Origin of the sequence: Trichococcus sp. ES5 (assembly GCF_900067165.1) — a bacterium.
GTDB lineage: Bacteria > Bacillota > Bacilli > Lactobacillales > Aerococcaceae > Trichococcus > Trichococcus flocculiformis.
Map to the genome: position 1 here is coordinate 178,370 of NZ_FJND01000001.1, position 57,671 is coordinate 236,040.

Here is a 57,671-nt window from a genome sequence, read left to right on the forward strand (position 1 = left end):
ACTGTAGCGATAGAAACTTTTGCTTTTTCTGCAACATCTAGTATTGTACTCACAAAGCATCCCCTATTTCGTAAACGTTTACGTGGAATAATATATCATGTGTTATTTATTTTGTAAACGTATTTTATTAGTATATTATATGCTTTAAATTAGTCATCAGTCGATTGTTTCAACTTAGTCCCTTGGTCAACCAATTAATTCCTTTACTCTATGTGCTCAGTATCGGCTAAATGAGATATATTTATACACCAAATAGAATTACTAATGAGTTTAATTTGATAGTCCAAAATAATACTCTTCTAAAAGCAGTTTCCAAAAAATGATTTCCAGACGTATACATAAACTACCTCAGTTGGTCCCACAAAAGAGGCATCTTTTATACCTTAATTTATTAAATTTTCATCTTGGAACGTTTATTTTATTTTACGTGAATGTTTCCAAACTATGCTTAATGATTCCACCACTTACGAATTAGCCTTGCAAAATAAGGTATTTCTGATAACAGAAGCTTAAATTTTTACCCTATTTTCTTTTATTACACACAAAAATATATCCCTATGAAGTACCTCCTGTTTGGAGATTTTCACAGGAATACAATTCACATCAACACATACTTTCTTTGGCGGCCTTATTAGCAAACAGCTATAAATAATACCTATTCTTAAAATCATTTTTTAATATAAGAGTATCTTTAGTTTCTTATGCATCAGTATATTCTTTGGTTTCATTTGCTCGCTCTATCATAAAGCCATTTCGTATATTTTTCTGCTGATGTCCAGTGTCTGATCAGCGCGTTCTGAAAGGCGGTCCCGCTTGTGGACTTCCAGTTGTTCAACCATATAGTCGATATCAGTCTCTTCGATGCCGATTTCACTGAATCGGATCGGCATTTCCAACGAACGGAAGAATTCCTCTGTTTTGTGGATGCCAAAATCAATCCGCGCCTCATCGTCACCTTCCGTCGCACCCCATACGCGCTCTGCATACTGGAGCAGCTTATCCCATTTTTCCTTTTTGCGTACCTTCATGGTGGCAGGCAGGATGACCGAAAGCGTACGGGCATGGTCGGTCCCGTTCAAAGCCGTGATTTCGTAGCCAAGTGCATGGCTGGACCAATCGCCAGGCACCCCGGAAGCTGTGAATCCGTTGAAGCCGTTCGTGACAGTCCACATGAAATTCGCCCGCGTGTTGTAATCTATTTCTTCATCCGCCAAGACTTCCTGCCCGATTTCGATGAAAGTATGCAGAATGCCTTCAGACCAGCGATCCTGCAGCTTTGCACCGATCGGATAGGTCAAGTAATTCTCCATGACATGGACAAAGGAATCCGAGAGGCCGTTCGCCAATTGCCTTTTCGGCAACGTGTACGTCAATTCGGGTTCCAGAATCGAAAATTCCGGAAAGAGGTTCTCGTTTTTGATGCTCACCTTCGCCTGCAATTCCTCAAAGCTGACTACAGTGATCGGGTTCATTTCCGAGGAAGTTGCCGGAATCGTCAAAACGGTACCGAAAGGCATGGCCTTTTCAACCGGCAAGCCTTTGCCGACACCGCTTGCGAAGATATCGATCGGATCGCCTTCGAACAGGCTGGCTGCGGCGATGAATTTCGTGCCGTCGATGACCGATCCGCCGCCCACCGCAATCAGGAAGGTGTAGGCTTCCGTTTTGATCTTCTCGACAGCATCCATCAGATATTCAAAGACCGGGTTCGCCGGAATGCCGCCGAACTCGCCCCATTCTCTGTCGGCCAGAGCCTCCACTACGCGGTCGAAGGTGCCTGAGCGTTTGGCGCTGCCGCCTCCGTAGGTGATCAATACTTTTGCATCTTTAGGAACAAATTTGTCGATTTTTTTGACCTGATCCCGACCGAACGCGATCCGGACAGGATTATAAAATTCAAAATCCATGATTTCAGTTGACGGTACCATAGTATTCCCCCATTGGTTTCAGATAGTTATGCTAACTTGGTGCACAAGGCATCGATCGCATTTTCAAAGATGGCAAGGCCGGCTTCCAACTGTTTATCCGTCATGACCAACGGAGCCAGGAAACGGACCACATTCCCGTAGGTGCCTGCATTTTCGATGATCAGACCGTTCTGTACACAATGCTGGATCAGTGCGTTCACCAATTCCGGAGCAGGTTCCTTCGTCAGTTGATCTTTGATGAATTCGACCCCGATCATGCCGCCTAAACCGCGCACATCGCCGATTTCTTTGTATTGCTGTTGCCACTCCTCAACGCGGGCAGTGTAAGCTGCACCCAGTTCCAATGAACGTTCGCAGAGATTTTCGTCCTCGATGACTTGAATCGTCGCAAGTGCCGCAGCACAGGATACCGAGTTGCCTCCGAAGGTGCCTCCGATCAATCCGCCGCCGATGCCTTTGACGATTTCGTCACGGGCAACGATGGCGCTGAGCGGGAAACCGCCTGCGATTGATTTTGCCGTACACAAAATATCCGGTGCACAGCCGGCTTCTTCGTAATAGGAAGAGGCGAAAAGTTTGCCAGTGCGCCCAAATCCGGTCTGCACTTCATCGGTCATCATCATGATGCCATTTTCATCACAGATTTGGCGAACAGCTTTGACCCACTCGATTGGAGCCGGGATGAAGCCGCCCTCGCCCTGCACCGGTTCGAACACGATGGCAGCAACTTGGCTGGCCGGCGTCAACTCGTCAAAGGCGCGTTTGATGCGTTCGATGTAATAAGCGACTGCCTCTTCATCCGTGTAATAGGCCGGTTTGCGGTAAAGGTTCGGATAATCAACTCGGAATATGCCATCCGGGAATGGCCCTAAGCCGATCGAGTTGGCTTTTTTCGCAGTCATATGCGTCGTCAAAAGCGTACGCCCGTGGAATGCACCGGAGAACACGATGACATTCGGACGTTTCGTGTAGGCTCTCGCCACCTTAACGCCATTCTCGATCGCTTCCGCACCGCTGTTCGCAAAGAACGTCCGCTTCTTGAAGCCCTTCACCGGAACGATCTCGTTCATTTTTTCAGCCAATGCGATATACTTTTCGCTCGTAAGGATATTGATCATCGCATGAAAATAATCATTTTCCTGCTGTTTGACCGCTTCCACGACTTTCGGGTGGCGGTGGCCGATATTCAGAACGCCTACGCCTCCGACCCAATCCAAAAAGTGGTTGCCGTCAACGTCCTCGATGATGGCGCCCTCTGCTTTCGCGATTGCAACCGGGTAGATGCATGTCAAAGAAGGAGGGATTGCTTCAGATCTCCGTGCCAGTATGGCTACTGCCTTTTCCCCCGGCAATGCCGCAGTGATGATTTCCGGCAATTGATATCTCAATTCTGTTTCTGTAAGTGATGTTGTTCCTGTCATAACGCTCGCTCCCCTTTTCATGCATATTTGTCATATCTTTTGTAACTTCGATGGTTTGATTATATAGATTTATCAAGCAAACAAAAAACATTTCTTGACACTGGATAGGACATTTTCTGTTATGCGATGTCAGCTTCGTTCACATTGATTTGGGAACAAGGTTGCAATAACAGCCAATATCTTTGATACGTAAAGCATTCCAAGCAAAAAAACCTCCCGTTATATTTACGGAAGGTTTCCTGACATGGGACTCTATTTATTTTTCGTTTTCATTTTTATTGAGGGATATTGCCCAGCAAACGGGTGCGGAAATGTAAGGATTTCCGTCCCAAAAAGGACTCATGAATTTGCATCCTTCTCCACAAAATGTCCGAAACTGAAACGGACAGCATTTTTTTGGTCGCCGAATTGGATGCCTTCCTTCACTACCACTTTTTCCTCCAACAATTCCTGAAGCAATTCATCCATCTCAGCATCGGTTTTATTGGCGAAGCGACAATAAAGATGGTAGCCGCCTTTTACCGGCTCAAAACTTATTTCTGGCCCATATTTGGTTCTTAGCCACGTCTGCAATTTGTCGGCGCGCTCTTTCAAAGCCGTAACGATGATCGGAAGATGTTCAGTGATCTCGCTCGCCAAATAATGTTCGGCCAACAGCTGCGGCAAGAAACTCAATCCGGAGTCGATCTGATCGCGGATGTCGCCCAATTCCCGGACAATGGCGGCTGGTCCAACCATCCAACCGATCCGGATGTGCTGGCCGGCAAATTTGGACAAGGAACCCAGATACAGCACTTGTTGCCTTTTATCCAAGCTTTTCAACGGACGGTTATCGACGGATTCATCAAAAACAAAGCTTCCGTATGCATCATCCTCCACGATCGGGATGCGCTTCAGCAAACAATAATCAAGGATGGCCTGTTTCCGCTCAGGACTCATGACCGTTCCTGTCGGATTCTGGAAAATCGGATTCAGAAAAATCATCTTGAGAGGATACTGCAAAGAAGCTTCTTGGAGACCCTTAACGGTCATTCCCTCGTCGTCCATCGGAATCGGAATGATCCGCAGACCGGCAGCCTGGAATAATCGCAAAGAATAAAAATAGGAAGGCGCTTCGATACCGATCGCATCGCCCGGTTTCAGAAGCCCTTGCGTAATCAAAAATAAGGATTGCTGGGTTCCCGAAGTGATGAAGATTTCCTCCAGCGGGACAGTCATCCCGTACGCGGTCTGCAGGTGTTTTTGGACGCTTTCCCTTGTTGCTTTGATCCCGCGATTCTCCTTGATGAAGGTGGCTTCTCCGTGCAACATTTCCCCAAGCGAAATATCCGGAATCTTCAGTTCCGGCAAGAGGTCCTTCGGCAAATCCCCGTTCCCCAAGTCCAGGATTTCGCGCGATCGGTGCTGCGCCAATAGCTGCTTGACGTTCCTTTGATAAGGGGTGTCCAGCGAAAGATTATCCGGTGTCAAGGAAGTCCGCCAATTGATGGTTGGCCTTGTCTGCATCCCCCATTTATTCGGATTCACGAACGTCCCGCTGCCTCTTTTGCGGATAAGGATCCCTTGCGTCGTCAGCTCTTCCAGTGCCCGGATGACGGTAGACCGGTTGACCTGCAGTTCCTCCGCCAGCTTGCGTTCCGCCGGCAAGGCTCGGCCGGGGACCAAATCGCCGGCTTTTATCTTCTCTTCGATCAGCTGCATAAGCTGTTGATAGAGCGGCATGCCCCTATCCTGGTCCAGTCTCCATTCCGCCATTCCTTCACTCTCCTTGGTTTTTAATCATTATACACCAAATTGGTTGGTTCGAAAACAGTCCAATTGGATGTAGGTGTTTCTGAAAAAAGGGATTATGATTTAACCATTCTTTAATCATTTTATCATTTAAAACAAGGAGGATTATTTATGAAAACAAAAATCATCGGTTCGGAAAAAGTAAAACGCGGGATGGCCCAAATGCAAAAAGGTGGCGTCATCATGGATGTCGTGAATGCGGAGCAGGCAAGGATCGCCGAGGCTGCAGGTGCCGTAGCGGTCATGGCCTTGGAGCGCGTGCCCTCGGATATCCGCGCAGCCGGCGGTGTTGCCCGAATGGCGGATCCCACCATCGTCGAGGAAGTGATGAACGCCGTCAGCATTCCCGTCATGGCGAAAGCCCGAATCGGCCACATCACCGAAGCACGCATCCTGGAAGCGATGGGCGTCGACTACATCGACGAGAGCGAAGTGCTGACCCCTGCCGATGAGGAATTCCACCTTTTGAAATCCGACTATACTGTTCCTTTCGTCTGCGGTTGCCGCGATCTGGGTGAAGCGCTGCGCCGGATTGGTGAAGGGGCTTCGATGCTGCGTACAAAAGGCGAGCCGGGGACCGGAAATATCGTGGAAGCCGTACGCCATATGCGCAAAGTCAACGGCCAAATCCGCCAGTTGATCACAAAATCGGACGATGAACTGATGACGTTCGCCAAGGAAATCGGTGCTCCTTACGAACTGGTCAAGGAAATCAAATTGCTCGGGAAACTTCCTGTAGTGAACTTCGCTGCCGGTGGCGTTGCAACACCTGCTGATGCAGCCTTGATGATGAGTTTGGGCGCAGATGGCGTCTTCGTCGGATCGGGCATCTTCAAAGCCGAAAATCCCGAAAAATTCGCCCGCGCCATCGTCCGTGCGACAACCCATTACGAAGACTATACCTTGTTGGCCGAACTGTCCAAAGGCTTGGGCGAACCGATGAAAGGGATCGACATCAGTACGCTCCACGCTTCCGAACGCATGCAGGAAAGAGGCTGGTAAGCATGACAAAAAAAATCGGCGTATTGGCCTTACAGGGTGCCGTCACAGAGCACCTGCAAGCTCTGAATAAATTGGGTATCACCGCATCTGCCGTCAAGCTGCCCGCCGATCTGGACGGCTTGGACGGACTGATCATACCAGGCGGCGAATCGACCGCCATCGGCCGTTTGATCCGCGAACAGCATCTCGAGGAACCGTTGCGGCAGTTCCATGCTTCCGGCAAAGCGATTTTCGGAACCTGTGCCGGGCTGATTCTTTGCAGCACCAACAGCGATCATGTTCCAGAAGAATTGCGGCTCGGCTTCATAGATATCGAAGTCGAACGGAACGGCTTCGGGCGCCAAGTCGATAGTTTCGAAGCCCTGCTGCCTTTTGAAGGGATCGCCGAACCGGTGGAAGCCGTCTTCATCCGCGCCCCTTACATCCGCTCCGTCGGAAAGGAAGTCCGGGTGCTTGCAAGCATTGAGGGCAAAATCGTAGCGGCCGAAAACGACCAGATTCTGGTCACTGCCTTCCATCCGGAATTGACCGATGATCTGTCGGTGTTGGAGTATTTTTTGGAGAAAATCGGATAAGTCGGGTTTATCGGGGACAATTCTATCCTTATCGTGGCCCAACTTGTCCGATTTCTTACCGGTATCAGACAAGTTCGCCCCTTACTGGAACCAGGTTGTCCGATTCCCCCAAAGTATCGGACAATCGCGGCCAGCACTGACACAAAGTTGTCCGATAAACAAGCGTTATCGGGCAACTCCCGGCTGGACAGCACTAAAAAAATCCCCTGCCACCACGCTCTTGCGTGGTACAGGGGATTTTTAATGTTTTAATCCAAATCTTCGCCATTGCTGGCGATGGCTTTTTGGTACCAGTAGAAGGAATCCTTCTTCAGGCGATCCAAGCTGCCGGAACCGTCGTTGTTGCGGTCCACATAGATGTAGCCGTAGCGTTTCGCCATCTCGCCCGTCCCGGCCGAAACCAGGTCGATGCAGCCCCAAGACGTATAGGCGACGAGATCCACGCCGTCCAGCACGATCGCATCACGCATCGCTTTGACGTGATCGCGGAGGTAGGAAATGCGGTAATCGTCATGGATTTTGCCATCGACGATTTCATCCACAGCACCCAACCCGTTTTCGACCACCATCAGCGGCAATTGGTAACGGGAATGGAAGGTGTTCAGAGCGACGCGCAGCCCCAATGGATCGACTTGCCAACCCCATTCCGATTCCGCCAAGTATGGGTTCTTTTCGCCCATCAAGGCATTGCCTTCACCCGGCACGCCGGATTGCGCAAAGCTGGCTGCGCTGGAAGCATAGTAGCTGAAGGAAATGAAATCGACCGTATGTGCAGCCAAGATTTCCTCGTCGCCTTGTTCGAACGCAACGTTGATGCCTTTAGTGGCGAAATAAGCCAGTTTGCTCGGCGGATAATACCCGCGGGCATGGACATCCGAGAAGAAGAGTTTTTCTTCTTCTTTACGTTGCGCCGACCAGACGTCTTCCGGTTTTGCCGACAACGGATAGACCGGCGCATAGGCGATCATGCAGCCGATGCGGTTGTCGGGATCGATTGCCCGTGCCGCCTTCGTCGCCAAAGCGCTGGCGACAAATTGGTGATGCAAGGCTTGATACATGATTTCTTCCTGACTTTCGCCCGCTTCGGCTTTCGAACCGATCGAAATTTGCGGCAGGAACGTCGCCATGTTGATTTCGTTGAAGGTCAGCCAATAATTGACTTTCCCTTGATAGCGCTCGAACAAGGTAGTCGCATATCTTTCAAAAAATCCGATCAGCTTACGGTTTTTCCAGCCGCCGTAGTGATCGACCAGATATTGCGGCATTTCGAAATGGGAAATCGTCACCAATGGCTCGATGCCGTATTTGGCCAATTCATCGAAGACGTCATCGTAAAAGGCCAAGCCCGCTTCGTTTGGTTCCAGCTCATCACCTTTCGGAAAAATCCGCGTCCAAGCGATCGACATCCGGAACATCCGGAAGCCCATTTCTGCGAACAAAGCGATATCTTCCTTGTAGCGGTGATAGAAATCGATACCGATGTGTGAAGGGTGATAGTCGCCCACTCCGGCGAAGCGCTCAGCGAAGTCACGCGAGCAGGTCAGTTGGTCGATGACCGATGGACCTTTCCCATCAGCGTCCCAACCTCCTTCAAATTGATTGGCGGCTGTAGCGCCGCCCCAGAAGAAACCTTCCGGAAATCCTTTACCTGCTGACATGACAATTCCTCCTATTTCTGTACCAAAGATGCGCCGTTTGTTGCGATGACTTCTTTGTACCAGTTGAATGATTTTTTCTTGTAACGGTTCAAAGTACCGGATCCGTCATCGTGGCGGTCGACATAAATGAAGCCATAGCGTTTTTTCAATTCTGCAGTCGATGCGCTGACCAAGTCGATGCATCCCCACGTCGTGTAGCCCATCACTTCGACACCGTCCGCAATGGCTTCGGCAACTTGCACCAAGTGATCGTTCAAATAGTTGATGCGATAATCATCGTTGACGGTCGGCTGTCCATCCTCACCGGTCACCAGCTGATCGACTGCACCCAAACCGTTTTCGACGATGAACAATGGTTTTTGGTAACGATCCCAGAAGTCGTTCAAGACGATGCGCAGGCCCTTAGGATCGATCTGCCAGCCCCACTCGGAAGCCTCCAGATAAGGATTCATCACCCCGCCGAGGATATTCCCTGCCCCTTTCACTTTCTTGGACTCGTCTGCTGTTTGTGTCGAGCTCATGTAGTAGCTGAAAGAGATGAAATCAACGGTGTTCTTGAGGATTTCTTCGTCTTCCGGTGTAATGTCCAACACAATACCGTTTTCGCGGAAATAGCGTTTCATGTAACCAGGGTAAGTGCCGCGTACATGTACATCGGAGAAGAAATAGTTTTGGCGTTCCGCTTCCATCGCAGCGATCACATCGTCGGGATGTGCAGTCAACGGATAGGTCGGCATCGCCAACACCATGCAGCCGATCTGGAAGTCAGGATTGATTTCGTGACCGATTTTCGTCGCCAAAGCACTGGCGACCAATTCATGGTGCACGGCTTGATACAGATCAGACTTAGACAACTTGTCTGGAGCCGTGGCAATCCCGCCGCTCATGAATGGCGCGTGGATGATCGAGTTGATTTCATTGAACGTCAACCAGTATTTGACTTTGTCTTTGTAGCGCGTGAAGACCGTGCGCACGTAGTTCTCATAGAAGCCGATCATTTTGCGGTTGACCCAGCCGTCGTATTCGCGGGCCAAGTGCAGCGGCGTTTCGTAATGTGACAGTGTGATCAGCGGCTCGATGCCGTATTTCGCCAATTCGTCGAACAGATCATCGTAGAACTGCAGCCCTGCTTCGTTCGGTTCCGTTTCGTCGCCGTTCGGGAAGATGCGCGTCCAAGCGATTGACGTACGGTAGGTTTTGAACCCCATTTCCGCAAACAAAGCGATATCTTCTTTATAACGGTGGTAGAAGTCGATCCCTTCCAGTTTCATATTGTCCGGTGTAGGGCCATCCGTGATCGGTCCGAATCCGCCTTGAGGGGTTACGTCCTGAACGGACAATCCTTTCCCGTCAACATTATAAGCACCTTCGTATTGGTTGGCGGCTGTTGCGCCACCCCATAAAAATCCTTTTGGAAATACTGTTTGCATGTGATCGCTCCTGTTCTTCTGTTGTATCTTTAATTTATGGGTCTGTCTCTTTAGGTGACAGCCCTGAATGATCCTAATTCATCCCAAATGGGTTCGGGCGCCTGAGACCACAAACCTAATTTCCGAATATCTGGTTATTATTCGAGAACTTGGCTTGCGGTCTAGGTTTTTTTCCCGGATATCTGGTTTTTATCCGGGAATATTGCTTGCATTAAAGATTGATTTCCCGAATATTTTTGTTTATGCGATGACCGTCAGCAGATAGTCGCCGTCAGTCAAGGTTGCTTCTTTCGTCGTGATGACATCCAAGTAGTCGTTGCTGTTTGTGACGATGATAGGTGTGATGATTTCATAGCCTGCTTTTTGGATAAAGTCGATATCGAATTCCAACAACAATTGGCCGGCTACTACTTTATCGCCTTGTTGTACATGGCTCGTGAAGCCTTTACCTTCCAATTGGACCGTATCCATTCCAACGTGGATCAGGATTTCTGTTCCGTTTTCAGTCGTCAAACCGATCGCATGTTGTGTCGGGAACAAAAGTGTTACGGTTGCGTTTGCTGGAGCGTAAACTTCGCCGACAGTCGGGCGAATCGCGATCCCTTTACCAAGTGCGCCAGTCGCAAAAGCTTCATCCGGCACATCCGACAAGACAACCATTTCGCCGATCATTGGGCTAGCGACCAAATCTTTTTCAGCCGCTGCACTCAAGTCTTTTTTCATTGCTTCAACAACTACGGAGTTTGTGTTCAATGTTGTTGCTGAATTTGTTGCAGGTGTTGCAGTTTCAGTTTCTCCGTAAAGAACCGGGATTTTTGAGAAGAAGACAAGCAAGAAGCCTGCAGCAAGTCCTACTGCACATACGATGAGAAAAGCCCAAAAATTGAAGCTCATTGTTCCGTTCGCATCCAAGTAGCTAGGGAAAGAGAAGACACCCAAGCCGCCCATACGGTAGCTCGTTAATTTGAAAATACCTGCCACGACACCGGAGATGGCACCTGCAATACAGCTCAATTGGAACGGACGTTTCATCGGCAACGTGATCCCGTAGATGGCAGGCTCAGTTACTCCGAACAACCCGGATATGAAAGCCGGAATACTCAATTGTTTTACTTTTGCTTCTTTCGTTTTCAACATAATAGCCAATACTGCACCGGTCTGAGCGAAAGATACGCCTAATACAGTAGCCAATAATTGATCATAACCTTGCGTAGCCAAGTTGTTGATTGCGATCGGAACCAAGCCCCAATGCAACCCGAACATGACGAACACTTGCCAGCCACCACCCAATACAGCACCTGCAACGATTGGGCTCAAGTTATAAACCCATGATACTCCCGCGCCGAGCAACGTTGCAGCCCACGTGGATATAGGTCCGACAAACAAGATGGTCAATGGAACAACGATCAACAAAGTCGTGAAAGGCACCATGAATAATTTCACAACATCCGGAATGACTTTCTTCAAGACATTTTCGACTTTGGAACCCAGAAAGACGGCCAGCAGAATCGGAACAACAGATGAGGCATAGCTCATCATAATGACTGGCAAGCCCAAGAAGGTCATGTAAATCGGTGATTCAAAAATGCTGCCAGCGAATAAAGTGTACAATGGATCCACGCCAGCAGGATTGACCATGCCCGGATAGACCATTGCGGTTGCGATTGCCATCGCCGTGAAGCTGTTCATCTTGAAGTGTTTGCTGGCTGTGAAGGCAAGGAAAATCGGCAGGAAGTTGAAGAATCCGTCGCCCGCCGCTTGAATCAGGACATAGGCTCCATCAGTAGTTGACATGCCCGCGGCCACCAAAAGTGCTGCCACACCTTTCAGCATCCCTGTAGCTGCCAAAGGTCCAAGAATCGGTTGGAAAATCTTCGAAATCATATCGATGAATTGGTTGAAAATAGTGCCTTTTGGACCTTCGTCCTCAGCTTCCACTTCGCCGCCGCCATTCAATCCCCCGACTGCGTTGACTGCTGCGTATACGTCCGGCACGTGATTGCCGATGACGACTTGGTACTGCCCGCCGCTTTGGATGACGGTGACGATGCCTTCGCGTTTTTTCAAGTATTCCGTGTCCGCTTTGCTTTCGTCAACCAATTTGAAACGCAAACGCGTAATGCAATGGGCCAAGCTGCGGACGTTTTCTTTGCCGCCGACATGAGTCAAAATGTCTCTTGCTAATTCTTCATATTTCATGTTGTATCCCTCTTTTTCTGTTTTTTTTATAAAAAAAACCTAAATAGAGAGCACGGGAATTTCTTCCCTGCTGTCTACTTAGGTTTTGCCTGCTTTACCAGTAACAATCCTCTTGAGAGCATCTTAGGTATTCACTTTTGCTGCACAACCCGATGGATATGGATCGTGAGGTAAACAATTTCGTCGGTCCCGACCTGGAAATGATGGGCCCCTCCGACATAGGTTGATATTTTATTGGCACAAGTAAAAGCAGCCGGATAGTTTCCCTTCACTTGCTCCAACAAGAAAGTGTCCGGAGCTGTCTGGAAAACGTCTCCCATGACGACCCGTTGCGCGAAATACTGCAGATGGGTATAGAACCGGTTATAGGAAATCGAGTCTTCATCGAAGGCGACTCCGAAATGCAAGCGGACGATGTTCAGGATATCCTGAACGATCCGAGTCACTTTCATCGTCTCTTCGATCAATTGCCCTTCCTTCTGCGCATTCACGAAATGAAGAGCGATGGATGTCGCTTCATCAGGTGCCATCAAGACACCTGTATGCTCCGCGATGAGTTCCAGCCCGATTTTGCCGAGCTCGTATTCCCGTCGATAGAACTTCTTCACTTCGAAGGCCAAAGGATTGGTCAAGTCGATCCCTTCCTTTGTCCGCTGGATGGCGTAATGGATGTGATCGGCAAGCGTCAGGTAGACGTTTGCTTGGAAAGTATGATCCAGCCGTGTCTCGGCCTCTTGGATGATCTTAAAAATGGCATCTGATTCTTCTTGCGGTAAATCTTGATAAATGGCCTTTAGTTGATCAGCTGAATCATTTTCTTGGATAACGAAAGTCTTCTCGATCAAAGACTTATCGATCGCATCTCCCGTTCTTTTCTGGAAGCCGATCCCTTTCCCCATCACAATGACTTCGGATGCGTCTCCGGCCTCTGCCAAGACCACGTTGTTGTTGTAGACTTTTCCGATTTTCATCGTTTTCCCCATTCCCCCTTCCATTAAAAAAAACCTAAACTAACACCAAATGATGTGCACATCATCTCGTATCAATTTAGGTTTTGCCTGCACAACCAGTAACAATCCTATGAACAACATGTTAGCACTTCCAACAAAAACATGCAAGCCCTTTCCTTAAAAAAACTCATTTTCATTTAGCATGTTGATATGTTAGTATTTTTTTGAAAATGGATGTTGTTAGCTTTATGACTAGTTTGTTGCGGAGCTGTATTCTACGGTAAAAAGATGGATTCTTTGATTTTATTCATCTTTGTGGCCGACATTCTGACTTATGATGACAAAAGAGGCAGCCTCGCTAGGAGGCTGCCTCTGCGTTACGCGCGCTCTTTGATTGTCATCATTTTCCGGAAAACGAAGCGGTCGTTCAAGCGGTTCACGAAATGCTGCGTCACCGTACCGGTGAACAGCATGGCGAATATGGTCCCGAGCCCGACTCCAGCGATTCCTTCCAGAAACAACAACGAGAAGACAACGCTCAACCCGACGCAGACGGCATCGAATCCCGTCTTCATCTGTTTCACGGTGAGCCCAAAATGCTCGGACATCTCACGTACGAACAAATCGAATGGAAGAGCCGGCAAGCGGCAATTCAGCATCAGACTGATCCCGAGCGACAACATGAAAAATCCGGTGAAAAAGAACACGATTCGCAGCGGCATGTTTGCGACGATGCCCGATAAAAGCAATTCAAAGAAATCTAGCAGGTAGCCGAAAAGCAAAGCCAATGCAATTGAAAAAACATAACCCAAAAACTTCCGCGTAATCAGAGCCATCACCACCACAAGGACCACTTGGAAGAGAAAGTTCCAGCTACCGATCGTCACGTGCGCAAACATTTCGTTCAACACCACCGGCACGGATGAAATCGTCGACACCCCTAATTCACTTTTGATCATCAACGACACGGCAATGGCGTTGCACATCACGCCCATCGCCAAAGCAAGTTCACTTGCCAACACTTTTTTTCCCATATCTGCCTCCTTATTCTGTCTTTCGCTTTTTTTATTTTTTGATGACCAAACCGAGCATCACGACGAAGGCCAAAGCCTGCTCCTCGCTGACGATCGCACCCTTGAGATCCTCAAGCGTGACGCTGATGCGCTCGAATTGGCAACTGCTGATATCGATCGCCTTCAGAGGGGTTCCCGTGAAGTTGATTCCAGAAAGCTCGCACTCCGAAAAATCGACTTTCTTCAGTTTGCATGTATAAAAATCGGCTTCATTCAGGCGACAGTTCTCGTAACGGACATTCTTCTGCTTGCTGAATCCCAAGGCCGCCATCTGCAGGTTGCATTCCCGGAAGATCACATCCTCAAAGACCCCTTCAGTCATCGAGGTACCGATAAGCCGGCAATTCACGAAGCGGACCCGTTTCATCGTCAGTTCATCCAACTGCACATTGGCGAAATCGCAGCTTTCGAAGATGACATCCCGCAAATACAATTGCGGAACTGTCGCTTCGCTGAAAGTCACGTTCTGGAATCTGACTTCGGTGAACTCCACTCCTCGTCTGTCGCTGAGGTCAATGGCAGTATCTTTGAAGAGGGCATGCTCTAGGTAAGGTTCATCCGGATCGAAACAATCGGCGAAATTTTTTTCAGGCAAATCTTTTGGCATAATGGGTTCCATAATTTTGGCGGACAATTGGTTCATTCCTTCCTGATGGTTCTCTTACTCTAAGTATACCTGAATAATCTTCGCTTAGATATCAAAGCTTGCGCGAGCCACCCTTTCGTCTGCAGTGATATAATAGAGGCAAGGAAACAGGACATGGGGGAATTAGCATGGATTACTCATTTGAAAAAGTGTTTCGGGGGACAGCTTTCACGAGCAGGTTGCCACAGGAAGTGCGCGCATTGGAGGATTGTCTGTTTTGTCTGGATGCGGAGGGCTTGATCCGGCGCATTCTGCATCCGCAAGATCTTGAATATGCAAAGGTCTTAGCTGCCTACAGCGGAAGGGACTCATTCCGTGAGCTTTCTGACGGACAATATTTTCTGCCGGGCTTCATCGATCTTCATATCCACGCTCCGCAATGGGCGCAAGCCGGCACTGCCATGGACATCCCTTTGCAGGATTGGCTGGACACCTATACCTTCCCTCTGGAATCGAAATTCTCCGACTTGGATTTCGCACGCAAAGTATACCAGGATCTCGTCACGACCTTGTTGGCTAACGGTACGACGACTGCGCTCTATTTCGCGACCATCCACAAGGAAGCAAGCTATCTGTTGGCCCAGATCTGCGCCGACAAAGGCCAACGCGGTTTGGTCGGGAAAGTGGTCATGGACGACAAGGAAGAGAATCCAGAATATTACCGGGACGAAAGCACCGAAGCCGCATTGGCGGATACGGAAAGCTTCATCCAGCAGGTCCTGGAATTGAACAAGACGACCAAACAAGGTGTCTATCCGGTCGTGACGCCCCGATTCATTCCGAGCTGCACGGACGAAGCGTTGGCGGGACTCGGCGAGTTAGCTAAAAAGTATGATACACATATTCAATCGCATTGCAGCGAAAGCGATTGGGAGCACAACTATGTCCTCGAACGGATGCACAAGAGCGACACGTTTGCGCTCCATGAGATGGGGCTTCTGCAGGACAAAGCGGTCATGGCGCACGCCGTCTTCCTTTCGGATTCGGATGCCGATTTGTTTGCTGAAACCGGCACAGCAATCGCCCATTGTCCGATTTCGAATGTCTGCTTCTCGAACGGTGTCCTTCCCGCTTCCCGTTTCACTCGGAAAGGGATCGACATCGGCTTGGGCACGGACATCTCCGGAGGCTTCTCCCCCAGCCTTTTCGACAACATCCGTCAGGCAGTCATCTCATCGAGGATGCTGGAGGAAGGCGTCGATCCGTCGTTACTCGCTACGGATCGCGGCCTGCCGCATTCTCGGATTACCGCCAACGAGGCGTTCTACTATGCGACTGCTGGCGGAGGACAGAGCTTGAGCCTGCCGATCGGACGGTTGAAGGAAAACTATGCCTGGGATGTCCAAGTGATCGACGTCAACGCGCCTAACGCCAAACTGCCGCTGTTCGACGAAGGAATTTCGATGGAAGATCTGCTGCACAAAATCCTCTTCTTGAGCCGTCCGGAAAACATCCGCGAGGTCTGGGTCCAGGGCGAATGCGTGCATAAACGGACGTAAATGAGTCGCAAGGCGAATTTAAGTTGTGCTGCATTTGGTTTGCTGCCGCGGCAACTCCAGCTAGCCTCCGAATTGTTGATGATTCGGAGGCTTTTTGTATTTTCGTAACGTGGTTGTCCGATTCTTTCGGGTTATCGGACAACCGCATCATCGTCCGGGCTCTGGTTGTCCGATTCTTCCGGGTTGTCGGACAACTGCATCGTCGTCCGGGAGCTGGTTGTCCGATTCTTTCGGGTTATCGGACAACCGCATCGTCAGCCGGGCTCTGGTTGTCCGATTCTTCTGGGTTATCGGACATCCGCATCATCGTAGAAGGCCGGGATGTCCGATTCTTTCGGGTTATCGGACAGTCTCCGGATCGTTTGTCACTGCATTTTTTATCAGTAGTTATGATACGTGCCCCTCTACTCCTTCAGCAAGCTCTGTTTCGCTTCGGGTAAATAAAATGCCCATATGACCTATCCATGTTAAAATGAAAACATAACATTATTGGAGGATGATACTATGAACCAAAAACTCGTTGAGATTTGCCTGCGTGTCAGAGATATTGACGCTACATTAGACTTCTATACTAATCTATTTGATTTTGAAGTTGCCAGCCACAGAAAATTCCCTGAAAATAAGTTTGATTTAATTTATCTGAATTCTCCCGGCTCTTCTGTACAAATTGAACTCACTTACAATTACGATGCCGAGCCATATACTGTAGGAAATGGCTTCAGTCATTTAGGTGTGACTGTCAGTGACTTAGAAAAAATGCATGAAGTTTGTAAAGCTTCTGCTTACGAAACAGGTGAGTTAAAAGGACTTTCAGGCGGCACACCCACCTATTTCTTTGTGACGGACCCTGATGGCTATCGAATTGAAGTAAAGCGCGCAAAATAATTTTTCGAAAATTATTAATGGAAGCATATCGTCTTTTCAATATGCCTTCATTTACCCAAAAAGAAACACGCAAGCAGCCAAGCGGATGCTTACGTGTTTCTTTTCATTCAAGCTGCTCAAGCAGCGTATGTTTAGACTTTTTCTTTCAAAATGATGTTCAACACCAACGCAACGATCGTACCAGCCGAAATACCGGAAGAGAACAATCCGCTCAAGATGCCTGGCAATTGCGCCACTGTATCCGGAACAAAGGAAACACCCAGACCTACACCCAACGCAGAAGCGACGATGATCATGTTGCGGTTGTTGAATTCAACGCGTGACAGTGACTGCACACCGGCAGCAGCAACCGTACCGAACATCAGGATGCCGGCTCCACCCAATACAGGTTGCGGCATGATTGAAATCAGTGTAGCAAATTTAGGGAACAAGCTCATCACGATCATGATGATACCGCCCATGATGGCTACTTTACGGGAAGCATTGCGGGTCAACGGAATCAATCCAGCATTTTGGCTGAAAGTCGCGGCAGGACCGGAACCGATGAACGGCGCGATGAACGAGCCGAAACCATCCGCACGGACACCGGCAGCGATTCTTTCATCCGTCAGTTTCGTTTCCGTAACGGCGCCCAATGTCTGCATAACGCCGACTGTTTCAATGACTGTTACCAGATAGCCGGATACGAAAGGAATCGCGTACTCAAGCTTGAAATCAGGCACTCCGAATTTGAATAATTGTGGGAACGCGAACCACTCAGCGGCAACGACCTGGCCGAAGTCGACCATCCCCAACGGAATGCAGACGACATAACCGATTGCGGCACCGATCAGAACAGCGGCTGGCGCGATTTTGCTTGGTCCGTAATGGTTGATCAAAGCGATGATAAGGAACACGAGCACTGCGATGCCGATATTCATCGGATTACCGAAATCCTCAGATCCGAAACCGCCGCCTGCCCAGCCCATCGCAACGGACATCAGCGTCATCCCCATCAAGGAGATAACCGATCCGGTCACTACCGGCGGGAAAAATTTCAATAACGGTTTTACGAAATAACTCAAAATAATTTCCAACAAAGCGCCTAGCATTGTACCGCCAAGATAGGCAGTGATGCCGCCCGCACCGATGACGGCAGCTGCTGGTGCCACAAAAGCAAAGTCAGTTCCCATGATCGTCGGCAAGCCTGCTCCGACGCGGAACCATTTCGGACCGAAACCTTTTGATTGAATGATTGAAACGATGCCCGAAGCCAAAAGCGCCGCACTGACCATATAAGCAGTATCCTCAACCCCGAAACCTGCGATTCCGGCAATGATAAGCGGTACTGCCACTAAACCACCGAAAGCGGTGATGACGTTCTGAAATCCTAAAACGATTGTCGTGCCTAAATCGGGTTTATCCTCTACCCCGTAAGTCAGGCCTGTATGTACTTTCTCTTCCATGCTTCTCCTCCTGATGACGAACATTAATGATTGCAAAACAAAATATAATTCGTTTATTAACGACAAATAAAATTATATCGATATCGCATACAATTGTAAAGCGGAAATACCGAATTATAAGGGCTTTCATTATTAGAATATTCACATTTTCGGTATTAATCGGGGTTAAAAGCGAACATTTCGGATATTTTTTGGGTATTTGTATTGAAATAACGAATTATGCTTTATGGATCAGCATCAGATACGGGTGCGATGCAGGCCGATTTTTTGTTATACTGTATGAAACGAAACTAATGATTGGAGCATAAACTATGAAATCAGAAAAATCGTGCGGAGCCATCGTGCTCTCCCCGGATAACACGAACCGAAAAGTATTGTTGATCAAACACGAAAACGGCGGCCATTGGGCATTCCCGAAAGGCCATGTTGAGGACGGCGAAACGGAAGTCGAAACGGCATTGAGGGAAATCAAGGAAGAAACCGGCTTGAGCACCGATCTAAGCACCACCTTCCGGAAATCAATCAGCTACTCCCCGGCTCCTGACGTAATGAAAGAAGTCGTCTACTTCATCGCCTTTGCTCATACAGAAACGATTGAAAAACAGGATGCCGAAGTCACCGACTTCGCCTGGATGCCGTTCAACGAAGCGTTGCAGGCCATCACCTATGACAACGACAAAAATATCCTGCAGTCCGCCATCGATTTTATTGAAGGAATGAAAAACTAACAGTGAGTAAAGAAGGGCCGCCTCATTTTTTTGAGGAGGCCCTTCTTTTCTTTCAAATTTCAGTAATGGTTGCTGCTCCGGCGAACGACGGCTTAGTCGGAGGTCTTTATGTTCTTCGAGTATCCTGCTCCGGCGAGCTCTGCGCCACCGTAGGACCGGATCGATTCAAATCCCCTTCTCCGTCCAACACCAATCTCGCCGGAGTTCAAGCCACCAAGCCACAAATCCGTAAAATCGCAACAACTCCTACAAACCTATCGTCTCCCGAAAGTGTGCAACAGCACCGATCAGGTTCGCATCATTCCGGAAAGCGCAGACTTGGATGTCCGGCTCGACACCTTCTGCGCCATGTGCATTTAGATGGTAGGCTGTCCGTTCCCGGATGCGCGCGATCAGATCCTCGCGGACGGAAATGCCGCCACCGATTATGACACGATCCGGATTGAAGCTGACTGAGAGGTTATAGATGCCGCGCGCCAAAGCATCGATCATGCCATCCACGTATACAACAGCCACCGGTTCTCCTTCTTCCGCTTTTTCAAACAGATACTTCCCGTCAGCCACTCCGTCTGGCAAACCCATCGCCTTTCCATAGCGCTCTGCGACTTGAACAGGACTTCCCAATCCACTCAGCGTATTCTCCCCATCAAGCAGCATGTAGCCGAACTCGCCTCCGAAGAGATTTTTACCTTTGAACAATTGGCGATTCAAGATCACCGCACCGCCGATGCCGGATCCGATGACGATGAACAACGCATGTTGTACATCCTTCGCCGCACCCAGCCATACTTCCGCCAAAGCCGCACAGTTCGCGTCATTCTCGACGGAAACCGGGTTGCCAAATAAGGTTTCCCACTCCACTTTGATCGGGAAATGATGGATGTACGGCACCGCACTGATGCCGCCAATGATTCCCGTATCGCTGTCGACAGCTCCCGGCGAACTGATTGCGACACCTTCAATCGAACCGGCAGCCGCAAATCCATCAAATACTGATTTCATCTCGGCTTTCATCGCATTCCAGGTTTTCGGTGTCCCAAAAGAACCTTTGCCTGTCAATGCATCCCCTTGCCATAATCCGAACTTCACGGCGGAACCGCCGATATCAAATACAACTATACTCATACACACACGCTCCGTTTACATGATGATCATATTCTGAATGTGTGCCCAACTTGCTTTTGCACGACAACCAATCAATTCCGGGTCAAAACGATTTCGACGGAAAACTTATCATAACGATGGATGGAAGTGGAAAACTCAAATGCACTGCCGGTATCCAGGTAACCCACCTGTTCGGCAACCGCAACAGGATCGCCTTTCTCCAAACCGAGCTCCTCCGCTTCAAAATCCGTGGCTTTGCGGACGGATACCGTCCGATGCGCACTTTGAATATTCAGATGGAGATCTTTTTCGATATACTCATAAATCGAACCCTTAATATTTTTTTCCTTGATATTCGGGATAACATCGATCGGCATATACATTTTTTCCATCACGAATGGTTCATCATCCACATAGCGGACACGATGAATATCGTATACGAAGCTATCGGCGGCAATATTCATTTTCTTTGCGGCGACATCCGGCACCTTCACAACTGAAAAGTTCAGGATTTTACTGAAGACTTTTTTGCCGGCGTATAGAGCCGATGTCCCACGGAATTGGTTCGCCATTGCAACACGCTCGATTTCATCCGGGTTCAAATCTTTCACGAACGTACCGGATCCTCTTCGTTTGATGATCAGCCCTTCCGACACCAAAATGTCCAATGCTTTTTTGACCGTCATTTTGCTGGCACCATAATGGACACACAAATCTTTTTCAAAAGGGATCTGTTGGTTTGCAACGTACTCCCCTTTCAAAATTTTATTCCGGATATCATTGGAAATGATGACATATTTTTGCATATTTTCGCACTGCTCCTCTCGATAACAGCTTTCGTGAGAAACATCAAAAAAAGTAGATTTTCGCACAAAAAGTCTATATCTTTAGTATAACGAAAACATGACTTTCTGACAATCTTTCATTCTCTAGAATACTGCTTGCGCAGCGTCAAAATCCAAGGCCGGTTCTCCCCACTTTTCAACAATGGCATCCGGAACTTCCAGTTTTCCCACTTCGGATACTCCTTTGAACCAATAGCCGGACTTTTTGATTGTCTTCACTTGGGTGTGGATATTGTTGGAGATAAAGCCATAGCGATTGCGGTAGGCATTTCCCCACGACCAACAATCGATTGGTGTCCACAGATGATATCCGAAGCAGTTCGAGCCTTCTTCGATTCCTTTGGCCACCCAGTAAAGATGCTCTTGGATGAATTGGATGCGGTAGTCGTCCTCGATCATGCCTTCCGTATTTAAATAGCGTTCTTCCCGGGAAACCCCCATCCCATTTTCCGAAACGAACCAAGGGATATTGCCGTAATTGTCGCGGATATTCAAAGCGATGTCGTACAAGGCCTGCGGATAGATTTCCCACCCCTTGTCCACGTTCATCCGGCGGCCGGGCATTGCATACTCCTCAAAATAGCGCGAGGGCATCCAGTCCACAGCTAAGCTATCCGCAGATACGGAAGGCCGTTGGACGCGGTTCGGATGGTAAAAATTGACGCCGAGTACATCAATCGTATTTTCACCGATCAACTGCAGCTCCTCCGTTGTCGCATTCCACAGGACGCCATCCTTTTCGAACGTAGCCACCAGTTCTTGCGGGAAAGCGCCTTTTACGGCCGCATTCAGGAACATATCGTTCATCCAGAGATTGGCGAAATTTGCCGCAGCAAGATCTTCCGGCTCTTCCGTGGCGGGATAGGATGGCGTCAGATTCAGGATGATACCGATTTTCCCAGCTGGATTCGTGTTTATTTCCCGGAAAGCTGCGATTGTTTTGGCCGAAGCTAAAGCGATATTGTAGGCTACCTGCACCGCTTTTTTGCCGTCGACGATTTTCGGATAATGGAACTGGTACAGATAGGCACCATCCACAATCACCAATGGCTCGTTAAATGTGAACCAGTCTGTCACTCTGTCGCCGAACAATCGGAAACACTGGGCGGCAAACTTCGCGAACAGATCAACCACGTGCTTCGATTCCCAACCGCCGTATTTGTTTTGCAGTTCAATCGGCATGTCGAAATGGAATAAATTCATGACCGGTTTGATGCCTTGAACCAGACATTCGTCGATGACGGCATTGTAGAAACGGACCGCATCCTCATTGACGGTTCCTTCCTCCAGGTCATCGATCAGACGCGACCATTGGATCGATGTGCGGAAAGAATTTAGGCCGATTTCTTTCAGCATAGCGATATCCTCTTTGTAGCTGTTGTAGAAATTTGAAGCCGTGTCCGGTCCTACCTGATCATAAAAAGCATCCGGCTCCACTTCGAACCAATGATCGAACACATTGGCATGTTTTTTGTTGAAACGTCCCTCACTTTGGGGACCGGATGTGGCCGCTCCCCACCAAAAATCTTTTGGAAAATCAATTTTCATTATCCGTCATCCTCGCTCTTGTCTATTTTTTGTAAATGATAAAGCTGGCTAGAGAAATCTCCCGGCATACTGCGACCCCAATAATCCTGTGCACGCCCGATGTAGTTCCCGCCAAGCACAAGGCCGATCTGCATCAGATCATCTCCATAACGGGCAAGCTCTGCTCCATCGATTTTGTAAAAAGCATCCGTGTCAAGTCCTTCCAGCAAGATCCGTTCATAGGCTGGGTTCGGCTTCGCCAACACATGGTAGACGCCGACCAACGCTTCCGACTTGTCGGAAGCAACGACCATCCAGGCAGTCGTGTTGCTTTCGAACGGACTTTCCAGTCTGTAGAAATCGCCCTGATGGATCAGCGGCTGCCAACGTTTGACTTGCACAACCTGTTCACGAACAATCTCCTTTTCTTCATCAGACAAACTTGTGCTGTCCATTTCATATCCGAAGGTCCCGAAAGTCGCCACATCACCACGCATTTTCAAGGAAGTCATGCGGGCGACCTGATGATTCGGCACCGCCGAAACATGGCTGCCGATTGCAGACAAGGGATAGACCATCGAAGTACCGTATTGAATTTTCAAACGCTCAACCGCATCGGTGTCATCACTGGCCCAAGTCTGTGGTGCGTAATACAGCAAGCCCGGATCGAAGCGCCCACCTCCGCCGGCGCAGGATTCGATCAGTAGCTCCGGATACTTGTCGAGGATTTTTTCGTAAAGCGCATAGACGCCCAGAATATAGCGGTGCATCACTTCCCCTTGCTTTGTCGCAGTCAGGGATTGCGAGTAGGCTTCTGAAATGTAGCGGTTCATGTCCCATTTGACATAATCGATCGACTTACTGTCGAGGATTGCATCCATCTGATTGAAGACGTTCTCCACAACTTCCGGACGCGAAAAATCGAGCACATATTGGTTGCGGCCATGCGAGATGTTCTTGCCAGGGTGCCCGATTTTCCAATCAGGATGGTCCTCATGTATCGGTGTACCGACCGATACCATCTCCGGTTCGAACCAGAGTCCGAACTGCAAACCTAGCGAATGGATTTTTTCGGCTAAGCCTTCCACTCCGTTCGGCAGTTTTTTGGGATCGGCCGTCCAATTTCCTAAGGAGCTGGCATCGTTGTCGCGCTTGCCGAACCAGCCGTCATCCAAAACGAACAGTTCGATGCCTAACGCTTTCGCATCGGCTGCCAGTTCCATTATTTTTTCTTCATTGAAATCAAAATACGTCGCTTCCCAGTTGTTGATCAGGATCGGCCTCTTCTTACCGGACCATTTCGGACTGATCAGATGCTTCCGGTAAAGGTCGTGGAAAGTTCGGCTCATCCCGTTCAGACCGGCATCACTGTAAACCATGACTGCTTCTGGAGCCGTAAAGGCAGCACCCGGCTCCAATTCCCAACCGAATTGATGCGGATTGATCCCCAGCATCGCTCGGGCTACATGATAGGGATCGACTTCCACTTGCGCCAGAAAATTGCCGCTGTAGACGAAGCTGAACCCGAATACTTCCCCTTGCTGTTCGTTCGTATTCTTCTTCGCCAAGGCAAAGAAAGGATTGTGCACATGGCTGCTGGCGCCGCGCGTACTCGACACGCTCTGCACACCCGTCATGAGCGGTTTGCGTTCCAGGTGCGCTTCCCGCGCCCAAGCGCCGTGCAGATGGATGAAATCATAATCATCCGTCGGCAGATCCACACTCAGGCTCATCAACCGTTCCAGCTGGAAAGTCTCCTCGCCGGTATTCTCGATTTCGGCATGGCGTGTCAGCGCGCTGAGCTCATGGAAAATCGTGTAGGACAACGTCAGGATAAGATCGGAATAGCGATCCTTCAGAAGGATTCTCAGGGTCGTCGCTTCCTCTGCACCCGCGAAAGTTGCCGGCAAATCTGGCAGTTTCTTTTTCCCTTTTTCGACTTGATAGGATTGATACTCGAATTGGCTGATCCTATCGCCTTCCGGATAGCGGATTTCCAGACCCGGATAGCGGAAATCAGTCGTTCCGTATACAGGCATTTCCTGTTTGACGTGTTCCAAGGAAGTCGTATGATCGCCCGTCACTTGATTGTTCGACGGACGCACCTCCCTTTCGATCAGGTGCCCGAACGACTCGCGGTGCTTTATCGTCTTCCCCGCATACAGTTGCTCCAAGGTGTTTGTCTGTTCCATCACGCGGAAGATGTAGCTGATATTGCCGTTCGTCAGATGGAATTCTTTGTTGGTTTCATTGATGTGGATGTAGTTTGTCACGTTGAACCTCCTGTTTAAATTGATGACGAGCGGTCAGCACTCCGAATTAGGTTGAACCAGCCACAATTTTTGGCTGCTTTTTCTGTTGCCCCATTCCTTTGGTCAACAACCACCAGTAGATACTCGGAACTAGGAAAACAAACAGAATGAGATTGAAGAAGCCAATCAAGAGCGCACTGACTGAAAGAACTAGGAAGTACAAGCTCTTCGTTGGATTGCGGAACATGTGATCCAGGGTGTGAGCATAGAGCAATCCGTTTGACAGAGTCCGCTCGTTCTCTTTATCCAACACGACGAGCGTCACCAGGAAAATATGATACAACACGAATGCCGTGGTGATCATTATCCAGAGAAAGAGAGTCATCTCAGTCCCTTTACCTTTGCCGATAAGCAGGTAGCCAGCCAAAACGACGCTGAACAACACACACCAGATGAAAGAAAGCAGTTTTCTGTACGGCAAACTTTCTATTTTTTCTGCACCGGTTGGCTCACCCGATGAAAGAAACGCCATCAACCTATCCGCAGCGACCACGAAACCACATAAGCCCCCTGATGAGAGGATTGTCTTCCAATATAGGAGTGACCCGATAACCAAACGATATACCTGCTCGACAAAGCGTACGATTCTTGATTGTTTTTCCATCATCCTGCTCCTTTCGGCTTTATTTCACAGATCCTGCTACGCCGTTATAGATATATTTCTGCAAGCTGACGAACAAAATAAGAATCGGGACGATCACGATCATGACACCAGCCAGAATGACTGGCCAATTGGTTCCGTAAGGTCCTTTGAAGGCAAACAATGCAGTGGAAATGACCTTCAGTTCGCGAGCCGGCATATACAGGAATGGGTTGTAGAAGTCGTTGTAGACACCCACACCACTGATGATCAGCATCGTCACAATCGGCGCCTTCAAATTGGGCAAAATGATTTTCCAGAAAATTTGGAAATGCGACGCCCCATCAAGATAGGCTGATTCGTCGAGCGATACTGGAATTTCGTCCAGATACTGCATAAAGATGTAGATGGAGATGACATCCGTACCCAAATTGAGGACGATGACGGACCAGATCGTGTTGAACAAGCCCATGCTTTCGATAATCTGGAAAGTAGCTACTTGACTTGTGATGCCAGGAATCAGCATCGCTGTCATGAATAAGGTAAGAATCAGCTTCTTGTAACGAAAGTCGAAGCGATTCATCGCGTAGGCGAACATCGATCCGAGCGTCAACTTTCCGACCATGCTGACAATGAAGATGAAAAATGTGTTTTTGAAGCCCGTCAGCATCTGACCATTCACAAACGCTGTGACATAATTCGAGAAATCCAGTTGCTGCGGCAAGGCCAAAACGCCAGACGTCAGGAATTCTTCATTGGATTTGAATGATCCGATCAGTACGACCAACAAAGGCAGCACCGCCGCGATCGCCCCGATCAAGAGGATTGTATATTTGAAAAAATTCCCGATTGTCCAGCCGAATTTCCGGCCTTTTTTCATGATTTTTTGCGTTATCTCTGTCATTTCCATCGTCTACCTTTCCTCCTTTACAGCCAGCTTCTGGACAACCGTAACCACAATCACGATTACAAGCAGGATGATACCCATCGCGGATGCCAAACCGGTTTTGTTGTACTTGAACGCCGTGGCGATTGTTTGGATGACGAAAGTCGTTGTTCCGTTCGAGCCACCCGTCATGATGTATGGGATATCGAATACGCTGAGCGACCCGCTGATTCCGAGAATGATGTTCAAAAAGATGATTTTCTTGATGCTAGGAACAATGATGTAACGGAATTTATCCCATTGGTTGGCCCCATCGATTTCAGCCGCCTCATAAATTTCCGGATTGACCGATTGGATCGCACCAAGGAAAACCAGGAAGTTGAAGCCGGTATAGCGCCAAACGGAGGTGAACGCCAGCGAAATATTGTTGATGGAACGGTTTCCCAACCATAATTGGATCTGATCCTCCAATCCAAAGAACGTCAGGACCGTATCCAAGGTTCCCCCACCTTTGTAGAAATAGAGGAAGATGAAGCCAATCGCCACTCCGTTCAACAGATAAGGGAAGAATAATATCCCTTTCCAAAAATTCGCAAATTTCACTTTAAAAGATAGGATCGTAGCGAACAATAGCGCAATGCCCAATTGGAAAAAAGTAGCGGTGAAATAATAGAAACTGGTTTTAAATACGGAAAAATACTTTGGATTCGTCAAAACGGTCCGGTAATTATCCAATCCTACAAAATTTGGATCGGGCGTAATCCCGTTCCAATCGGTCAGACTGTACTGGAACATCTTCACCAACGGATAATAAGAAAACAGCAGCAGTAAAGAAACCGGAACGATCGTAAATAAAAAGATGAGTAATTTTTTCTCAGCTTTTTGACTTAAATTAATTCTATGCACAGTTTTTCCCCTCCATTTACAAAACAAGCGCCCCTATCCAGGACGCCTGCTTCCATCAATCAGTTGCCGCTGACTTCTTTAATGGCGTCAGCCCAACGTGCATTAAAGTCTGCCATGATTTCTTCAAACGTTTCATCCGTATTTCCGATGGCTGCATCGATGATCCGTTGTTTCTCCAAATCTGTCGCACCAACACCCAATTCGGACATATTATTTACGTCGGAGAACAAGGATTCTTTGCCTTCAGGAGCAGCGTTTTCCTCCAATAGGACAACCCCTGCTTCTTGGCTGGCTTTCAGAGAAGCTGGGTAGTCGCCGCCTTTGACGGCTTGCAACCCACCGTTATCCACTGCGTAATCCGATTCATTGATCAACCAATCCAATAGCGTACGTGCTGCTTCCTTATGCTCACTATTGACATTGATGGCTAAGTTATAGTCACCGCCGACACCCATATATTGCTTACCGTCAGTTGCTGTAACAGGGAATGTTTGGAAAGTAATGTCTTCTTCATGCCCTTCGGCTAATTCCTGAATCTGCGGCACAGCCCAGCTTCCCAGAACCATGACCGCGACGTTACCACTAGCCAAATCCAGTTTCGATTGTTCCCAATCTGATGTTGTAGGATCTGCTTCGATTAATCCTTTTTCAGCGACTTGGAAAAGCACATCATAAATCGTGTTCATGGTGTCTCCCGCTTCGAAAGGAGCTGAATCTTCCGCCATCTTCGTCGTCACATCCGGATCACCTGATACCCCAGTCCGTGTGAAGTCCCAGTTGGAAAGCGTCCAGCCTGCCGCGTAATTCGTATACAAAGGTGTCACTTCAGGATTGGATTCTTTGATCGTTTCCAAAGCCGCGACGAATGCTTCCGGTGTTTTCGGGAATTCGGTGATGCCTGCATCTTCAAACACTTTCATGTTGACGACCATCCCAGTAGCATTCAACTGCGTAGGAATACCATATTGCACGCCTTCAAAGGAGCGATCGTTCAAGCCCATATAGGTCTCGCTCAACTCCGCTTTGTCACCCAAAGGTTCAAAAAACAGCTCGAAATCGGTCGGTGAAATGTCAGCCGGAAGCATCAACAGATCGCCGTATTCTTCTGTGTTCATACGCGTTTTCATCTGTCCTGCGTAATCGGTCATCGTTTCGATTTCTACTTTGATATCCGGATATTTTTCATTGAAGGCTGTCATGTATTCATCCCACTTGCCGTTTTCTTCCCAGTCCGTTTTATGGTTGATGAACGTGATTGTTTCGACACCTTCTTCATTGCTGCCCGATTCCGAAGCTGCACTGCCACAAGCAGCCAATACCAACAATGATGCGATCGTCAAACCAGCTTTGCCAAAAATTGTATTTCTTCTCATCTTTAAATCCTCCTCAAATTTTAGTAAGCGTTTACGAATACATATTATCACTTTTATTTTTAAATGTATATACTTTTATACGTAAAGTTATTTATTTTTAAAATAATTCCTTACCGTTTCCTCTGCCGGCTTCCCAAAAAGCGCATAATCGCTGTCTTTGTTGTACTCTTCCAATGGATAGAGGTGCGCTTTCCAGTCCCATAATCCAAAACCTCCGACCCATTTATGCCGCGTAGTCTGTTTGAACATTTCTTCATACCATTCTTTCTGCTCGCTCAAATCAACGCTGCCTTCCAGTTCCCAATTGTTTGGCAACCACTTGGCCCCCTTCCTACTGGCACATCCCACCTCACAGAAGAAAAATGGCTTGTTGTATTTTTCGACCACCTGCCCGATCCGCTGCAACTCCTGTTCCCACCTATCGATTGGATAATAGCCGGAAGATGAGATGACATCGACCGCGTCCCACCATGCGACATGATCCTCCTGATACTTGTCACAGTTATAGGTGATTTCACCCCGATATTCTTTCCGTACTGCAGCAATAAGTTCGCGCCACTGTTGCTCCCGTCGATCGCTGTTGACCAGCTCACAACCGATGACGAGCATTTCACACTTTGTCTCTTCCGCGAGAGCCGCGTAATGGCTGATGAAATCGGTATAGGAAGCGAACCAGTCCGACCATTTCGGCTCGCAAGGTACATCGTGATCAAAAAAATTGATGTGCGCGCGCCACATGCCATCAATTACGTTGACCATCGGCTTCAAAATAACCTTCAACCCCAGCTCATGGGCATAAGCGATCATCCCGATCACTTCCCGATCCGACAATACGGAATCGGCCTGCCACTCTATTTCCGTGGCATGGATGGTTGGCTGTTCCACAACTACAGCCAAAATGACATGGTCGATTGCACAGCGCTCCTTCAACAACCGCAAGGATTCGAACGACTCATCCTCCTCCCACTCCCCGCGCCGACTCATAAATCCGAACGTGACCCCTTTAATGAAATCCATAATATTCTCCTTTATATATTGACATATTAAATTAAAAGTATATATTTATCATTGTATGCGGTATCATCATTATTCATCATAATGACAGATTTGTAAAGAACTGATATGTCTAACTTTTGGGTACATGATGCGAATGAAAATTTCCAGCTATTACTGGTAAAAAAAATTGGAGGATACAGGATGGATTATAAGGATTATCAAGGAAGCGGCATACGCCCGCGGGATTTTGATACGTTTTGGGACGCGGGTTTGCGCGAGATGGAGAGTCTGCCGCTCGAATACAAGTTGGAAATAGAAGTAATCCCATCAGAAGTGGCTACTTTTTATCACTTGACGTTCATCGGTGTCGGCGGCGCTGACGTGCATTGCCAGCTAGTGACCCCTAAGTCTACGGTAGGCAAAAAATTAAAAGGGATGCTGCAATTCCATGGCTATCACGGCGATTCAGGGGATTTCCAGGATAAAGTCGGCTGGGTTGCGGAAGGCTTCGTTGTGTTGGCGATGGATGCCCGCGGTCAAGGCGGTTTGTCGGAGGACTGCACGAAGACAAAAGGTGGCGTCATGAAGGGGCTGATTATCCGCGGCATGGAGGAAGGCAAAGAAAACCTCTATTATCGGCAGGTTTTTCTGGATACCGCTCATGCAGCACGCATCCTCAAATCATTGGATTTTGTCGATGAAACCAGAATCTACGCGCAAGGCGCTTCACAAGGAGGCGGTCTGACGGTCGCTTGCGCCGGATTGGTGCCGGATCTGTATCGGATCTACGTCACCTACCCGTTCCTGTCCGACTACCGCAAAGCCTACGCGCTCGGCGCTCAGACTTCGGCATTCGAAGAGATTCCATACTGGTTCCAATTCCGCGACCCGCTGCATAACCGCGAAAAGGAGGTCTTCGATACCCTTGAATACATCGACATCCAGCATTTCGCCCCGCGCATCCAAGCCGAAGTCTGTTGGGTCGTAGGCCTGCAGGATGCAGTTGTCCCTCCGATTACGCAGATGGCTACCTACAACAAGATCAATGCAAAAAAGCAGCTCATTGAGCTGCCGGAATATGGGCATGAATACTTGCCGAAGGTCAGTGATGAGTTGCGCGGGTATTTTGTGGAGTAAAGATAAATATTAAAAAAAAACGAGGCAACCTCAAACTAGAATAGTATTTTCTAGTTTGAGGTTGCCTCTTCATCACTGTATTCAATGCTTCGAATCTGACCAAGATTATTCCCGAAGTTTTTACGTTGCCAGTTTTCGTACTCTGTCAATTCAAACCGAAAAGAAGTTGTTCAGTATCCATTTGATTTTCAAACTTGTGGGAACCAATTGCATGAATTTTTGATGGGCCGTCAATTCTTCGATGGCCTTCTCGTTTTTCTCCAGATACGCTACGACATTATCCAGAGAAACATCCCCTCCAGCAAGTCGTTCCACCATCCTTTTTATGTCGGGACCCGTGATCAAGGAGTGTTTGTCATGCAGTTGATATTTTTCTCCCTCAGTTGCGATGCTCTTGATGAGCAGCAGCAACGCGATATTGAACTTAGTCCCCCTGAATGTCACGATGCCTATATTCGTCTGATTGTCCTCATACCAATAGTTCCCGTCATCGTAGTATAGTTCACTCTTCAAAAAATCAAAATCGCGGGTGATCTTGTCATTGTTCAGGGTCAGATAATCTCCCGTCCGCAAGAGCTTTTCCATATTCTCACGCACTTCGTTGGAGACGAAGCCTTCGTCGCTGATGAATTTCGGGGGTCTTCCTTCTTTCGTCATTTCCACCATGATGCGCTTAGCCTTCACATCGATATCTTTCACGATCCACACCCGGGCCGCCAACAGAATTTTGCTTTCGATCTGGATATCGGGTGTGAACGGCAGACTGCCGATGCGCTCATGCTGGTAATGGACAGAAAAATCACTGGTAGTGAAAAACAGTGCATAGAAATCTCTGGAACGCAGCAGACGCTCTCCCTCCAAACCGACAATCGCCTCTTCATCCATGATTTCGATGAAGTCTTTTTCAACCATATAATCAATCAACAGCGCCAAATCTGCATCCGAAATCGCTGACCAGACCGGAAAGGTTTTATTCAGCTGCAACAATTGCGTCATCGGCATACTGACCTTTTGGAAAAGGATTGCCATCACCTGATGCGCCAAAGCATTGTAGGGAGTCTCGATCATTTCTGTTGCATCCAATTCACCCCGTTCCAGCAAATCCAATGCGGCATAGGTCTGAAGCATTTCCCAGGAGTCATCTTCCACAATGTGAAGGATGCTTTGGTGGCTTCTCCGTCCGCTGCGCCCCAGTCTTTGGCTCAACGAAGAAGTGGATGGAGGAGAACCGTACTGCACCACACTGTCCACCGATCCGATATCTATTCCCAATTCCAAGGTGGAGGTGCAGGTGATCGTGAACAGCTGATCCTCATTATTTTTGGCAAAAAATTCCACTTCTTCACGCAAAAGTTTGTCCACCGATGAGTGATGGGCAAAATAGCGGATGGGCGCGTTCTCTTTTTTTGCCATCTTATCCAATTTATGGGTGATTTCTTCCACTCTGTTGCGGGAATTCGGAAAAATCAGCATCGTTTCCGTTTTGGAATACTGATAGATCGCTGCCAAGGATTCCCTTGTGACAAAGGGACCCGCCTCACCACTCGTGTAGTCTATCGTGACGAGCAGATCATTTTTATCGCGGTCCACGAGAATATCCGTATCCCTCTGGCTGCCGAAGAAGGCTTTCGCATAACCGAAATCCTTCTTGTTCAAGGTTGCGCTCATCGCGATGAAACGTGGCGCTTGCATGAATTGGCTGATCCGTTGCAGCAACGATTGCAAATGAACACCACGTTCCGTCCCAAGAAAACTGTGCAACTCATCGATGATGATCCATTCCACCCCTTTAAAGAGGTGCTGCGCCTTGCCAGGACGATTCACCAGCATGCCCTCTATCGATTCCGGTGTGATCAACAGAATACCTTTTGGTTGATTGACAACTTTCTTTTTCTGAGCCTGGGAAACCTCACCATGCCAGGGCGTGATCGGTATATCCAAATACGCACTGAGTTCGCTGATGCGCTGAAATTGATCATTGATCAGTGCTTTCAAAGGAGAGATGTACAGCACCTTCAGCCCCGTATCCCAATCTTCCACGCTGTTCAGCGCCGGAATGAATGCCGCTTCCGTTTTCCCCGATGCCGTCGGAGCTGACAGAATAATGTTATGATCGGTATTGGCAACCTGTTTGATGGCAGCATTTTGAATACGCGTTAAGCTCGGCCAGCCTTTATCATAGATGTACTGCTGGATGTCCCGGCTGAGACTGTCAAATGCCTGCATCAGTAAACCTCTATTTCATCGTGGTCATCTGCGTCCTTCGCCACAACTGAAGGCTTTCTGCCGAAGCGATCGGCAAGGATATGGCTGAAAGAATAGTCCGGGTTCTGGCGCTGCAAGGACAGAATTTCGATATAATCCTTGATGACGGACCGCGGCGTCAGAAAGGCAGCAGCTCCTGGTCGGTTCAATTGTTCTTCCATATATTGCTTGATTTCGCTGTCCTTCACGGTCAGCGTCGTTTGATAGGCCGTATTGTATATTTCCAACAGCTTGGTCAAAAGGATAAAGATTTCCTCCGCTGTCAGCGGCTTCAGATCGATGACGGTGCTGTTCACATTGACATAGTCCTTATTTTTCATCAATTCGTTCCCGAAGCGTGTTTTCAAAGCGCCATAACTGGCCAGCCCTCTGCGTTCGTCATATACCGTGTTCTTCGTAGCGCCAAAATTGATGAATAAGCCTTTTGCTTCATTCGTTTTCGTTTCGTTGTACAGATTGAGGATCATTTCATAATTTTTTTCACGGGTCAACGAACGCGGTAATTTGTACAGATTGACGGATTCATCAAAGTTTATGACAAATCCCTTGTAGCCGATCTTCAGGAATAATTCCGCCAGATTTTTCAAGGCGATGAGATAATTCGAGTCGTTGATGACGTTCTTGATGCCCAATTCTTTGGAGGCTTCCGTTTTCGTCGTGATATCCCCGCGGATCCAGCGAATCGCCTCAATCTGAAGGGACATATTGTCGCCCGCAATCCCCTCGAAATACTTCATCAGCGCTTGCCCGAATTCATAGGAAAGCCCCGATGAATAGAAGGAATTCGTCGTCTTCAGAATGGCATTCTCCACCAATTTCCAATGGGTCTTTTCCATCAAAACGGGAACGGTGAGACTGTTTTCCGCGGCAATCTGCTCGAGCAGAACCTGAATCCATTGCTGCACGATAGTCTCAATCGCATTCCCGTCGCGGTTGTTCTTGATGACGATCTTATTGACGACTTCATTGTACAACGCCAACGCTTTCCCGGATGAATCATAGAAACGACGCGTTGGGGTCAAGTCGATCGTGGAGACGACGAAATTCTTTTGCAGCGCCAACGATTCGATCGTCCGCAACACGAAACTTTTGCCTGACCCGAAATCGCCTACCCAAAACCGCAAATCACTGTTGCCGTCCTCCAATTTTTGCAAGGTGTCAATGATTTCCTTGACTTCATTGCTCCTGCCTACCAACACATGCTGTACCCCTTTTACCGGAACAACGCCTGCCTCAAGCGAGGCAATAATCGTTTGGGCATCCTTCTTTCTTAGCTTGATTTCAGCCATCTATCCATTCCCTCATTTCTTCCATAAAATCCTCTTCAATGATGACCTGCTGTTGGCTTATCACAAGCACTTGATCATCAAATATTTCATACAGCACTTCATTCAATTCTGTTAGGTACGCCTGATGGAGTTTTCCTTTAGTTTTTGCGTGTTCCTTGAAATCATTCAAAGATATCCCGTTGCCTACCACCAACTGTTTCAGGAACAGCATATGCTCAGACTCCTGCTCGCTGTCCGGATTTTCGGGCTCTTCTATAATAGAAGCCGAAGGAGATACCAATGTGGAGACCCTACTTTCTGCTTCGTTTTGCTCCTCAGCCAGTGACATTTCAATCTCTGCAAAAATATTCAGGCTCAAAGCCGAATCCAGCCCTTCATCGGTTTTCTCCTCACTCAGGTAAGAGTCAACCATATCAATAATGGTATCCAAAGCAGAATGTGATGCGGTGATTAAGGCTGTGTCCAGTTTGATTTCTCTGCGTACCGGTTGCGTGCATTCCTTCAAAAGCCCCGGCAACCTTTCGAATGTCAGATCCGCATCAGCCAGTAACCGCTGATAATCGGCCTGTCTGGTTGGCTGAATGAAGCCATCCCGCTCTTTTTGCAGCGCTTTTGATACCGGCAAAGCCATCCTTTCCATTAAAAATATAAAAATGATGCGCTTATCCGGATCCTCGCTTTGCTTGATCACCTTCGTGGCTATCTTCTTCAAGTCCGGATCTTTTGCAAAAACCTCAAGCAGCCCGCTGATCTGCTCAAGCGATTGGCTGATTAACAGATTGGCGGCCTCATGCCAGACGGTTTTGTTCACGTCCCGCAAGGCTGTTATGGTTTGATAATCCAGCTCCAGCTCAACTTCTTGGCTCAGATAGCCTTGAATCTTCATGAACGTTTCATCCGGCAAATATTTTTGCAGATTCTGCAGGCTTTCCTCAGCAGGCACCACGCGGAGACCCTCGACCTCCTTGCGGATCATGTTTTCGGCTAGGAGATAAAGGTCTGCCGGCAAACGGACCGTTTCTGCCCAGATACGCTCATCATCCAGTGGTAATTGGAAATATTTCCTAAAATAATTATTGGGCTTGATCTTCCATTTGATGGAGCCATCCTCCAGATCATGCAACACAAGCTGCATAAGGTCTGCGTAATTCCGCAAACAAAGGCTCATGACAGACGGTACTTCCGTAAACCTCGTCACCCTTTTCCTCAGCTGATCGAAATACGCCATTTCGATCCCGTCAAAAAATTGTTTGTCGCGTAGCATTCCTGATGGATCCCACCAAACAATTTTGGTGCCGAATTGCGTCAATCCAAATTTTATTCTGGTCTCCTCATCCGGAAAGGGTAAATTTTTTCGGTACGCATCTACTTCATGCGTAAGGATTTTTTGGATATCCAAGGGTAGCATGGTTCTCAGGTCATAGGAAAAAAACACAGACACTTGAACATTATCCAGTCGATACGAAGAACAAACAACCTCTCTGGATAACCGATAGATTTCGTCAAAAGCAGTCACATGATAATAGTAACGCTCATATTTCACATGTTTTATGTTTTTATGCTTCTTTTTCAATTCCACATCGACGATGGCGCATAATCTTTCAAATAATGCACCAACCACTTCCTCGATTTGCCTAGTAAAATTGTCATTCAATCTTACGGGCGGCGAAACATAGCTGATCCAAGCTCTTTCTGAGGCCTTCTGCTCAGCTCTCTCTTTAGCTTTTTTCTGATGCCTCTGCTCCACGATGAGATCTCTTGGTTTGATGAAAGACTCCTCATTATTCACCAATTCAATGATCGATATCTTTTCTTCTTCAGTAAGCTTCTTATTTTTGAATATTTTATTTATGAAATCGAACATTTTGGAGGTCCCCCTTCCCCAGTCACAGTAAAGATACGTCCTAAGTATACGTCTATTGGACCGCATATTCAAGAACGCTTGTTCTATGAATTTTGGATTAAAGCCCTGTTCAATTGCCTTAGAGTTAGATTGGCGAAACACGGTCCGAAATGAGTTGCACATAGACGAAATTTTAAAGTTTCCAGAGTATATTTCCGTATATTCTAGAAGATTGATGGAATAGGTAAAATCTGTAGAATTAGATTGTTTTAATGAATCACAAAATTGATAAATGCGCATAGTGCGTATATAATGTAAATATGGACAGGAGTTGCAGTAATGCCACAGACAGCCAGACAAGTTTTGAAGTTATTAAAAGAGCTTGGGTTTATGGAAGTTCGCATCATCGGTGACCATCATCGTTATGAAGATGGCAACGGACATAAAGTAACGGTTCCCTACAGTAGTCTCAAAGATGAAATAGCTCCGGGCACATACAACAACATCCTGAAGCAAGCCGGACTAAAATAATTGATTTATATAGAGGAGGAAATCATTATGGCGCACACGCACTATGTTGCTTATCCAGCAGTTCTCGACGATAGCGAAAATGATACAGGAACATACACAGTAACCTTTCCGGATGTACCGGGCGCAATTTCCGAAGGAGTCGGAATTCCAGATGCACTGGCCAACGGCGCTGAAGCATTGGAATTGATGCTTTATGATGAAAAAAACCTACCAACAGCATCTCACTTATCAGATGTCCAAGCCGATAATCCCAAAGCGATTGTGAGCTATATTATGGTTGATCTTATTGCAGCCGCTAAAAAAGTAAAAATGCCTGTTGTCAGAAAAAATACAACGATTCCTGTCGATTTGGCTGAACAAGCTGAAGAAGCCGGCATCAATTTCTCCGCAACGTTAACAGAAGCGTTGAAAGAAAAATTAAGAGTCTAGCCTGCTGGACTCTTTTTTTCATACACATATTCCACACAAAACACATTTGGATAGAAGATATTCACACCTACGTCCAAATCCATAGGTATAATTTAGAAAATTGTATTGTCGGAGGAGACTTCAATAGCAATGCTATCTGGAACAAGGGGCATAAACGCAGAAATCACTCAGCAGTTGTTAATGACTTAAAATCTGCAGGACTTGATAGCGCCTATCATGTATTGAACAAAGAAATTCAAGGATGCGAAACGCAAAAAACCTTTTATTTATACAGGCACCAGACTCGACCCTTTCACATAGATTATTTCTTCTGCCCGACAACCATCTTACAATCATTTGAAATAGAACCTTATGACAAGTGGATCAGTTACAGTGATCATATTCCAATCATGGTAGAAATAGATGTGTAGAAATTCTCATCTCTCATCAATTAAAACCTAAAAAAAGACCTATATTAGAAGTTGATTTAAATACTTTTGCAATTATAATGAGGTAAATATAGAAAACGGAGGTGTCTCAAATGTTAAAAATATTAGATGTGAACACTAAATCAGTTACTGAAGCCAAAAAAGAATTCTCAAAAATCATTAAAGATATCAATCAAACCGGAGAGCCAACTTTTATTTTTAATCATAACAAGCCTGAAGCGGTTATACTCAGCAATACCACTTACGAAGAACTCGTAAAAAGAAACAGGGTCCTTGAAGAAAAACTCTTTTATAGTCAACTAAACAATCGAGTTAAAGACGGTCCCGGTGAGCTCATTCCCTCTGAAAAGGTAATCGAATCCAACCAAGAAAATAATCCTTGCTCCGCATTGTCTGATAAGGATTTGTTTGATTAATGGCTGAGGTATTTTTTTGGAAAGAGGCCGAAAGAGATTATAAAAAATTAGATGGCGCTTTGAAGCAGTGAACTGATGCTGCTGAAGAGCGATTAAAGGAAAGCCGCTCAGGAAAACGACATATTCAAAGTTAACTAGAGGAAGCGGATTCCCTAAACCATCTGAAACTAAGTGTGTTAAGCATTGTAGGTGCTTTCTAATGAATTGGTAGATTGCATAAGCCAAAACCTTGTTATTTTCAGCCTGACATGTTAGTATAATTCTACTAGAACTTACCACGCTTCCTTGATCGAAAGATCGATAGCGGACCAGGGTAAGTCTTTTTTTTTGAGTAGATAGCGAGGTGGATTAGCTTGACCTATTTTTTTGAAACATACCAACAAGTTGTACGGATAATTGAAGAATAGCATGACCGCCCAAGATACTTCAAAAAAAATAAAGATTTAGGGGAATTGATGAAGGAACCCTCCAACGTGGAAAACTTCATAACCATCCTTTCTGGAGAAGATGACGCTCATAACTTGTCCTTTACAGAAGAAGAGAGGCAAATTGCTCAAGAATTCTTCCAGTACAATAATTATTACAACTTTTCCATCTTTCCGAAACTTCTCCCTTGTCAAGGGGATAAGTATTCCTACACAGACGCTCTACGAATCTACCAAATTGATGAATTCCTGCGCAGAGAAATCCACTATTTCACCTCTCGAATCGAGAAATGGATCAAAACAAGTGTCGCCTATCACCTCAGTCACATATATGAAAGTACCGAATATGCAAAAGCAGAATGTTATCTCGATCCTGCTCTCTATAACTCCCATAAGACATATCTTGAAACGATGGAAAGCTTTGCTGAGGCACTCCATAAGAGCAAGGAACCATTCATTGAGCACCATTTCAAGCAGCGGAATGGTTGCATCCCTATTTGGGTCTTGGTGGAAGAACTCACCTTCGGCCAATTGGATACCTTCCTATCCGTATTGAATACTGATTATCGAAATGAATGGTCGGATAGGGTTTTCGGACGAGAAAACAGAAAGTTTGTCCTTAGCTGGATCTCCGTGTCCCGTTACCTTCGGAATATTTCCGCACACCATAGCCGTTTTTACGGGAAGAAGTATATTGTTCTTCCTAGATTAAAAAAGGAAGACATGAAACAATATGGTGTTACTAATGAAGATAAAAACACCCTCTTCGTAGCTTTGCTTGTTCTAAAATCCCTTCTCTCCTTCCATTCCCTTCAAGTACAGTCTGAATGGAATCTGTTCATGGATAATTTAGAAGAGATTTTTAATGGCAATACAGAAATTATAAACTATCCCTTAAATGGACTTAGAGAAAACTGGAAAAACGCCCTTGTGATTGCAATAGACCCTACAAATAAAGACTAGCAATTTTATCCATGAAGGATAGTTGCCAGTCTTTATTTATTTTGGAGAGTGTAATAGAACAATACGAATGCATTACACACGGGAACATAATCTAATAACGAATTATGTTCCCATGTAAATCAAAATAGCTGTAGTTGCCTTATAAAATAGGCTAATTTCAATCCACGCACTCACAAGGAGTGCGACCACCGTCATCACGATCTCTCAGATTTATGGTGTGATTTCAATCCGCGCACTCACGAAGTGTGCGACGTAATAAAAAAAGGCTGTTTTCTTTCATCACTATTTCAATTCACGCACTCACGAGGAGTGCGACTATTTATATAAAGTTCATTCGTTGGCCGTTCTTCATTTCAATCCACGCACTCACGAGGTGTGCGACATGGCGCGTATCGTCTTACCTGTCTTCGGGTGCGATTTCAATCCACGCACTCACGAGGAGTGCGACAGCCGTTGCTGATTGTAGCACCGCCGCAAAAATTATTTCAATCCACGCACTCACGAGGAGTGCGACATACGGGATATAAGAGCATGCCGATCGTGGTGCTATTTCAATCCACGCACTCACGAGGAGTGCGACCGAAGGAATTCGTGCATATCTTACTTTTATGTCATTTCAATCCACGCACTCACGAGGAGTGCGACGGGTCAAAGGGAAAACGTACACGATCCAGCAAGTATTTCAATCCACGCACTCACGAGGAGTGCGACATCCCTCAATGGGTATACACCCAAGGCTGGAGCGTATTTCAATCCACGCACTCACGAGGAGTGCGACTTGATATCGTAAATGTCTTATCATTCAGGTCTGATTTCAATCCACGCACTCACGAGGAGTGCGACTTGTAAACAAAAGATGCAATTTGCATGTTCGTGAATTTCAATCCACGCACTCACGAGGAGTGCGACTGGTAGACCAAACAATCGCAAATGCTATCGCTACCATTTCAATCCACGCACTCACGAGGAGTGCGACTTGACACTTTACTCAGGGTTACGAGTTCATTATGATTTCAATCCACGCACTCACGAGGAGTGCGACATCTTGATTAACGTTGGAAACGGAGTTCAATACAATTTCAATCCACGCACTCACGAGGAGTGCGACGGGCAGCGATTGCACCAATATCCGTGATCGCGTCCATTTCAATCCACGCACTCACGAGGAGTGCGACTTCGGGATTAATTTTATCGGGTGGTGATAATTTTGATTTCAATCCACGCACTCACGAGGAGTGCGACATCTTTCACCATATGCCGAGGGAAACCGCGCTTTATTTCAATCCACGCACTCACGAGGAGTGCGACGGCCGTTTCGATCGCGGCGCTTGTTTTCATCCTTTATTTCAATCCACGCACTCACGAGGAGTGCGACGAATTGAAATCTGTTTTAGGGACTGCGTTCTTCGATTTCAATCCACGCACTCACGAGGAGTGCGACCCGAACCCGATCAGTTCATACTTGATGTCTTCGCGATTTCAATCCACGCACTCACGAGGAGTGCGACTTAACCAAGATTTGACCGTCATTGCGTTTGCGTTATTTCAATCCACGCACTCACGAGGAGTGCGACGGAGCTTCCCAACTTTTGTGATCGACCCCTTATGATTTCAATCCACGCACTCACGAGGAGTGCGACCAGCCGGCGTCGCATTGTTTATCCTATATGGGATATTTCAATCCACGCACTCACGAGGAGTGCGACTTAGTGTTTCTAGGTCCGTATCGTTCAAATCTCCATTTCAATCCACGCACTCACGAGGAGTGCGACCAATTTCCGCATCGCATAATTTTGACATAACATGATTTCAATCCACGCACTCACGAGGAGTGCGACGGTTATATGCGTAAATGTATAGAGGTCTACACGAATTTCAATCCACGCACTCACGAGGAGTGCGACTATATCGGTAAGTTGAGTTATGACTTTGCTCTGACCATTTCAATCCACGCACTCACGAGGAGTGCGACAAATATTCCGTTGCGCTCCTCTGTGACTTGGGAATTTCAATCCACGCACTCACGAGCAGTGCGACACTCACTGCGTCACGCTCACGCCTCGTTGCTCATTATTTCAATCCACGCACTCACGAGGAGTGCGACTGCTCCTGTTGTTGCCGCGGCTACTGCTGCAACCATTTCAATCCACGCACTCACGAGGAGTGCGACGACGCAGCATACAACGAGGACGTAGACAAGTACGTATTTCAATCCACGCACTCACGAGGAGTGCGACGGAATGCCATTTCTTCAGTAACATCGAGCGTGTGATTTCAATCCACGCACTCACGAGGAGTGCGACCAGTCTCTAAAGGCGGACATCCATCTGCCATGGAATTTCAATCCACGCACTCACGAGGAGTGCGACTTGTTAGCGCATTGGGCTTGCCATAACGCGAAGCCATTTCAATCCACGCACTCACGAGGAGTGCGACGCGAACACGGACAAGATACCGACCATCGCCATGCCATTTCAATCCACGCACTCACGAGGAGTGCGACGTATCTAAATTATCACATTTACCGTACTAAGTCATTTCAATCCACGCACTCACGAGGAGTGCGACTTTCTGTTTCGGATAAACCTTCTTTAGCGGTTAGGTATTTCAATCCACGCACTCACGAGGAGTGCGACGTTAGCTTTTTACAAGTCCATTATACAACACAGGAGATTTCAATCCACGCACTCACGAGGAGTGCGACACCGGCACCATCGACTATGGGAACGGTGATCTATTTCAATCCACGCACTCACGAGGAGTGCGACGCATGATAAACGCTCCTTTATTTCCTTTTGTTTATTTCAATCCACGCACTCACGAGGAGTGCGACGGTTAAAGTTGCAAGTGATAGTAGTTATCACACTAATTTCAATCCACGCACTCACGAGGAGTGCGACTCCGATATGGGAATGTAATGAGGAGGATGCACAATATTTCAATCCACGCACTCACGAGGAGTGCGACTTTCTGGCTCTAAACTGGACCGGCCGGGCATGAGCATTTCAATCCACGCACTCACGAGGAGTGCGACATAGCCTGCAACCGTTATACAGCAAGCCTTTGAAATTTCAATCCACGCACTCACGAGGAGTGCGACACGCGCGTCATAGTCATTTGTACTTCCGTTTTTAAATTTCAATCCACGCACTCACGAGGAGTGCGACATCTCCTGAAGGAGCGCATCCTTTACCCATACCGATTTCAATCCACGCACTCACGAGGAGTGCGACGGACGGCCGGCATCAACATCGTTGCCACGGTATTATTTCAATCCACGCACTCACGAGGAGTGCGACTCATACACAATTGGCTTGGGATGTAGCTTATCTCTATTTCAATCCACGCACTCACGAGGAGTGCGACATCCGCAGTCATGCTTACGCCCTGAGCGATGCCGTTATTTCAATCCACGCACTCACGAGGAGTGCGACTTTAACCCTGGATAATACTTCTTCATGTCCGTTATTTCAATCCACGCACTCACGAGGAGTGCGACCAGATCCCCAAATTCCGGATTATCTTGATTGTTTCATTTCAATCCACGCACTCACGAGGAGTGCGACGGGCAACTTCTTCAGTGACTTCCTTGTTCTCTGTATTTCAATCCACGCACTCACGAGGAGTGCGACTTTTGATTTTAACCATTTCAACGCTATCTGGTTTTATTTCAATCCACGCACTCACGAGGAGTGCGACTGAAAAAGGTTTGCAAGCTATTAAGAAAGAGGTTATTTCAATCCACGCACTCACGAGGAGTGCGACGTTTTACGACCGGATTGGACACATTTTCATGTATATTTCAATCCACGCACTCACGAGGAGTGCGACTGGATTCGATGTGATCCGTTGCCATGTCCAGTCGATTTCAATCCACGCACTCACGAGGAGTGCGACGGCGAGATTCAACAGATAAGACTTTGCCGATTCGATTTCAATCCACGCACTCACGAGGAGTGCGACGTTTTCGTTTTCCCACGAGTAATCAAAATAGCGCGTATTTCAATCCACGCACTCACGAGGAGTGCGACTTTGTAAGGCTCGTAAACGGTTGGCAACAACAGTATTTCAATCCACGCACTCACGAGGAGTGCGACTTCAATTTCGTCCAAAACAACGCCGTATGAGTTTTGATTTCAATCCACGCACTCACGAGGAGTGCGACAACAGCAACCATAACTGGTGCGAACATGTGGTTATTTCAATCCACGCACTCACGAGGAGTGCGACCGTAACCTCTGTGATATGTGCTTGTTTTTCGACGTAATTTCAATCCACGCACTCACGAGGAGTGCGACGTGTACTCGTCGATCAGGTCCCACTCGTCGGCGGCATTTCAATCCACGCACTCACGAGGAGTGCGACTAATGGTAGTAAGATATCTAGCAGTAAGTGCCGGATTTCAATCCACGCACTCACGAGGAGTGCGACGGCTTTATGAATGACGTTCCTAGTCTTATCGGTGGCATTTCAATCCACGCACTCACGAGGAGTGCGACGATTTGCTTTTCAGCACGACACGTTACTTCAAATTATTTCAATCCACGCACTCACGAGGAGTGCGACAATGAAATACAGTGAGTTTAAAGCGGAAGTTGAATTTCAATCCACGCACTCACGAGGAGTGCGACGTTGTCGGATGAAGGAAACAAGATCCTGGATGTAATTTCAATCCACGCACTCACGAGGAGTGCGACGCCACGAATGGCGCGAACGCGGGCTTGTTCTACTGATTTCAATCCACGCACTCACGAGGAGTGCGACCTCTCTTTGACAACCTGAATTGGTGTCCCAGCTTCATTTCAATCCACGCACTCACGAGGAGTGCGACGATACGCTCACAAGAGAGGCGCGCGCGTACATCGATATTTCAATCCACGCACTCACGAGGAGTGCGACTTGGCCACATAGAACGGTTGGTACACTTTTATGAATTTCAATCCACGCACTCACGAGGAGTGCGACTTGCTGCGCTTGTTTTTCTGCTTCCAGCCTCTGTTATTTCAATCCACGCACTCACGAGGAGTGCGACAAAAGTTCTTCGTAGCATCGATAAGCATATCGAGATTTCAATCCACGCACTCACGAGGAGTGCGACGATGTTCGTGGACGCTATTATGGTGTTATTGCTATTTCAATCCACGCACTCACGAGGAGTGCGACGCGCACGTTTTGATACGGCGACATTGGCACTTGCAATTTCAATCCACGCACTCACGAGGAGTGCGACTAAGCGCCTTGCGATACCGCCTGTCTTGTCCTTATTTCAATCCACGCACTCACGAGGAGTGCGACCAAAAGCTAGGGTCACTAATTCAAGCTGTGTAAATTTCAATCCACGCACTCACGAGGAGTGCGACCAAAAGCTAGGGTCACTAATTCAAGCTGTGTAAATTTCAATCCACGCACTCACGAGGAGTGCGACTATCGCGCTCCTGGTCATCGATCAGGCACAAAAAATTTCAATCCACGCACTCACGAGGAGTGCGACTTACTTTTAATCCAACAATGGTCAACAAATGGTTATTTCAATCCACGCACTCACGAGGAGTGCGACGATTATCTCAACGGCGGCAAAGGTCTTGCATTTGATTTCAATCCACGCACTCACGAGGAGTGCGACTGCGAATTATAGCGATAATTAATAAATTTATGTCTAAATCAACTTTACGACTTGCTATAACTCGTTTTTACAATAAATATTAAGCTAATTATATCAATTCTAGTACATTATAGAGGTGCGAAGCTTCTAGTAGTTTGATGTTCACTTCAGGTTCGCACTAAAAGAATAATACATCTTCCAGATTTATAGCTTTTTTTGTTCCGAAGTGTTCCACTTTATTTTTGTAGTTATTACCGATGATATACACCCTCAAACTATCCTCATTCGTATCAATAATATCCAACAACTTTATTTTTAGTTCAGTAAGTTGCATATTATCCACAATACACTCAAATACAGAATTTTGCACTCTTTGACCATAATTTTGGCAAGTTTTAGCTACCTTACGCAATCTAGTTCTACCTGCTTTATCCGATACGCTGACGTCATAGGTTATCAAGGCGAGAATGGCATATCACCTACTTCCATAGAAAAGGTGGATATTGATCCAAATCTTCTCTTAAAGACCGCGCTAACAACAGACTTTGAGAATATGGAGCTAATCCCCAGGTTATTCTTTCATCTAAAAAGGGGTGTGTAATGGGTTCCTGTTTTTTACTTTGCCAAGCTGATATAAATTTCTTTCTGCCCTCATCGGTCATAATCACAGAGCCGTTTTCTTTTTGGATAAAATCTTTTTCATTAATTACCTTCAAATTGATTAAAGAAATTACAAATCTGTCTGCCATGATTCCACGAAATTCTTCCATCAAATCCAAAGAAAGTGATGCCCTTCCTGGTCTGTCACGATGCAAAAAACCAACATATGCATCTAACCCCACCTGCTCCAGAGCTCCGGTAATATCAATCGACAGTAATGTATACGCGAATGATAACATGGCGTTTACATTATCAAGTGGAGGCCTTCTGTTTCTCCCATGAAAATAAAAATGCTCTTTCTGCTGTAAAATCATTTCGTCAAACACACGGTTATAACTGACTGCAGCTTGCCCTTCCAAGCCCCTCAATGATTCAAAATTATCGCAGACCTTTATTTCTTTCAACAAAACAGCAAGTTGTTGCGATGCATTTTTGAAAGATTTTATGTCTACTGACAAAGGATGATCTCTAGTTGCTCGTTCCAATATCCACTTGTGATTATAGACTTTGCCGATAATAAAGTTTCGAGCGATTTTTACTGACTCTCTCTCATTTTCAGAAATTTGGTACTGTTTTTTTCGAAGAGTTACATTTCCCCTTGAAGGACCGATTACCCTTGCCATAAATTTCCCACTCTGTCTCATGAAAGTCAAGGATACATTATGCTCCACGCAGTATCTCATCAAAGCTGGACTTGCACCTGTATAGCCAAACGTAACGATAGATTCAATATTATGCATCGGGACTCTACCGATTTTTTTATCATTATTCAATACTACTAGATTATCGCCATCCAAAGATAGATAAGAATCTGGCGTGGTAACGTAAATTGTATTAAGTAATTTCTTCAAAACCAAGCCTCCTTTCCAAATAGGAACTGACTAATTCCTTGTTCATTAACTTAGGTAGGCAGATATCCTTTAATGAGCAACGCTCACAATGTGGACCTGTTTTAACCTTGGGAGTATGTCTTTTTAGGTATAAATCATGCATCTCGGCAAACATTTTTCTTACTCTATCGCGTAACTCCGGGGTAATTTGTATCTCGGATCTTCGTTTGGTTTCATTATAAAATAGATATCCTACATCAATCGAACATAAAAGCATTTCCTCTAGACAAAGGGCTTGAGCAACCATTTGCAGAATATCCGCATCATTTTCTTTGGGTTTTCCGTGTTTATATTCAATCGGAGCAGGAATATAAAGTCCCTCCTCACCATGTATGGATACGCCATTTTCGTTCTGAATAAATTCGACAACATCACAGATTCCTGACGTACCTAAGCTATACGATTTTACAGGCATTCCACGAATGATGAGTTTTTCTTTCCGTTTTTCTCTGATGAAGGGCTCATCAGCTTTTTTATGAAGATCTTGCCCTTCGATCGTCAAATCATTTTCTTCCCATTGCTGTTCGATATGAATCAATGCCCACTGTCGTTTACAAAATACAAAATGTTGAATTCCTGATAATAAAAGAAAGTCATCTTCCTCATAAACCATCCAGAATCTCCACATTCAAATTATCTAACGAGGCAAGTTCTATATTATAATCTTCAAAAGAGGTTGGATGCTCAGTTTTCTTTTCAATTGATAGCAAACGGTGCACTTTTGCTGAAGAATATTGCCCTAACTTGGACGTATGATCCCACCAGTAAACTTTATTCACCTCCATGCTGCCATCTGGTCTCGCCGAGGATACATCGTTAGCAAATAACGTTTGAAGTGCCATTTTGATTTTCTCGGCATCTTCGTTTGTAAACCCAGTTTTTTCAGCTAATTGGGTATTTATGCTACCTTTTAATACATAAACACCGAATTCTACAAAATGCTTCATCCCCATTGTGTCCGACCCTTTTGTATCTGAAGTTGTAGAATTAACGCTTTTTGTGATCTGCATACTTGTCACATCTACCGGATCTACGCTCACAGCGGTCTGTATCGAAACTGGTCCTCTTACGCCAACTGAAAGTTCAGAGCCTTTAAATGCAAACACTTGACCAAAACTTCTGACATCTGTCCATTCTGAGCAAGCAACTGAGGCAAACTCATCCGATGTTATTTTAGATTTCTTATCAACAAGTGCCTTTTTCAATGTTTCATTAGAGTCCGCACGATCCCTGAGAGATTGGAAACCATCATCTGTTCGATCTTGCGATTGTACGAAAATTGAATCTCCCATATCTTGAAGTCTATTGCGTATTTTTCTTTTAATGCATACATCTGACATTTCGCCTTTTCCATCATAGTTTTGTCTTGGACGATTACCATTCAAGGGATCTCCGTTGGGATTGGCCTTTGTCACCGAAATGATTGCCGCGAAATCAATTTTGTGATCTAATACTGACATATTTGTTGCCTCCTTTTATTTATGCTTTTATTTATCGTCTAATGTTGTTTCAGTTAAAATCTCAACTTTCTGTTTTTTAGTATATAATTCTTGCCGCTGGCTGGAATAACCTAACAAATAAACACTCTTCAATGGTTTATCATTGAAATCTTCAAATTCAATTTTGGAAAGTATCTCATCTATTTGTTTTGTATAGAAAATTGATTTTTCTCCTAGTCTTGCTTTATATGGCTGAATTGCTTTTTGGATGATTTCCCAAGTCCGACTAGGATGTTGTGAGAACGCGCTCATATACCTCTCCGCATTCGTAATTCGTTTTTTCTCGTCGGCCCGTAACGCCGTATTTTCAAGGACATCCGCCACTGCCAATAATCTGCCGAATAGGTAGCTCCTATCCTTAATGTTATTATCTAGTCCCACACCGTCTGCTCCCTTCTCATTTACCAAAGCACATGCCACGCTTAACACTTTCTCCCATTCCCATCTCTCCATAGCAACCGGATTACTCGCTCTTCTGACACAAGAATTTATTATGTCCTTGGGAATCGTTCTTCCATCAATGATACAAGGAAGCAGTCTTTCCATTACGGACTTGATAACTTTGTTATTCGCTTTCTCGCCATGTGCAGCTACTGCAATATTTTTAATTGATGGTGCACCAAAAAATACTTTCTTTTCTTCACCGATCTGTCTCCAGGTGTGGTTGTAATGCCATTGTTTTATCTTGTCCAGATATTCTTCAGCATCTATTCGCCGGTAGTAGATTACTGCCATTCTTCCTGTTGTGGCAGCGTCCAATACTAGAATGATTACCTTGGAGTCTGTTTCTAAATCATTTTTATAACCATCGATAGCCTTGGATAATTCAATAGAAAATGACTGTTGCGTCTGGGCATAACCAGCTACTGCCTCGCCCCCTGCCAAGGGATCGACATAATCCAGTTTGTCATTCCCCCACACTAGAACCACTCTTCCATCTATATCCTTTCCTTGCCTATTTATGAGCCATTTCAAAGCATTATGCGCTTTCTGTGAAACTTCATAACTTATTCCTGCCACTTCATTGGAGGTATTGAATCTGCCCCGAAATGTAAAACCGCTTGTATCATTCCCGGAGATCAGCTTTGCTTTATCTGCAGGATTACGAATTTTATTGGCATGTCTTTCCGTACCTGGCTGCATTTTCCCGGTCACAAAACAGAGATCATCATTTTGCAGCTTCGTGTTGTAAAAATCAATGAAACTCTGTTGTACCGCTGGATCCATCCATATTTTTTTACTAACTTTATCCGGATAATAAACATCGAATCTGACAAAGGCTGCATCTTGATCCCCGGTGACCACACTAAATATTTCAGGTCTGTCGCCTAGAGAACTGTCCCACTTTGTCCGCAATTTGTGGTTTTCATCTGCCCAAAGTTTTTTATCTTTTACCAGATCAGTAATCAACTCTCCTTTAGACAGATACTTGTATATACTGTCTACCTTTGAGGTCACAAATGGCGACTCGCTCCAGTCTTGTAGTTGCTTGATGTACACGGGATAATCATTTACTTTTTTAGGGTCTCCACCGAACGAATTATAGTCGCCTGCCACATAACTCAACTTGTCATGCAAAGGATAGGGGGCTGTTTTTGCACCCGCACGACTGGAAGACTCTTCTGTAGTGGGTATAACCGTAATGGCATCGTCTTTAGGGATTACTGAAGCTGAGTGAAAGTTTCCATCTTCTGTTACAAGAACTTCTATGTGTGCGGATTGAGTGGTATGAGAAATGGGAAGCAGCATAAATGCCTGTCCATTTCTTTTATAGTCCGTTATCCCTACATAGTCCTCATTGTTTTCATAAGTTTCATATAAATCCAATAGCCAACTCATTGATTTCTCCTTTCTTTATAAATCTAGATCCATCTCAAAATTTACATTTGATTCATCGAATTGCTTGGCCTTCATCTTCTTGATAGTTCTGACATTCTTACAGTCTTCCGGCCTAATAAATTTGATAACGCCATTCTCCATCACCGGATTCCATAATCGAACTTCCAACAGATCTTTACCCGTTTCATCGGGATAATTAAACCCGTGCACCATTGTCCCAAAATGCATTTCTTCAGCTTCATCATAATACCCCGTATTTTCACCAAATTTTACTGGTTCAACGTATGCCTGACATTCCCTTGTGCCCAAGAAGATATCCCTTCTCCCTCCCATTTCGATTGATCTTTTAAGGATATTATGGTGTTTGTGTTCATTACGATCAGAAATCAAATCCGGACGATACGGATTGAATTCAAAGTGTGCCTTCACTTCATACTTAACATCCCGAAGATAGGTATAGTTCGCAAGTGTGTTTCCACCTCCATAATTGATAGGCCTCATCCCTTTTGATTCCATTCTTATGGGATTCATTATCCTGATTTCATCGATATAGTACACAATAGTGGGCTTCCAGTAAACGCTTTCAATTATACCTTTAAGCGATTGGTACGTTGGTAGCTGATAGGATAATTTTTCCCCGCCCATCCTAGTCAGAGGGTCCGTGAACAAAGCATAAGGTCCATACACAACAAATTCGACGCTATTTCTCATTTCTACCCTTCTCTCCCCTTATTTACGTTTATTATATTCCTTTAATTCGCTCAATGCAAATTTTATATTATAATAGATATTACATGAATTTTTATCTTCTATATTTCATTCAAATGCAAAAATATGGTATACTCTTCTTGTCGCTAAATGCGTGGATTGAAATATGTATTATGTATTATAAGAGCTGGGCTTATCTTTTGGATAAGCCTTTTCTTATGGCTTATAAACGGAAAACAAACAACATTATCAGAATTGAATAATATCCACTAAGCTACTATTATCAAGATCGATTCCATAGAATTTACTATATGCACTGGGTACAATGGTGTATATTGAACCGTCATAAAGATAGCGTAAAGCTTTGCTTTCGCTCAGCTTTTTGAAATCATTCTCGTACACATTCACCGTGTACTGTTGCGCCTTTTTTAACAAGACTGATAGCTTTTCTATACCATATGGCCGATTTAAATCAGCAATTATCTCTTCACCGACTTTATCATATGGAACGATGATGGACTTTGTATTCTGATCTATCACGAAAAATTGTTCCGCTGCATAACTATGTGCCGCTTGCAGTAAGGTTACCTTACTTCTATTCTCTTTTGATTTGCTGATGTATTCGTTCATAAACGGACAACCCAGTAAAACATTCACCATTGTTGTATTCATATTCCCACCTACAATTTGAAGTGGATAGTCCAGCAACGATTCGATTTCATTATAATATTTTTCGAAATATAACTTTATGACTTCTGGAGACAACAAATCTACTTTATTCTCACCTTGTTCGTTCGCTAAATCAATCAGTTTTTGTCGGGTAACCTTTTGTCCTTTCTCTATTTCTGATAAGTTACCTAATTTTTCATCCCCATAATCAATAATATAGACATTCCCTATTTTCTTTTCTCCATTTCTATTGCAACGACCCGCCGCTTGAGCGATTGAGTCTATTCCCGCAAGTGATCTAATGACACATTCAAAACTAACATCAACCCCAGCCTCAATCAATTGAGTGCTCACACATATAACTTTTTTCCCATCATCCAAATCATTCCTAACCTTTTCCAAAACATCCATTCTGTGTTTTGCACACATTGATGTGCTTAGATGATACACAGTTGCACCTACATTTGATGTATCTAGCTCTGCATATAATTCCTTTGCAACTCTTTTTGTGTTCAAGATGATGAGCAGGCTCTGATTCATATCCATGATATTCCCTACAAAAAATTTCAAATCCTCTCTACTCATCTTACCGTCCTTAACCTTATCGATTATTTCAGTTCTTTTGAAAGCTTTCACCACATCAGGTAAATTCTCCACAATTTCATTTTTTACGTGAATTTTTCGCTTGATAGTTTCTAAACTAGGTTGCGTAGCTGTGCACAGTAAAACTGAGCTATTTCCCATTTTATCCAAAAAATTTACTGATTCTGTGAATAAAGAGAGGCATTTTGAAGGAACTTTTTGCACCTCGTCAAAAATGATGACGGCATTCGTCAAATTATGTAATCGTCTTGTGTATCTGTTTCCTTTGGCATAAAAGGCGTTCAGATATTGGACCATAGTGGTAAAAATAATCGGTGCATCCCAGTTGTCTGTTGCTAGACGAATTTTTTCAGTTTTATTTACCAATATTTCATCCAATTCTTCAGACAATTCATTCTCAGTTTGTGGACCGAAGTCGACATTGGTATGATGCTCAATAATATTTATGTCATCGTCTAAAATTTCTTTAACCAACTTTGCATTCTGATCGATAATAGAAGTATAAGGAATCACATATATGATTCTTTCCTTGTTGTGTTTGAGCGCGTGCTTTAGTGCGTATCTTAGACTTGCCAGCGTTTTCCCGCCTCCTGTAGGGATAGAGAGCGAATAGATTCCGCTCTCATTCTCAGAACATTTCTCGCACTGATTAGACATCTCCATTCGCAGCTTGTTGATTTCAGATTTCGACTTGGGACTTTTCTGCAGTTCAATTAAATGGTCATTTAATTTCGTTTCATATAATTGGAACAATTCATGGTTACTTATTTTTTGTTCGTTGATTTCATCTTCAAAATGACGGGTATTTGTCCTATCTGCATCCACTAGCGCACTGAATATAAACGTCGTCAAATAATACAAACTTGTTCGCAATGTAGTTGGTTCCGATTGTGAAATGTACTCGCTTAGTTCGACCAATGCTTTGTTTACATAATTTGAAAACGATTCCTCATCCATTACTTTTTCATAAAAGTAACCGCTAAATTCATCATACTTTGAGTAGACTTCTCTTTTCCCTTCCTTACTCACTCGTTCCAAATATTTTGATTCTAAAGAAGGATTATTGAAGTCTTTCAAAAAACCATGATGGGAAATGATAGCATTACCTACCAATTCAGCAAGGATTTTTTCGTTTCTAGAAGAATCTTTCTTATGGAGTAATTCATACAGAAACATTCCTCCTGCAGTAGAATGATCCACGCTGCCTCTCTTTGGAGGATTATCTGGATTTTCTGAAGCAGTTTTGATGTAAGTTGAAAATTCTTGGGTAAATTTTCCTAAATCGTGCAGCAAACCGGCTAAACCCGTAATATGACTCACTTTAGCTTCTTTGCCATACGATTCTGCTAAATTCTTCACTTCTAACAGATGCTGTTCAACTGTCTGAATTTTTTTATCATTCCTTCTAATATGCGCAATTGATTCCATTTGATAGCCACCAATCTATATATAGTAGATTTTCTGCCGATTATTTTCTCAATTATAAATATTTCGAAAGTTCGTTGCTTAATATTTATGCATTAATAATATATTTATTTTCTTTTGATTACAAACATTATTTAATCGAAAATTCTAATCAAATCATAGTTTCGGTACTTGCTGCTCGCATTTTCGGTTTTATCCGCATACAAAAGGCCTGCTTCAGATAGTGACTTCAACCCTTTTCTAGCTGTTACGGTTGGAATACTCAAATTTTCCGCAACGCGTTCTGCAATGGTGTAAGGATCAGAAAAGGTATACAACCAAATTTCCCTCTTAGCTTCTGCAGTGCCCTGTATCAGACCTTTTTCCGCTAACTCTTCTGCTGCTTTCAATTTGTAGAGGAGCTTGTCAGTCACCCTACCACATGCTTGAATAAAAAATTTAATCCATGCATACCAATCCGTATTCTGCCATATTTATCACAAAAGAGCCTCCAAGAATGGACGTAATATTTTATCAACCTTAAGGATTTTTGCATAACCCATTAATCTAGAGAGATTCTTATCTTTCCGTTTCATGTATCTTTTTAATGCAGTCAATTGTACATCCTTATCCGCTTTATGGCGGGAATTGTATATATCGCAAATGGTTTTTTCAACATCGTACACTCGGATGATATTTCCGGAGGGACTCCGCATCTCGCTAATGCCGAGAGTGTATCGTTCAGGCACAGCATAAGAGGAAATAACGCCAGACTCAGTGAGTCGTTTATTGTTGTATCCCTGTGGAAATGTCATGTGATAATCAAATGGCGTTACATCCGTCAAGTCATGTAAAAACAGGGCTGTTTCGTACGAAAAGATCCCTTTATTAAAACGGATTTGCAGAAATTGAAATTCGTCAGTGAATTCGTCAGCCTGCACATACATACCATGACCAACTTTTTCGATTTTTCCACTTTTTTTAATATATCGCTTAAATTGTTCAGGATGGATCCCCTGCGCAGTCAAATCTTTCACATGAAATATTCCACTTTGTTCGTTTACGACATCTTTAACTGCCTCATCAATCTGTTTATTTCCAATTTTTGGATTTAGTCGTTTTGAATCCCCGCTACTGTTTCTTTTTTTTGATTTTGAATTTCCATCTTTCATGAGCAGCACTCCTCGGTGAACTTCATACTATAAACAATACACTTATATAGTTTTATATTCAAATTATTGAACTCGCTTTCTACCAGCATTTACATCTCTTAATTCCGCTCATATCATTTCCCCGCCCCATCTAAAAGTGCTACACTTTAGATGACTTGAATAGCTCTTAACACTTCCACAATGGTAACCTCTAAATTAATCGAATCACGCGCCATCATAGGAAAAGAGGATGAATTATGGATACAATCAGCAATTATGTAGATTCCGTCCTCGCACAGTTACCAACCACTCCCGAAGTCTTAGACCAAAAGAACGCCATGCTAACAAAAATGCAGGATAAGTACCAACAACTGAAATCTGAAGGCAAAAGCGAGCACGAGGCCATCAGTAGCGCCATAGCAGCTTATGGCAATATCGATGACTTCTCTCCCGCATCCACAGCGACAGTTTCTGCTGCACCTGCAGAAACTCTCCAAAATGAAGTTTTCCTTTCTTCCTAAGAAGTCGACGAGTACATCGATCATCGCCATCATTTTGCCTGGGCGATGGCTACAGGTGTTTTCTTGTGCATCATGGGGCCGGCTAGCCTGTTTCTCGGCCAGTACCTTTCCGGATACCGAGGTGGTCAAGGAGGCCGCACGAATGAATTTTTGGATATCTTGACGCTTGTACCACTATTCATCCTTGTCGCAGCCGGCGTCGCGCTGTTCATCCTTTATGGCATGAAGGAGCAGCAATTTGAGTTGGAGGAGAAACGGGTCCAGCTCGATGCCGCAACCTACGCCAGGCTGAAAGCTGAACACAAAGCCTTCCGGCCGCGGTTGGCCGTTGCTGTCGCGATTGGGGTAGCACTCTGCATCCTAGCGCCGGTCTCTATGCTGCTTTCCGTCGTCCTGCTCGGAGAGGATAATGGCCTGTCGCTTGTGTTCCTGCTCAGCTTCATCGCAATCGGCGTCTTTCTGTTCGTCTTCTATGGCCTGCAGGACAAAACCTACGAGAAACTGCTGTCGATCGGCGAGTTCGCAAAGGATAAGGCCGAGAAGAACAAAGTCATCGGCATCGTCGCGGGTGTCGTCTTCCCGCTTGCCGCTGCAATATATTTGATTGCAGGCTTCGTCTATTACGCTTGGGCGAGCGCCTGGATCATCTTCCCGATTGTCGGTATCCTCTTCGGAATCTTCGCGACTGTCTACAACGGCTACACGGATCTGAAGAAGAAAAAGTAAAACACTGGAAACTACCGAAAATAGTGTACATAAAAAATAATGGGGTTGGCTCATTGAGTTAGATGAGCCAGCCCCATTATTTTTTCGTGCCTAAAGAAGTTTAGTGTCGGGTGTTAATCCGGCTACGAACGATGAACAGTCGACAGTTGCGGAATCTCTCGGTTGTTCGCGATGCAATCGATCCGGAACTCCCGACAGTTGGGCCTTCTCTCGTATTTCCATCCCACAATAGATTATTCCCCGGTGTTTTCATCCATAATCTCAATATTCGTACGGATCAGCTCCTCGATCTTGCCGCTGTCTTCCATTTCGTCAAGGATGTCATTCACTTCCTCCAGAAAATCCGCGCTGTCTTTCGCGACAGCGATGGCTGATTCGTTCGGCGTGCTCGAGACATCGGAGTCGGCGATTTCAAGGCCTTCGTTCTCTTCGACGTATCGCCTCGCAACAGTCTCCACCATCAGCACAGCATCAACCTTGCCGGTCACCAAGTACAGGATGGCCGTGTTCAATTTCGGTACGGACTGAATTTCAGCATTCGGGAAAGTTTCCAGCAAGTACGTTTCCTGGATCGTCGCCTTTTGCGTCGCCAGGCTGGCCTTCTTCAGGTCGTCTTCCGATCGGATATCCTTTGCGTCCTCCGATTTGATCACAAGAGCGTCCTTTTGGGTATAGTAGACGTCCGTGAAATCGACGCTTTGTTTTCTTTCTTCCGTTGGGTTCATGCCGGCGATGATCATATCGATCTTGCCTGTGGACAATGCCGGAATCAGGCCGTCGAAATCCATGTCTTTGACTTCCAGTTCGACCCCGAGTTCATCCGCGATGGCTTGAGCGATATCGATATCGAAGCCGATGATTTTGTCCTCTCCGTCTTGCACAAGATGCCACTCATACGGGGGATAATCGGCACAGGTTCCGACGACCAATTTTCCGCTGTCTTTGATTTCCTGCAATGCGCCGTCTGCCTCAGCAGCAGCGCTGTTCGCTGTCCCGATCGTAATTCCACATGCTGCCAAAGCCAAAAGGCTCATCGTTCCCAAAACCATTTTCATAAACCCTTTTTTCAATCCTGATTCCTCCGCATTCATTGACTATAAAAAAAAGGATGCCCTTTTCAGAGCATCCTTGCACTTTTATTGGTATGTTAATTTTTATTCTGCTGTATTGTCTGTTACGATTTGATCGTTAAGTTGGTATAACTCTTCGATTTTGCCGCTTTCTTTCATTTCATTTACGATATTGTTGACTGTTTCCAGGAAGTCGCCGCCGTTTTTCGCAACTGCGATAGCTGCTGCATTTGGCGTGCTGTTGATATCAAAGTTGGCAACCATCAAATCATCATTTTGTGCAATGAATTGTTTCGCAACGGTATCCACCATCATTACGGCATCCACTTTTCCGGTCGTCAAGGACATGATTGCTGTGTTCCATTTCGGTACGGATTGGATTTCAGCGTCTGGGAAAGCTTCCAGTAGATACGTTTCTTGGACTGTCGCTTTTTGCGTAGCCAATTTAGCTGTCTTCAAGCTGTCTTCTGAAGTGAACTTATCAGCATCTTCTTTTCTGATCACGACAATGTCTGTTTGCGTATAGTAGACATCCGTGAAATCAACGCTTTGTTTTCTTTCTTCAGTGGCGTTCATTCCAGCGATGATTATATCGATTTTACCGGTCGTCAACGCTGGGATCAGTCCGTCGAAGTCCATATCTTTGACTTCCAACTCAACGCCTAATTCATCAGCGATTGCTTGGGCGATGTCGATGTCGAATCCGATGATTTCATCTTTTCCGTCTTTAATCAGGTGCCACTCGTATGGAGGATAATCCGCAGATGTACCCATTACCAATTTGCCGCTGTCCTTGATTTCCTGCAATTTATCAGTTGTTGTTGTAGCTGCTGAATCTATTGCG

The 57,671-nt window shown here is 45.8% G+C and carries 47 protein-coding genes and 1 CRISPR repeat array (2 of these 48 running past the window's edge); of the genes, 13 read left to right on the forward strand and 34 right to left on the reverse strand.

Annotated features, from left to right (window positions below; all coding sequences use genetic code 11):
* The 4 genes from TES5_RS00765 to TES5_RS00780 all read right to left on the reverse strand — a co-directional run.
* Positions 1–53, reverse strand: the beginning of a protein-coding gene (locus TES5_RS00765; RefSeq protein ID WP_068558747.1) for a LacI family DNA-binding transcriptional regulator. 961 nt of this gene lie to the left of the window's left edge; the window shows 53 of its 1,014 coding nt (coding positions 1–53); its start codon is at positions 51–53; its stop codon lies beyond the left edge, outside the window.
* A 687-nt stretch (positions 54–740) separates the two neighbouring features.
* Complete coding sequence (locus TES5_RS00770; protein WP_068558748.1) at positions 741–1,928, reverse strand: iron-containing alcohol dehydrogenase; 1,188 nt, start codon at positions 1,926–1,928, stop codon at positions 741–743.
* Positions 1,929–1,954: 26 nt separating this feature from the next.
* The gene (locus tag TES5_RS00775) at positions 1,955–3,349 is read right to left on the reverse strand and encodes an aspartate aminotransferase family protein (RefSeq protein ID WP_068558751.1); all 1,395 of its coding nucleotides are present in this window, start codon (positions 3,347–3,349) and stop codon (positions 1,955–1,957) included.
* Positions 3,350–3,688: 339 nt separating this feature from the next.
* Positions 3,689–5,104: an aminotransferase-like domain-containing protein gene (locus TES5_RS00780; protein ID WP_068558752.1), complete on the reverse strand. Its 1,416-nt coding sequence runs from the start codon at positions 5,102–5,104 to the stop codon at positions 3,689–3,691.
* A 147-nt stretch (positions 5,105–5,251) separates the two neighbouring features.
* On the opposite strand from TES5_RS00780, the gene pdxS reads away from it, so the two are divergent.
* On the forward strand, positions 5,252–6,142 hold the full coding sequence (gene pdxS, locus TES5_RS00785; protein ID WP_068558754.1) for a pyridoxal 5'-phosphate synthase lyase subunit PdxS: 891 nt from the start codon (positions 5,252–5,254) through the stop codon (positions 6,140–6,142).
* Positions 6,143–6,144: 2 nt separating this feature from the next.
* Complete coding sequence (gene pdxT, locus TES5_RS00790) at positions 6,145–6,717, forward strand: pyridoxal 5'-phosphate synthase glutaminase subunit PdxT (protein ID WP_068558756.1); 573 nt, start codon at positions 6,145–6,147, stop codon at positions 6,715–6,717.
* Between the two features lie 248 nt (positions 6,718–6,965).
* Here the strand turns inward: pdxT and TES5_RS00795 are convergent, their stop codons facing one another.
* The 6 genes from TES5_RS00795 to TES5_RS00820 all read right to left on the reverse strand — a co-directional run bounded on the left by TES5_RS00795 (position 6,966) and on the right by TES5_RS00820 (position 14,670).
* Positions 6,966–8,375, reverse strand: a complete 1,410-nt coding sequence (locus TES5_RS00795; RefSeq protein WP_068558758.1) for a 6-phospho-beta-glucosidase — start codon at positions 8,373–8,375, stop codon at positions 6,966–6,968.
* An 11-nt stretch (positions 8,376–8,386) separates the two neighbouring features.
* Positions 8,387–9,805 carry a glycoside hydrolase family 1 protein gene (locus tag TES5_RS00800; RefSeq protein WP_068558760.1) on the reverse strand — a complete coding sequence of 473 codons (1,419 nt, stop codon included), beginning with the start codon at positions 9,803–9,805 and terminating at the stop codon, positions 8,387–8,389.
* A 240-nt stretch (positions 9,806–10,045) separates the two neighbouring features.
* On the reverse strand, positions 10,046–12,004 hold the full coding sequence (locus TES5_RS00805) for a beta-glucoside-specific PTS transporter subunit IIABC (protein ID WP_068558762.1): 1,959 nt from the start codon (positions 12,002–12,004) through the stop codon (positions 10,046–10,048).
* A gap of 131 nt (positions 12,005–12,135) precedes the next feature.
* Positions 12,136–12,975 carry a BglG family transcription antiterminator LicT gene (gene licT, locus TES5_RS00810; protein WP_068559327.1) on the reverse strand — a complete coding sequence of 280 codons (840 nt, stop codon included), beginning with the start codon at positions 12,973–12,975 and terminating at the stop codon, positions 12,136–12,138.
* Between the two features lie 356 nt (positions 12,976–13,331).
* Complete coding sequence (locus TES5_RS00815) at positions 13,332–13,988, reverse strand: YczE/YyaS/YitT family protein (RefSeq protein ID WP_068558764.1); 657 nt, start codon at positions 13,986–13,988, stop codon at positions 13,332–13,334.
* A gap of 31 nt (positions 13,989–14,019) precedes the next feature.
* Positions 14,020–14,670, reverse strand: a complete 651-nt coding sequence (locus tag TES5_RS00820) for a pentapeptide repeat-containing protein (protein WP_068558766.1) — start codon at positions 14,668–14,670, stop codon at positions 14,020–14,022.
* A 131-nt stretch (positions 14,671–14,801) separates the two neighbouring features.
* On the opposite strand from TES5_RS00820, the gene guaD reads away from it, so the two are divergent.
* The 3 genes from guaD (at position 14,802) to TES5_RS00830 (ending at position 17,057) form a co-directional block, all read left to right on the forward strand.
* Positions 14,802–16,172, forward strand: coding sequence for a guanine deaminase (gene guaD, locus TES5_RS00825; protein ID WP_068558768.1), 1,371 nt, complete (start codon positions 14,802–14,804; stop codon positions 16,170–16,172).
* A 23-nt stretch (positions 16,173–16,195) separates the two neighbouring features.
* The gene (locus TES5_RS15110) at positions 16,196–16,612 is read left to right on the forward strand and encodes a hypothetical protein (protein WP_157080381.1); all 417 of its coding nucleotides are present in this window, start codon (positions 16,196–16,198) and stop codon (positions 16,610–16,612) included.
* 64 nt (positions 16,613–16,676) lie between these two features.
* On the forward strand, positions 16,677–17,057 hold the full coding sequence (locus TES5_RS00830) for a lactoylglutathione lyase (protein ID WP_068558770.1): 381 nt from the start codon (positions 16,677–16,679) through the stop codon (positions 17,055–17,057).
* 131 nt (positions 17,058–17,188) lie between these two features.
* On the opposite strand, the gene TES5_RS00835 is transcribed toward TES5_RS00830, so the two are convergent.
* Positions 17,189–18,502 (reverse strand): uracil-xanthine permease family protein, encoded by a 1,314-nt coding sequence (locus tag TES5_RS00835; RefSeq protein WP_068558772.1) that lies wholly within the window; start codon positions 18,500–18,502, stop codon positions 17,189–17,191.
* Positions 18,503–18,813: 311 nt separating this feature from the next.
* Here TES5_RS00835 and TES5_RS00840 point away from each other — a divergent pair, with 311 nt between their 5' ends.
* Positions 18,814–19,230: a bis(5'-nucleosyl)-tetraphosphatase gene (locus TES5_RS00840; RefSeq protein ID WP_068558774.1), complete on the forward strand. Its 417-nt coding sequence runs from the start codon at positions 18,814–18,816 to the stop codon at positions 19,228–19,230.
* Positions 19,231–19,476: 246 nt separating this feature from the next.
* On the opposite strand, the gene TES5_RS00845 is transcribed toward TES5_RS00840, so the two are convergent.
* The 9 genes from TES5_RS00845 to TES5_RS00885 form a co-directional block, all read right to left on the reverse strand.
* The gene (locus TES5_RS00845; protein WP_068558776.1) at positions 19,477–20,355 is read right to left on the reverse strand and encodes an ROK family protein; all 879 of its coding nucleotides are present in this window, start codon (positions 20,353–20,355) and stop codon (positions 19,477–19,479) included.
* A gap of 71 nt (positions 20,356–20,426) precedes the next feature.
* Positions 20,427–21,140: a GntR family transcriptional regulator gene (locus tag TES5_RS00850; RefSeq protein ID WP_068558777.1), complete on the reverse strand. Its 714-nt coding sequence runs from the start codon at positions 21,138–21,140 to the stop codon at positions 20,427–20,429.
* Between the two features lie 123 nt (positions 21,141–21,263).
* Positions 21,264–22,727 (reverse strand): glycoside hydrolase family 1 protein, encoded by a 1,464-nt coding sequence (locus TES5_RS00855; RefSeq protein WP_068558779.1) that lies wholly within the window; start codon positions 22,725–22,727, stop codon positions 21,264–21,266.
* Entirely contained in the window at positions 22,727–24,979 is a 2,253-nt protein-coding gene (locus TES5_RS00860) for an alpha-galactosidase (RefSeq protein ID WP_068558781.1), read from the reverse strand. The genes TES5_RS00855 and TES5_RS00860 overlap by 1 nt, the downstream gene beginning before the upstream one ends.
* 46 nt (positions 24,980–25,025) lie before the next feature.
* Positions 25,026–25,622, reverse strand: coding sequence for a hypothetical protein (locus TES5_RS00865; RefSeq protein ID WP_068558783.1), 597 nt, complete (start codon positions 25,620–25,622; stop codon positions 25,026–25,028).
* Positions 25,623–25,641: 19 nt separating this feature from the next.
* A complete protein-coding gene (locus TES5_RS00870; RefSeq protein ID WP_068559329.1) occupies positions 25,642–26,478 on the reverse strand; it encodes a carbohydrate ABC transporter permease in 837 nt (278 codons plus the stop codon).
* Between the two features lie 33 nt (positions 26,479–26,511).
* Complete coding sequence (locus tag TES5_RS00875) at positions 26,512–27,390, reverse strand: carbohydrate ABC transporter permease (protein WP_068558785.1); 879 nt, start codon at positions 27,388–27,390, stop codon at positions 26,512–26,514.
* Positions 27,391–27,449: 59 nt separating this feature from the next.
* Positions 27,450–28,763, reverse strand: a complete 1,314-nt coding sequence (locus TES5_RS00880; protein ID WP_068558788.1) for an ABC transporter substrate-binding protein — start codon at positions 28,761–28,763, stop codon at positions 27,450–27,452.
* An 87-nt stretch (positions 28,764–28,850) separates the two neighbouring features.
* A complete protein-coding gene (locus TES5_RS00885; protein ID WP_068558790.1) occupies positions 28,851–29,780 on the reverse strand; it encodes a glycoside hydrolase family 113 in 930 nt (309 codons plus the stop codon).
* Positions 29,781–29,960: 180 nt separating this feature from the next.
* Between TES5_RS00885 and TES5_RS00890 the strand changes: the two genes are divergently transcribed.
* On the forward strand, positions 29,961–30,896 hold the full coding sequence (locus TES5_RS00890; protein WP_068558791.1) for an acetylxylan esterase: 936 nt from the start codon (positions 29,961–29,963) through the stop codon (positions 30,894–30,896).
* Positions 30,897–31,046: 150 nt separating this feature from the next.
* Here the strand turns inward: TES5_RS00890 and TES5_RS00895 are convergent, their stop codons facing one another.
* From TES5_RS00895 to TES5_RS00905, 3 genes are read right to left on the reverse strand one after another with little or no spacing between them, the layout of a single operon-like run.
* Positions 31,047–33,122 carry a DEAD/DEAH box helicase gene (locus TES5_RS00895; RefSeq protein WP_068558793.1) on the reverse strand — a complete coding sequence of 692 codons (2,076 nt, stop codon included), beginning with the start codon at positions 33,120–33,122 and terminating at the stop codon, positions 31,047–31,049.
* Positions 33,122–34,450, reverse strand: a complete 1,329-nt coding sequence (locus TES5_RS00900) for a BREX system ATP-binding domain-containing protein (protein WP_068558795.1) — start codon at positions 34,448–34,450, stop codon at positions 33,122–33,124. Before TES5_RS00900 ends, TES5_RS00895 begins: the two co-directional genes overlap by 1 nt.
* On the reverse strand, positions 34,443–36,314 hold the full coding sequence (locus TES5_RS00905) for a tellurite resistance TerB C-terminal domain-containing protein (protein WP_068558797.1): 1,872 nt from the start codon (positions 36,312–36,314) through the stop codon (positions 34,443–34,445). Before TES5_RS00905 ends, TES5_RS00900 begins: the two co-directional genes overlap by 8 nt.
* 318 nt (positions 36,315–36,632) lie before the next feature.
* On the opposite strand from TES5_RS00905, the gene TES5_RS00910 reads away from it, so the two are divergent.
* From TES5_RS00910 to TES5_RS00925, 4 genes are all read left to right on the forward strand, one after another.
* Positions 36,633–36,824, forward strand: a complete 192-nt coding sequence (locus tag TES5_RS00910) for a type II toxin-antitoxin system HicA family toxin (RefSeq protein ID WP_068558799.1) — start codon at positions 36,633–36,635, stop codon at positions 36,822–36,824.
* Between the two features lie 27 nt (positions 36,825–36,851).
* Positions 36,852–37,253, forward strand: coding sequence for a type II toxin-antitoxin system HicB family antitoxin (locus TES5_RS00915; RefSeq protein ID WP_068558801.1), 402 nt, complete (start codon positions 36,852–36,854; stop codon positions 37,251–37,253).
* Positions 37,254–37,773: 520 nt separating this feature from the next.
* Positions 37,774–38,097: a type II toxin-antitoxin system Phd/YefM family antitoxin gene (locus TES5_RS00920; RefSeq protein WP_068558803.1), complete on the forward strand. Its 324-nt coding sequence runs from the start codon at positions 37,774–37,776 to the stop codon at positions 38,095–38,097.
* 473 nt (positions 38,098–38,570) lie between these two features.
* Positions 38,571–39,485: an Abi family protein gene (locus tag TES5_RS00925; protein WP_178137777.1), complete on the forward strand. Its 915-nt coding sequence runs from the start codon at positions 38,571–38,573 to the stop codon at positions 39,483–39,485.
* 154 nt (positions 39,486–39,639) lie between these two features.
* Positions 39,640–45,108: direct repeats of the CRISPR family, unit length 32 nt; unit sequence ATTTCAATCCACGCACTCACGAGGAGTGCGAC.
* Positions 45,109–45,265: 157 nt separating this feature from the next.
* On the opposite strand, the gene cas2 is transcribed toward TES5_RS00925, so the two are convergent.
* From cas2 to TES5_RS00970, 9 genes are all read right to left on the reverse strand, one after another.
* Positions 45,266–45,556, reverse strand: a complete 291-nt coding sequence (gene cas2 / locus TES5_RS00930) for a CRISPR-associated endonuclease Cas2 (RefSeq protein WP_068558805.1) — start codon at positions 45,554–45,556, stop codon at positions 45,266–45,268.
* Positions 45,557–45,566: 10 nt separating this feature from the next.
* Complete coding sequence (cas1c, locus tag TES5_RS00935) at positions 45,567–46,598, reverse strand: type I-C CRISPR-associated endonuclease Cas1c (protein ID WP_068558807.1); 1,032 nt, start codon at positions 46,596–46,598, stop codon at positions 45,567–45,569.
* Positions 46,582–47,250 carry a CRISPR-associated protein Cas4 gene (gene cas4, locus TES5_RS00940; RefSeq protein ID WP_068558809.1) on the reverse strand — a complete coding sequence of 223 codons (669 nt, stop codon included), beginning with the start codon at positions 47,248–47,250 and terminating at the stop codon, positions 46,582–46,584. The genes cas1c and cas4 overlap by 17 nt, the downstream gene beginning before the upstream one ends.
* Positions 47,240–48,097, reverse strand: a complete 858-nt coding sequence (gene cas7c, locus TES5_RS00945) for a type I-C CRISPR-associated protein Cas7/Csd2 (protein WP_068558811.1) — start codon at positions 48,095–48,097, stop codon at positions 47,240–47,242. Before cas7c ends, cas4 begins: the two co-directional genes overlap by 11 nt.
* Before the next feature lie 27 nt (positions 48,098–48,124).
* Positions 48,125–49,975, reverse strand: a complete 1,851-nt coding sequence (cas8c, locus tag TES5_RS00950) for a type I-C CRISPR-associated protein Cas8c/Csd1 (RefSeq protein ID WP_068558813.1) — start codon at positions 49,973–49,975, stop codon at positions 48,125–48,127.
* A gap of 15 nt (positions 49,976–49,990) precedes the next feature.
* Entirely contained in the window at positions 49,991–50,686 is a 696-nt protein-coding gene (gene cas5c, locus TES5_RS00955; protein WP_068558815.1) for a type I-C CRISPR-associated protein Cas5c, read from the reverse strand.
* Positions 50,687–50,932: 246 nt separating this feature from the next.
* Entirely contained in the window at positions 50,933–53,383 is a 2,451-nt protein-coding gene (locus TES5_RS00960; protein ID WP_068558817.1) for a CRISPR-associated helicase/endonuclease Cas3, read from the reverse strand.
* A gap of 131 nt (positions 53,384–53,514) precedes the next feature.
* Positions 53,515–53,769, reverse strand: a complete 255-nt coding sequence (locus TES5_RS00965; protein WP_143148173.1) for a hypothetical protein — start codon at positions 53,767–53,769, stop codon at positions 53,515–53,517.
* 87 nt (positions 53,770–53,856) lie between these two features.
* Complete coding sequence (locus tag TES5_RS00970) at positions 53,857–54,531, reverse strand: type IV toxin-antitoxin system AbiEi family antitoxin domain-containing protein (protein ID WP_083546358.1); 675 nt, start codon at positions 54,529–54,531, stop codon at positions 53,857–53,859.
* 236 nt (positions 54,532–54,767) lie between these two features.
* On the opposite strand from TES5_RS00970, the gene TES5_RS00975 reads away from it, so the two are divergent.
* Together TES5_RS00975 and TES5_RS00980 are read left to right on the forward strand one after the other, a co-directional pair.
* Entirely contained in the window at positions 54,768–55,031 is a 264-nt protein-coding gene (locus TES5_RS00975) for a hypothetical protein (RefSeq protein ID WP_068558821.1), read from the forward strand.
* A 45-nt stretch (positions 55,032–55,076) separates the two neighbouring features.
* Positions 55,077–55,757 (forward strand): hypothetical protein, encoded by a 681-nt coding sequence (locus TES5_RS00980; RefSeq protein ID WP_143148172.1) that lies wholly within the window; start codon positions 55,077–55,079, stop codon positions 55,755–55,757.
* 233 nt (positions 55,758–55,990) lie between these two features.
* On the opposite strand, the gene TES5_RS00985 is transcribed toward TES5_RS00980, so the two are convergent.
* Both TES5_RS00985 and TES5_RS00990 read right to left on the reverse strand, forming a co-directional pair.
* Positions 55,991–56,827 carry a transporter substrate-binding domain-containing protein gene (locus tag TES5_RS00985; RefSeq protein ID WP_178137774.1) on the reverse strand — a complete coding sequence of 279 codons (837 nt, stop codon included), beginning with the start codon at positions 56,825–56,827 and terminating at the stop codon, positions 55,991–55,993.
* An 84-nt stretch (positions 56,828–56,911) separates the two neighbouring features.
* On the reverse strand, positions 56,912–57,671 hold the 3' portion of the coding sequence (locus TES5_RS00990; protein ID WP_068558826.1) for a transporter substrate-binding domain-containing protein. It continues 92 nt past the right edge of the window; only the last 760 of its 852 coding nucleotides appear in the window; its start codon lies off the right edge, out of view; its stop codon occupies positions 56,912–56,914.

Coding starts and splice junctions, on each gene's coding strand:
- TES5_RS00845 (WP_068558776.1), bottom strand. CDS start 20,355: ATGAGTATAGTTGTATTTGATATCGGCGGTTCCGCCGTGAAGTTCGGA.
- TES5_RS00890 (WP_068558791.1), top strand. CDS start 29,961: ATGGATTATAAGGATTATCAAGGAAGCGGCATACGCCCGCGGGATTTT.
- TES5_RS00980 (WP_143148172.1), top strand. CDS start 55,077: ATGGCTACAGGTGTTTTCTTGTGCATCATGGGGCCGGCTAGCCTGTTT.
- TES5_RS00770 (WP_068558748.1), bottom strand. CDS start 1,928: ATGGTACCGTCAACTGAAATCATGGATTTTGAATTTTATAATCCTGTC.
- TES5_RS00975 (WP_068558821.1), top strand. CDS start 54,768: ATGGATACAATCAGCAATTATGTAGATTCCGTCCTCGCACAGTTACCA.
- TES5_RS00910 (WP_068558799.1), top strand. CDS start 36,633: ATGCCACAGACAGCCAGACAAGTTTTGAAGTTATTAAAAGAGCTTGGG.
- licT (WP_068559327.1), bottom strand. CDS start 12,975: ATGAAAATCGGAAAAGTCTACAACAACAACGTGGTCTTGGCAGAGGCC.
- TES5_RS00960 (WP_068558817.1), bottom strand. CDS start 53,383: ATGGAATCAATTGCGCATATTAGAAGGAATGATAAAAAAATTCAGACA.
- cas8c (WP_068558813.1), bottom strand. CDS start 49,975: ATGAGTTGGCTATTGGATTTATATGAAACTTATGAAAACAATGAGGAC.
- TES5_RS00840 (WP_068558774.1), top strand. CDS start 18,814: ATGAAATCAGAAAAATCGTGCGGAGCCATCGTGCTCTCCCCGGATAAC.
- TES5_RS00800 (WP_068558760.1), bottom strand. CDS start 9,805: ATGCAAACAGTATTTCCAAAAGGATTTTTATGGGGTGGCGCAACAGCC.
- TES5_RS00905 (WP_068558797.1), bottom strand. CDS start 36,314: ATGTTCGATTTCATAAATAAAATATTCAAAAATAAGAAGCTTACTGAA.
- cas4 (WP_068558809.1), bottom strand. CDS start 47,250: ATGGTTTATGAGGAAGATGACTTTCTTTTATTATCAGGAATTCAACAT.
- cas5c (WP_068558815.1), bottom strand. CDS start 50,686: ATGAGAAATAGCGTCGAATTTGTTGTGTATGGACCTTATGCTTTGTTC.
- TES5_RS00775 (WP_068558751.1), bottom strand. CDS start 3,349: ATGACAGGAACAACATCACTTACAGAAACAGAATTGAGATATCAATTG.
- TES5_RS00920 (WP_068558803.1), top strand. CDS start 37,774: ATGTTAAAAATATTAGATGTGAACACTAAATCAGTTACTGAAGCCAAA.
- TES5_RS00850 (WP_068558777.1), bottom strand. CDS start 21,140: ATGCAAAAATATGTCATCATTTCCAATGATATCCGGAATAAAATTTTG.
- pdxT (WP_068558756.1), top strand. CDS start 6,145: ATGACAAAAAAAATCGGCGTATTGGCCTTACAGGGTGCCGTCACAGAG.
- TES5_RS00865 (WP_068558783.1), bottom strand. CDS start 25,622: ATGGAAAAACAATCAAGAATCGTACGCTTTGTCGAGCAGGTATATCGT.
- TES5_RS00900 (WP_068558795.1), bottom strand. CDS start 34,450: ATGGCTGAAATCAAGCTAAGAAAGAAGGATGCCCAAACGATTATTGCC.
- TES5_RS00780 (WP_068558752.1), bottom strand. CDS start 5,104: ATGGCGGAATGGAGACTGGACCAGGATAGGGGCATGCCGCTCTATCAA.
- TES5_RS00805 (WP_068558762.1), bottom strand. CDS start 12,004: ATGAAATATGAAGAATTAGCAAGAGACATTTTGACTCATGTCGGCGGC.
- TES5_RS00855 (WP_068558779.1), bottom strand. CDS start 22,727: ATGAAAATTGATTTTCCAAAAGATTTTTGGTGGGGAGCGGCCACATCC.
- TES5_RS00820 (WP_068558766.1), bottom strand. CDS start 14,670: ATGAACCAATTGTCCGCCAAAATTATGGAACCCATTATGCCAAAAGAT.
- TES5_RS00870 (WP_068559329.1), bottom strand. CDS start 26,478: ATGAAAAAAGGCCGGAAATTCGGCTGGACAATCGGGAATTTTTTCAAA.
- pdxS (WP_068558754.1), top strand. CDS start 5,252: ATGAAAACAAAAATCATCGGTTCGGAAAAAGTAAAACGCGGGATGGCC.
- TES5_RS00795 (WP_068558758.1), bottom strand. CDS start 8,375: ATGTCAGCAGGTAAAGGATTTCCGGAAGGTTTCTTCTGGGGCGGCGCT.
- TES5_RS00895 (WP_068558793.1), bottom strand. CDS start 33,122: ATGCAGGCATTTGACAGTCTCAGCCGGGACATCCAGCAGTACATCTAT.
- TES5_RS00815 (WP_068558764.1), bottom strand. CDS start 13,988: ATGGGAAAAAAAGTGTTGGCAAGTGAACTTGCTTTGGCGATGGGCGTG.
- cas7c (WP_068558811.1), bottom strand. CDS start 48,097: ATGTCAGTATTAGATCACAAAATTGATTTCGCGGCAATCATTTCGGTG.
- TES5_RS00885 (WP_068558790.1), bottom strand. CDS start 29,780: ATGGATTTCATTAAAGGGGTCACGTTCGGATTTATGAGTCGGCGCGGG.
- TES5_RS00915 (WP_068558801.1), top strand. CDS start 36,852: ATGGCGCACACGCACTATGTTGCTTATCCAGCAGTTCTCGACGATAGC.
- guaD (WP_068558768.1), top strand. CDS start 14,802: ATGGATTACTCATTTGAAAAAGTGTTTCGGGGGACAGCTTTCACGAGC.
- TES5_RS00880 (WP_068558788.1), bottom strand. CDS start 28,763: ATGAGAAGAAATACAATTTTTGGCAAAGCTGGTTTGACGATCGCATCA.
- TES5_RS00830 (WP_068558770.1), top strand. CDS start 16,677: ATGAACCAAAAACTCGTTGAGATTTGCCTGCGTGTCAGAGATATTGAC.
- TES5_RS00970 (WP_083546358.1), bottom strand. CDS start 54,531: ATGAAAGATGGAAATTCAAAATCAAAAAAAAGAAACAGTAGCGGGGAT.
- TES5_RS00835 (WP_068558772.1), bottom strand. CDS start 18,502: ATGGAAGAGAAAGTACATACAGGCCTGACTTACGGGGTAGAGGATAAA.